This is a genomic window from Pseudomonas sp. TMB3-21, from assembly GCF_054898145.1.
The window spans coordinates 3317501-3375171 of record NZ_CM142718.1 but is presented as its reverse complement, the minus strand read 5'-3'; the positions used below and the strand labels follow the sequence as shown (position 1 = coordinate 3375171).

At 60.5% G+C, this 57671-nt stretch carries 27 protein-coding genes and 2 rRNA genes (2 of these 29 running past the window's edge); 13 read left to right on the top strand and 16 right to left on the bottom strand.

Annotated features, from left to right (window positions below):
- The 5 genes from ACYZTS_RS15475 to ACYZTS_RS15455 all read right to left on the bottom strand — a co-directional run.
- Positions 1–705 carry the 5' portion of a transporter substrate-binding domain-containing protein gene (locus ACYZTS_RS15475; protein WP_461996454.1) on the bottom strand. Its footprint begins 2514 nt before the window's first position, so 705 of the gene's 3219 nt are visible here — the first part of the coding sequence; it begins with the start codon at positions 703–705; its stop codon lies off the left edge, out of view.
- A gap of 3 nt (positions 706–708) precedes the next feature.
- On the bottom strand, positions 709–1332 hold the full coding sequence (locus ACYZTS_RS15470; protein ID WP_461990247.1) for a response regulator: 624 nt from the start codon (positions 1330–1332) through the stop codon (positions 709–711).
- A gap of 69 nt (positions 1333–1401) precedes the next feature.
- Positions 1402–1815, bottom strand: a complete 414-nt coding sequence (locus ACYZTS_RS15465) for a response regulator (protein ID WP_461990245.1) — start codon at positions 1813–1815, stop codon at positions 1402–1404.
- 180 nt (positions 1816–1995) lie between these two features.
- Entirely contained in the window at positions 1996–3333 is a 1338-nt protein-coding gene (locus tag ACYZTS_RS15460) for a lysine N(6)-hydroxylase/L-ornithine N(5)-oxygenase family protein (RefSeq protein ID WP_461990243.1), read from the bottom strand.
- A 147-nt stretch (positions 3334–3480) separates the two neighbouring features.
- Positions 3481–3963 carry a sigma-70 family RNA polymerase sigma factor gene (locus tag ACYZTS_RS15455; RefSeq protein WP_461990241.1) on the bottom strand — a complete coding sequence of 161 codons (483 nt, stop codon included), beginning with the start codon at positions 3961–3963 and terminating at the stop codon, positions 3481–3483.
- Between the two features lie 346 nt (positions 3964–4309).
- On the opposite strand from ACYZTS_RS15455, the gene ACYZTS_RS15450 reads away from it, so the two are divergent.
- From ACYZTS_RS15450 to ACYZTS_RS15440, 3 genes are read left to right on the top strand one after another with little or no spacing between them, the layout of a single operon-like run.
- Positions 4310–5482: an efflux RND transporter periplasmic adaptor subunit gene (locus tag ACYZTS_RS15450; RefSeq protein WP_028623725.1), complete on the top strand. Its 1173-nt coding sequence runs from the start codon at positions 4310–4312 to the stop codon at positions 5480–5482.
- A complete protein-coding gene (locus tag ACYZTS_RS15445; protein WP_461990239.1) occupies positions 5483–7456 on the top strand; it encodes a MacB family efflux pump subunit in 1974 nt (657 codons plus the stop codon).
- 7 nt (positions 7457–7463) lie between these two features.
- Positions 7464–8858, top strand: coding sequence for an efflux transporter outer membrane subunit (locus ACYZTS_RS15440; protein WP_461990237.1), 1395 nt, complete (start codon positions 7464–7466; stop codon positions 8856–8858).
- A gap of 126 nt (positions 8859–8984) precedes the next feature.
- On the opposite strand, the gene pvdP is transcribed toward ACYZTS_RS15440, so the two are convergent.
- Positions 8985–10613: a pyoverdine maturation tyrosinase PvdP gene (gene pvdP / locus ACYZTS_RS15435; RefSeq protein ID WP_461990235.1), complete on the bottom strand. Its 1629-nt coding sequence runs from the start codon at positions 10611–10613 to the stop codon at positions 8985–8987.
- 251 nt (positions 10614–10864) lie between these two features.
- Between pvdP and pvdM the strand changes: the two genes are divergently transcribed.
- From pvdM to ACYZTS_RS15410, 5 genes are all read left to right on the top strand, one after another.
- Positions 10865–12214, top strand: a complete 1350-nt coding sequence (pvdM, locus tag ACYZTS_RS15430) for a pyoverdine-tailoring dipeptidase-like protein PvdM (protein ID WP_461990233.1) — start codon at positions 10865–10867, stop codon at positions 12212–12214.
- 26 nt (positions 12215–12240) lie between these two features.
- The gene (gene pvdN / locus ACYZTS_RS15425; RefSeq protein ID WP_461990232.1) at positions 12241–13521 is read left to right on the top strand and encodes a pyoverdine-tailoring periplasmic protein PvdN; all 1281 of its coding nucleotides are present in this window, start codon (positions 12241–12243) and stop codon (positions 13519–13521) included.
- 323 nt (positions 13522–13844) lie between these two features.
- Positions 13845–14723, top strand: coding sequence for a dihydropyoverdine dehydrogenase (pvdO, locus tag ACYZTS_RS15420; protein ID WP_461990230.1), 879 nt, complete (start codon positions 13845–13847; stop codon positions 14721–14723).
- A gap of 239 nt (positions 14724–14962) precedes the next feature.
- Positions 14963–16612: a cyclic peptide export ABC transporter gene (locus tag ACYZTS_RS15415; protein ID WP_461990228.1), complete on the top strand. Its 1650-nt coding sequence runs from the start codon at positions 14963–14965 to the stop codon at positions 16610–16612.
- Between the two features lie 294 nt (positions 16613–16906).
- Positions 16907–19384, top strand: coding sequence for a TonB-dependent siderophore receptor (locus ACYZTS_RS15410; RefSeq protein WP_461990227.1), 2478 nt, complete (start codon positions 16907–16909; stop codon positions 19382–19384).
- Positions 19385–19630: 246 nt separating this feature from the next.
- On the opposite strand, the gene ACYZTS_RS15405 is transcribed toward ACYZTS_RS15410, so the two are convergent.
- The 5 genes from ACYZTS_RS15405 to ACYZTS_RS15385 form a co-directional block, all read right to left on the bottom strand.
- Positions 19631–20587, bottom strand: a complete 957-nt coding sequence (locus ACYZTS_RS15405; protein WP_028622617.1) for an alpha/beta hydrolase — start codon at positions 20585–20587, stop codon at positions 19631–19633.
- 267 nt (positions 20588–20854) lie between these two features.
- Positions 20855–32617, bottom strand: a complete 11763-nt coding sequence (locus ACYZTS_RS15400; RefSeq protein ID WP_461990225.1) for a non-ribosomal peptide synthase/polyketide synthase — start codon at positions 32615–32617, stop codon at positions 20855–20857.
- Positions 32617–43593, bottom strand: coding sequence for an amino acid adenylation domain-containing protein (locus ACYZTS_RS15395; RefSeq protein WP_461990223.1), 10977 nt, complete (start codon positions 43591–43593; stop codon positions 32617–32619). The genes ACYZTS_RS15400 and ACYZTS_RS15395 overlap by 1 nt, the downstream gene beginning before the upstream one ends.
- A 248-nt stretch (positions 43594–43841) precedes the next feature.
- Entirely contained in the window at positions 43842–44576 is a 735-nt protein-coding gene (locus ACYZTS_RS15390; protein ID WP_461990222.1) for a thioesterase II family protein, read from the bottom strand.
- 180 nt (positions 44577–44756) lie between these two features.
- Positions 44757–45929, bottom strand: coding sequence for an MFS transporter (locus ACYZTS_RS15385; RefSeq protein WP_028622621.1), 1173 nt, complete (start codon positions 45927–45929; stop codon positions 44757–44759).
- Positions 45930–46095: 166 nt separating this feature from the next.
- Here ACYZTS_RS15385 and ACYZTS_RS15380 point away from each other — a divergent pair, with 166 nt between their 5' ends.
- The 3 genes from ACYZTS_RS15380 to ACYZTS_RS15370 are packed head-to-tail and all read left to right on the top strand — an operon-like array spanning position 46096 to position 49634.
- Positions 46096–46884, top strand: coding sequence for a glucose 1-dehydrogenase (locus tag ACYZTS_RS15380; protein WP_461990221.1), 789 nt, complete (start codon positions 46096–46098; stop codon positions 46882–46884).
- Complete coding sequence (locus tag ACYZTS_RS15375; protein ID WP_461990219.1) at positions 46877–48703, top strand: glycoside hydrolase family 15 protein; 1827 nt, start codon at positions 46877–46879, stop codon at positions 48701–48703. The genes ACYZTS_RS15380 and ACYZTS_RS15375 overlap by 8 nt, the downstream gene beginning before the upstream one ends.
- 28 nt (positions 48704–48731) lie before the next feature.
- Positions 48732–49634, top strand: a complete 903-nt coding sequence (locus tag ACYZTS_RS15370; RefSeq protein ID WP_461990217.1) for an alpha/beta fold hydrolase — start codon at positions 48732–48734, stop codon at positions 49632–49634.
- Here ACYZTS_RS15370 and ACYZTS_RS15365 read toward each other — a convergent pair.
- Positions 49603–50586 carry a GlxA family transcriptional regulator gene (locus ACYZTS_RS15365; RefSeq protein WP_461990216.1) on the bottom strand — a complete coding sequence of 328 codons (984 nt, stop codon included), beginning with the start codon at positions 50584–50586 and terminating at the stop codon, positions 49603–49605. The two genes, ACYZTS_RS15370 and ACYZTS_RS15365, sit on opposite strands and share 32 nt — an antisense overlap.
- Positions 50587–50676: 90 nt before the next feature.
- Between ACYZTS_RS15365 and inhA the strand changes: the two genes are divergently transcribed.
- On the top strand, positions 50677–51369 hold the full coding sequence (inhA, locus tag ACYZTS_RS15360; RefSeq protein WP_461990214.1) for an isonitrile hydratase: 693 nt from the start codon (positions 50677–50679) through the stop codon (positions 51367–51369).
- Positions 51370–51591: 222 nt separating this feature from the next.
- Here inhA and ACYZTS_RS15355 read toward each other — a convergent pair whose 3' ends face one another.
- Complete coding sequence (locus ACYZTS_RS15355) at positions 51592–52071, bottom strand: SRPBCC family protein (protein WP_461990212.1); 480 nt, start codon at positions 52069–52071, stop codon at positions 51592–51594.
- Between the two features lie 203 nt (positions 52072–52274).
- Here ACYZTS_RS15355 and ACYZTS_RS15350 point away from each other — a divergent pair, with 203 nt between their 5' ends.
- Positions 52275–52676 (top strand): lysozyme inhibitor LprI family protein, encoded by a 402-nt coding sequence (locus tag ACYZTS_RS15350; protein WP_461990211.1) that lies wholly within the window; start codon positions 52275–52277, stop codon positions 52674–52676.
- A gap of 95 nt (positions 52677–52771) precedes the next feature.
- Here ACYZTS_RS15350 and mrdA read toward each other — a convergent pair whose 3' ends face one another.
- The 3 genes from mrdA to ACYZTS_RS15335 form a co-directional block, all read right to left on the bottom strand.
- Positions 52772–54664, bottom strand: coding sequence for a penicillin-binding protein 2 (gene mrdA / locus ACYZTS_RS15345; protein WP_461990209.1), 1893 nt, complete (start codon positions 54662–54664; stop codon positions 52772–52774).
- A 237-nt stretch (positions 54665–54901) separates the two neighbouring features.
- Positions 54902–55017 (bottom strand): 5S ribosomal RNA (rrf, locus tag ACYZTS_RS15340).
- 156 nt (positions 55018–55173) lie between these two features.
- Positions 55174–57671: ribosomal RNA gene (locus ACYZTS_RS15335) — 23S ribosomal RNA — on the bottom strand (it continues 394 nt past the right edge of the window).

Below are 57671 nucleotides of genomic sequence, written 5' to 3'. Positions count from 1 at the left end.
TTCAATGTGTGAAAAATCGGCTAGTTGTACGTTATTCAGGTAGTTCTTGCTGATCAGATAATGGGTGCTGATTGCATCGCCCAGATACACTTCTGTTTGAGCGAAAGCCACCGCCCCCACCGCTTCCAGCGTCGAGGGAAAGAGCTTGACGATCGCCTCGGGATAAAAAGCCTGAACCTGCTTTGCCGGCAAGTAGTGATACAGCATGGCCAACCGTTGCTCCGCGAGGTCAGGTTGCAGGGCCTGCGGCATATCGGTCCGCGTCACCAGCACGGGTTGATCTTCGGCGTAGACCGTGGACATGCACAACTGAGGGTCCTCGACCTCGTACCGATTGGCCGTACCGAGCAGGTCCGCGGTGCCCAGCTTGATCGCTCGCACCGCGTCATCACGGCTGGCATAGCGATGAACGATGACCTCGACCTGCAATATCTGCCTGAGCAAATCGGCATAATCCGCCGTCAGGCCTTCATAGTCTGTGCCCGTTGTGGTGATATCGAAAGGTGGGTAGTCCGGCGCCGAGATTGCCAGCACCAATCGGCCCTTTTCCCGCAGCCAGCGAGTGTCCGCTTCCGTAAACCTGACGTCATGCCCGTCGACGTTGGAACGACCCAGCAGCGTCAGGGTGCGTATTTCGGCGCAGACGCTCGGTGCCCACAGCAGGGCGGGGAGCACAAGTGCCAAAAGATACTTAACTGAAGTCATCATTCAGATTACGTGATTGCGCTTGGCGAAATCCCTCAGGTGTACGGCGGTTTTCACGCACAGTTTTTCGGTCAAGCGGACTTTGTAGGTGCTGATAGTCTTGTGGCTGAGGCTCAGGCGTTTGCCGATGTCCTTATTGCTCATGCCTTGTGAGAGGTATTGAAAAATCGTCAGCTCACGGTCCGAGAGCCTTTCGATCAGTTGTGCTTCGGTTCTCTGCAGCGTGTTCAGCGCTACCGAACTCGAGGGCAACTTGACGAAGTAGGTGTAACCGGCCATGACCGCCCCCACTGCCTTTTGCAAATGATCTAAATTATTGGTTTTGGATACGTACGCTTCCGCCCCGGCGCGCATGCAGCGGTCCTGGTAATACAGTGGTTCCTGGGCGGTGAATACCAGCACTCTGCACTTCACCCCCCCCGCTTTTATCCGGGCCAGCACGTCCAGGCCATCAAGACCGGGCATGACCAGATCGAGCACCACCAGATCAGGCATGTGTTCGCGAATTTTCGGCAGCACTTCGCTACCGGTACTCGCTTCGTGGATGTGAAGAAAACCTGCCTTTTTCAGCAGCATAGCGACGGCGGCACGCACCACTGGATGATCGTCTGCGACCAGCGCTTTCATGAAAACTCCTGTCAGGCCAAGCAGAACGCAGCGCTGTGCGGTGACTCTTGCATGGAAATCTAAAAGCGACTACCTGACAGAAATGACAGTGCCGATAAACGGTAGGGATGGATCGAGCGCGGACATGAGTGTTTCGATGGTGCGCAGATCCGGTAACGCCAAGCGGGTTGTCTCGACTTTGTGCTGCGCGCCTGCAGGGATCGACGACAAATGCTCGCGCTCGCCGTCATAGATAAAGGCATGACGAACCTGAGCGTTATGCAGGAAAAAACCGGGCAGGTCCATGGACGCGGGGGTCATGGAGCCATTGACCAGCACCAGGTCAAAAGGCTCGCTGGCGTACCCCACCAGGGTGAGAAGTTCGTCGAGCCCGCGCACTGGAGCAATGCGGTAGTAACCCAACTGATTGAACAATCGCTCGATGCGCATTCGATGAAAGTGCTGCTCATCGGCGATCAGGATACGGAACGTTTTAGTCTGCAAGCGGCCCCCGGAAGTCATCGGATCGTGAGGGCGCCAAGGCTACGGAAGTGTTTGCGGGCTTTATGTAGGACTATTCCTAAATTTCACGACACTTGTTCTACTACAGCTCGTAGGAAGGCATTAAGAGAATTTGCTGGCAGATGATCGTTCCCACGCGCGTGGGAACGATGCTTTACGGACTTAGCTGGCCGCTGCGAGCAACACGTCCGTTACCGAGCGACTGTGCGGGCGGGACTTGCCATGCTCATACAGCGAGCCGGCAATTTCATCAGCGCGAATCGGCAGGATCGACAGCAAGGTGTCGCTCAAACCGTGGCTCGCCTGACAGAAACCCTGCATGTAAATGCCTGCCCTGCAGCGCTCGTCAGTGATCAGTTTGTAATGGCGGTCGACGTCGAAGGCGCCCAGATATTCTTCCAGCGGCGCCAATAGCTGACGGTGCATTTGCCGTTCGTAACCGGTGGCCAGGACGACAGCGTCGTAATGGCGAACCGTCACCTCAGCGGTGGCGTTGTTGCGCACCGCCAGTTCGATGCCGCGCGCGGTGGCCGTGGCTTTTTCGATGGTGGTCAGGGTGCGGAAGGCATGACGAGCAATGCCCGAAACTTTCTGCCGATAGAAGATCCCGTAGATGCGTTCGATCAGGTCAATGTCCACCACTGAATAGTTGGTGTTGTGGTACTCGTTGACCAGTCGCTCGCGCTCGCTGCTGTGCTGCTGGAACACCAGATCGGTGAATTCCGGCGAGAACACTTCGTTAACGAACGGGCTGTCATCCGCAGGCTTCAGTGCCGAACCGCGCAGGATCATGTCGACCTGCACCGACGGGAAGCTGTCATTCAAATCAATGAAAGCTTCCGCAGCGCTCTGCCCGCCGCCGATGATCGCAACGCTCATCGGCTGATTGTTGACGCAGGGCTGTTTGGCCATTTGCGCCAGGTACTGCGAATGGTGGAACACCCGACCGTCATCTTTCAGCGCCTTGAACGCTTCGGGAATGCGTGGCGTGCCACCGGCGCTGACCACCACTGAACGGGTGGTGCGCACATGTTGCTGGCCTTGTGTATCACGGGAAATCACGCGCAACGCTTCGACCTGCTGGTTGTGCAGCACTGGCTCGATAGTCAGCACTTCTTCGCCATAGCGACTCTGCCCGGCAAATTGCCCGGCGACCCAGCGCAGGTAGTCGTTGTACTCCATGCGACACGGATAGAAGGTGCCCAGGTTGATGAAGTCGACCAGACGACCGTGATGCTTGAGGTAGTTGACGAACGAGTAAGGGCTGGTCGGATTGCGCAGGGTCACCAGGTCTTTGAGAAAGGAAATCTGCAATTCGCTCTGAGTGACCAGCGTGTTGCCATGCCAGCGATAGTCCGCCTGCTTGTCGAGAAACAGCACATCCAGTTCGCCCTGACTCGGCCCGCGTTCTTGCAGAGCGATGGCCAGCGCCAGGTTAGAAGGGCCGAAACCGACGCCGATCAGGTCGTGAACGATGGGCGATGCAATTGCCTGTGTCATTTCCAGTGTCCTCTGGATGAACCCCTCAACAGTGGGGCGTATGCCTAAGTGACCTGAGCAGCGCTGCGCCGCCTTGCAGGTCGTCTGTTGAATAGGAACGAGGACAATGAAATAAAATTTAACACTACTTTCCGGAAGCAGACCTGATCAATGCGCGTCCCACTGCCGCATGCGCACACGACAATGTTTCATGGCATTAACGATGTGCTTTTCCACCAGCGTGCGGGAAATGCCGAGATGTTCGGCAATTTCCAAATGCGACAGGCCATCGATCTTGCGCAGCAAAAAACTTTCCCGGCACAGACGAGGCAGTTCGCTCAGGGCACGCTGAAGCATCTCAAGGCGCTGGCCGTGATCAAGACTGTGATGCGGCGAGGGGGTGAAATAGCGCTCTTCGCTGTCGAGCACTTCCAGCGATTCAACTTGCCGCAAGGCATTGCGCCGATGGTCGTCGATCACCAGATTGAGCGCGGTGCGATAAAGGAAAGCCCGCGGCTGCTCGATCGGCGTTTCACTGGAGCGCTCCAGAATTCGCAGATAAGCGTCATGCACCACATCTTCAGCGACCTGCCGGTTGCCTAGCTTGGCGTTGAGGAAACACACCAGCTCGCGGTAGTAGTTTTCCAACATGACTGCGGGGTCCTTTGGGCCGGATCTGCACCCTGGAATGAATGGCGGCACGATGATGGCAGCACAAGCACGTAATTTATAGTAATTCTCATATAGATTTAAAGCACCGCGTGTTCCGCGCTGTAAATACAGCGCGGGTGCAGGCTTCGATCTGTTGAACTCCAGGGTGACACTGACCGAAACGGAGGTTTGCAGGCGTTCGGCATTGACTACGGTGTTTCACCATGTGTCGAAGGTTAAATTCCCCGGTGCTTTCCTCGTTTAAAGGACAGCTTCCCGTCCCTGCCTTCGCGGCAGCATTCAGCACATTGAACGACGGGCCGATTTTAATTGGCCGGAAACCTGCATGAAACGTCCCCGACAGACCCGACGCGCCCTGCTTGCAGCACTTTGTCTGATCCCCGTCATCGCCATTGCAGCCTGGCAAGTCATCCCGCCCGGCCGAGACAAATTCGCCACGGTTGCCGTCAGCCGCGGCGACATCGAAAGCAGCGTCACGGCCCTCGGTACCCTGCAACCTCGACGCTACGTGGACGTAGGCGCACAGGCATCCGGGCAGATTCAGAAGATCCATGTGGAAGTGGGCGACGTCATCACGGAAGGCCAATTGCTGGTAGAGATCGATCCGTCCACGCAACAGGCCAAACTCGACGCCGGACGGTTCTCGATCGAGAACCTCAAAGCGCAACTCGAGGAACAACGGGCACAACACGAACTGGCGCGGCAGAAGTTCCAGCGTCAGCAGCACCTCAAGGCTGGCGGTGCGACGCGCGAAGAGGACGTGCAAACCGCCCAGGCGGAGCTGCGCGCCACCCAGGCACGTATCGACATGTTCCAGGCGCAGATCCGCCAGGCGCAAGCCAGCCTGCGCAGTGATCAGGCCGAACTCGGCTATACGCGCATTTATGCACCGATGTCCGGCACCGTGGTTGCACTTGATGCGCGAGAAGGCCAGACCTTGAACGCGCAACAGCAAACACCGCTGATTCTGCGCATTGCCAAATTGTCGCCGATGACCGTCTGGGCCGAGGTCTCGGAAGCCGATATTGGTCACGTCAAGCCGGGCATGACGGCGTGGTTCACCACGCTCAGCGGCGGCAAACGGCGCTGGAGCAGCAGCGTGCGGCAGATTCTGCCCGTGCCGCCGGAACCGTTGGACCAGACCAGCCAGGGCGGCGGAAGCCCGGCGAGCTCAAGCAAAAGCGGAAGTGCGCGTGTGGTTCTGTATACCGTGTTGCTCGATGTCGACAACGCCGACAACGCTTTGATGGCGGAAATGACCACTCAGGTGTTCTTCGTTTCCAACCAGGCGAAAGACGTACTCACCGCCCCCGTCGCCGCTCTTCAAAACGGTGCGCAACCACATATCCAGACCGCCCGGGTCATCGCCGAAAACGGCCGCGTCGAGCAACGCGATGTGCGCACCGGCATCAGCGATCGACTGCGGGTGCAGATCCTCGACGGCTTGCAGGAAGGCGATCACCTGTTGATCGGTCCGGCCGACGGGAGTGGTGGCTGAATGCAGACGCCTCTGATCGACCTGCAGGACATTCGCAAATCCTACGGCGGCGGCGACGTCCCGCACGTTCACGTATTACGCGGCATCGACCTGGCGATTCATGCCGGTGAGTTCGTCGCGATTGTCGGCGCCTCCGGTTCCGGCAAGTCGACGCTGATCAACATCCTCGGCTGCCTCGATCGCCCGACCTCGGGTGAATACCGTTTTGCCGGGGAAAACGTTGCCGCACTCGACAGCGATGAACTGGCATGGCTGCGCCGCGAAGCCTTTGGTTTTGTGTTCCAGGGCTACCACCTGATCCCGTCCGGCTCGGCCCAGGAAAATGTCGAGATGCCGGCGATCTACGCGGGTCTGCCCGCCGCCGAGCGCCACGCCCGCGCCGCCGCCCTGCTCGACCGCCTCGGCCTGGGCTCGCGCACCGGCAACCGTCCGCATCAACTCTCTGGCGGGCAACAGCAACGCGTCTCCATCGCCCGCGCCTTGATGAACGGCGGGCACATCATCCTTGCCGACGAACCCACTGGCGCCCTCGACAGCCACAGCGGCGCCGAGGTCATGACACTGCTGGACGAGCTGGCGAGCCAGGGCCACGTGGTGATCCTCATCACCCACGACCGTGAAGTGGCGGCGCGGGCCAAACGCATCATCGAAATCCGTGACGGGCTGATCATCAGCGACAGCGCGCACCACAATCCGGACGTACAAACCAGTGCCAACCCCGGCGCGCTGCAAGCGGTCGACCTGCGCAAGCGCCTGACCGAAGGCGCCGAAGCCACGGGCGCGTGGAAAGGCGAATTGGTGGACGCCGTGCACGCCGCCTGGCGGGTGATGTGGATCAACAGGTTTCGCACGGCGCTGACGTTGCTCGGCATCATCATCGGCGTCGCGTCGGTGGTGGTGATGCTGGCCGTGGGTGAAGGCAGCAAGCGTCAGGTCATGGCGCAAATGGGCGCCTTCGGTTCCAACATCATTTACCTCAGCGGCTCGGCCCCGAACCCGCGAACGCCACTGGGAATCATCACCCTCGATGACGTCGCGGCGGTGGGCAGCCTGCCGCAGGTGACGCGCATCATGCCGGTCAACGGCCAGGAAGCCGGGGTGCGTTTCGGCAATCTCGACCATCTCAGCTACGTTGGCGGTAATGACACAAACTTCCCGGCGATCTTCAATTGGCCGGTGGTCGAAGGCAGTTATTTCACCCAGGACGATGAACGCAACGCCGCCGCTGTTGCGGTAATCGGTCACAAAGTGCGGACCAAACTGCTCAAGGACGTGGCCAACCCGATCGGCCAGTACATCCTGATCGAAAACGTGCCGTTCCAGGTGGTCGGAGTGCTGGCGGAAAAAGGCGCCAGCTCCGGCGACAGTGACAGCGATGACCGCATCGCCATTCCGTATTCCGCCGCCAGCGTTCGCTTGTTCGGCACCCACGACCCGGAATACGTGGCCATCGCGGCCGCTGATGCACGCAAGGTCAAAGAGACGGAAGCCGCCATCGAGCAGCTGATGCTGCGGCTGCACAACGGCAAGAAGGATTTCGAACTGACCAACAACGCTGCGATGATCCAGGCCGAAGCGCGCACGCAAAATACGCTGTCGCTGATGCTCGGTTCGATCGCCGCGATCTCGCTGTTGGTAGGCGGCATCGGCGTGATGAACATCATGCTCATGACCGTGCGCGAACGCACTCGCGAGATCGGTATCCGCATGGCCACCGGCGCCCGTCAGCGTGACATCCTGCGCCAGTTCCTCACCGAGGCGCTGATGCTATCCGTGGTCGGCGGGCTCGCCGGCATTGCCTTGGCACTGATCGTCGGCGGCGTGCTGATTCTGAGTGAAGTGGCGGTCGCGTTTTCTTTGATAGCGGTAGTCGGGGCGTTCGGCTGTGCCTTGATCACCGGTGTTGTCTTCGGCTTCATGCCGGCTCGCAAAGCTGCCCGGCTCGACCCGGTCACGGCCCTTACCAGTGAATGATCGATTGATGAAACCGCGCCTGAGTCTGTTGAGTCTTTGCCTGCTGGTCGGCGGGTGCAGCACGCCCGCCCAGCGCCCGGACAGCGGCATCGTCCCGCCCGCCGCCTGGCAGTCGCCGCGTACGCAGAGCGCCACTCGCAGTAACCTGCAGTGGTGGCGGCAATTCGGCAGCAGCGAACTTGAAAGCCTTATCGAGCAAGCGCAGGTTGGCAGTCATGACCTCGCCGCTGCAGTGGCGCGGGTGCGTCAAGGGCGGGCCGACACCGTAATCGCCGGCGGCTCGCGGTTGCCCGAAGTCAATGCCGCCCTCAATGCCAACCGGCAAAAACTGCTGCGTGGCAACGGTTACAGCCAGCTCGATGCCGACAGTGACAACAAGGCCGTTGATTACTTCAACGCCAGCCTCAGCGCCAGTTACGAGATTGACTTTTGGGGCGGTCAACGGGCGTCCCGTGACAGTGCGCGATTCGCTTTGCAGGCCAGCGAATTCGATCAGGCGACAGTGGAATTGACGCTGCTCAGCGGAGTAGCTGATACCTATGCGCAGACGTTGTCGCTGCGTGAACAAAGTCGCATCGCCGAGCTAAACCTGGCTAATGCACAGAACGTATTGAAACTGGTGCAGACGCGCTTTGACTCAGGCTCTGCAACGGCGCTGGAGTTGGCGCAGCAAAAGAGCCTGGTGGCGGCGCAACAACGGCAATTGCCGACGGTGCAGCAGCAGGCGCAGGACGCCTTGATCAGTCTGGCTGCCCTCCTCGGCCGGCCAGTTCAGCAACTGGCGGTGGGTCAAGAGCGTTTTGATCAACTGTCATGGCCGACCATCGCAACTGGCGTGCCCAGCGAACTGCTCACTCGGCGTCCGGACATCGCCCGGGCGGAGGCGCAACTGTCCGCCGCACAAGCCGACGTTGCCGTCGCCCGTGCTGCGATGCTGCCGAAGGTGACCTTGAGCGCAGAACTCGGCTCGGGGGCAGATCGGGCGGCGGACATTTTGCGCAGCCCTTTCTATAACCTCACTGCCGGTTTGCTTGCGCCGATTTTCAACAATGGTCGCTTGAGCGCCGAGCGCGATAAGGCTAAGGCCCGCCAGGAAGAACTGCTGGAGACGTATCGCGGGGCGATTATCAACGGCTTTGCCGACGTGGAAAAAGCCCTCAACAGCATCCGCGGGCTGGATGCACAGCGCCAATGGCAAAGCGAAGAGCTCTCCCAGGCGCAAACCGCATTCACACTTGCGCAAAGCCGTTACCAGGCGGGTGCCGAAGATTTGCTGACCGTACTGGAAACCCAGCGCACGCTGTATGCCGCGCAGGATTTGAATGTGCGGCTGCGGTTGTCCAGGCTGCAGGCGAGCATTGCGCTGTACAAGGCGTTGGGCGGCGGGTGGCAGGTGTTGTGATTATCAGCGCCTGCTAATTCGCTATCGCGAGCAGGCTCGCTCCTACAGTTGACCGCGTTTATCCAGACAACCCGGTCGACTGTGGGAGCGGGTTGCTCGCGAAGAACGCTAACTCGGTTGACCGGTTTAACTGGTAATCGGCTTGCTCTTCAAATGACGCGCATACCAAGGTCGTTGCGGCACTTTCCTGAACAAATCGGCCAGTTTCTTCTCGTCTTCACCAAAGATAATCCGCAACGCCAGTTTCATGGTTTCCGGGTCCATCTCAACCGACTTGCCGGCCTGCAGCCCCGGCGTGGTGCTGCAACCGTGCGTGGCTGGCCCCAGCCAAGGGTCTGCGATCTCGACCCAGCGTCCCGGCGCAAACCAGGCCACGCCATTGACTTCGAGCCGACTGACCTCGCCCGGATGAAAACGCTCATGGGCGCGGAACCAGTCCTCGAGACGGTCGTCGATCCAGCCGTGAAAATGCCAGAACACCGGGTTTACATGGGATGAAAACGGGTCGCCAAGGAAGTCGTTTTCCGCCGCGAACCAGCGCGCGGAAAAGTCTGCGGTGTCGCGGGCAAACGGCACTGGCTGGCCGTTGGACGGGTCCCGTGGCACCGACGCCCAGCGCATGTGCAGCCAGTCATGCAACCCCAGCTCGACCTCCGAACCGAACTGCCCCAAGGTCAGCTTTGCCAGGTAACGCGGGTCACGGTAGCGCGATTCCCACACCTGAAAATTGCTGTGGTAAGTCTCGGCAGTCTTGATGTCGCTAACCCATTGCGAGTACTCGGCATCGTCGTCGGCCAGCCAGGTCGGAGGCAGCGCGGTGCCGTCGTGGTTATCGCAGTAGTTGGCGAAACCGATGCGATCCCGGGCCAGTTCCGGCTGTGGTAACGGAAAGTGCTGCCATGACGGTAAATCCTGCATCGAACGCGCCGTGCCCAGCATGTGCCGGTGCATGAAGAAAAAGTCTACGCCCGAGCCATTGCGATCCTTGCGCGCCCCCCTGGCATCACGTTCCTTGTCTCTTGGGCCTGGCTGCCAGCCAATGCCTCGCAAGGCGTTGCGCTTGTCTTCGGAGAGGCTGTGCCATTTGTCGCGCGAGGCATGCCAGAGCTGGTGAAACAGCCGATGTTCGGCGGACACCAGCCAGGCCAGCAGCGGCGCGTTGAGACCGGTCCGCTCGCGAGCTTCGGGAAAAACCCGTTTGACCGCAATGAAGCGGTTGTCCTGCGCAGTCATTATCAGTGGGCGATCGAGGTTCAACACCCGACCACTGAGCGTGCCGCTACCGGCATTGCCGAACCCGGCCCAGACTTCGTCCAGGGTCATGCTGAATTCGTAATCCGGTGAGCCATTTGCGGTACTGGCATTGACCAGCCGCCAGCTCAATTCAGACGGATCAGCTTGCGCCAGATCGCCCAGCACCCGATAGCGTGGCTCTTCATCCGAACGCAAGCGCTGAGCGGTGTCGAGAAACCCGACCAGGCCGCGGCCTTTATGGCCGACATCGAGAAACACTTCCAGCCCGTCCCGAGGCAGGCCTTCGATACCGGCGTCACGCCCTTCGAAACGAATCTGCCAGACACCGCGTAATGCGTTCGCCAACTGCTGGCCGGCGATACCCGCCACATCGAATGAAGCTTCGCCGGGGGTGATCGCCGGATCCGGATTCGTCCATTCGCGATGCCCATAAAATGCAGCAGGCACGGCGGCGCCGGTCAGCGCCAGGCCTGCCATGAACCATCGTCGAGAAATCCTCATCGCCCTACCTGTGTCAGCCATGGAGCAGGCTGTATCCAAGCTAGAACGTTTGTTGCCTGTGAAAATTTAAAAGCATCGCGAGCAGGCTCGCTCCCACAAGGATTGGGTGAACACCGAAGATCCCCTGTGGGAGCGAGCCTGCTCGCGATGGCGTCATCAGCCCACTAAATTTCCAAACGGGCCAATCGTTCCTCCCAGATAGCAAAGGCCCCTGCGCCCGCAGCGGGGCGGCGAACCTGACTGAGATGGCAATGACAAAACCTCGTTCGAAAAAGGCTTTCTACATTGCCCTGCCCTTGGCGCTGGCCATCGTTGGCGGGGCAGGCTTTGCGGCCTGGGATAATTGGTTCAACGCTAACCCCGGCTACCCGGTTGCAGTGATGAAACAGGCGGATGAGCTGCAAGAGCGCATGCTCTCTTTCGACAGCCACATCACCGTGCCGATGGATTTTGGCACGGCCGGCAATGAAGCCGACAAGGACGGCAGCGGGCAATTCGACCTGGTCAAGACCGGGCGCGGTCGGCTGTCCGGCGCGGCCCTGACGATCTTTGGCTGGCCGGAAATCTGGAACGGCGCCAACGCCCCGCACCGCCCCACTGCCGGTTTCGTCGAAGAAGCCCGTTTCGAGCAGGAAACCCGCTACAAAATCATCAGCACCATGGTTCGTGACTTCCCCAATCAGGTCGCCATCGCCTACACCCCGGACGATTTCCGCCGCCTGCACGGCGAAGGCAAATTCGCGATTTTCATCAGCATGCTCAATGCCTATCCGCTGGGCGACGATATCAATGCTCTGGACAAATGGGCCGCTCGCGGCATGCGCATGTTCGGCTTCAGTTACGTGGGCAACAATGCCTGGGCGGATTCTTCACGACCGCTGCCGTTCTTCAATGATTCGCGCGACGCCCTGGGTGGGCTGTCGGAGATTGGCAAACAAGCGGTGCGACGTTTGAACGATCTGGGCGTGATCATCGATGTGTCGCAGATGTCGACCAAGGCGCTGGAACAAGTTGCCCGGCTGAGCCGCACGCCGATGGTCGCCTCGCATTCAGCACCGCGTGCGCTGGTGGACATTCCGCGCAACCTCAGTGATCAGGAAATGCGACTGATCAAAAACAGCGGCGGCGTGGTGCAGATTGTCGGTTTCCCGACGTACATCAAGCCGCTGAGCCAAACCACGCGAGACAAACTCAACGCCCTGCGCGCGCGCTTCGACCTGCAACCGCTGCAGGGTCTGGAGATGGCGTTGATGCCGGGTGATCCGATCATCACCGTCTGGTCTGAACAGCGCTTCGGCGAATACGCCAGCCAGCTTTACGCGATTGTCGACGAAGAGCCGAAAGCCACGCTCAAGGACTACGGTGACGCGATCGACTACGCGGTGAAGAAAATCGGTATCGACCACGTCGGCATCAGCTCCGACTTCAATGACGGCGGCGGTCTGAATGGCTGGAAGGATGTCAGCGAAGCACGCAACGTGACCGCCGAGCTGATCAGCCGTGGCTACAGCGAGGCCGATATCGCCAAGCTCTGGGGCGGTAACTTCCTGCGGGTCTGGGACCAGGTGCAGGCGTCGTCCAGACCGCTGGCGAAAAACTGATTGCTGTTTGCACAGCGAACCGACTTATGACCAATCGTCGATCTTTCCTCAAGCAGGCCGGTATTCTAGCGGCTGGCCTACCCCTGAGTTCTGCCGTGAACTTGCCGGCGCAGGCTGCCAATTCACAGCCGCTGCCCCAAGACAAATGGGCGCAATTGCGCCTGTTGTTCGACCAGGACCCGGACTACCTGCACTTTGCCAACTTTCTGCTCACGTCCCACCCCCGGCCGGTGCGTGAGGCCATTGAACGCCACCGCGCCAACCTCGATCGCAACCCGGGCCTGGCGATGGACTGGGACCTGGGCGAAAGCGAAAAACGCGAGCAAGCGGTTCGCGTCTGGGCCGGTCGTTACCTCAAGGCCAGGCCCGAGCAAATTGCCCTGACCGGCAGCACCACCGAAGGCCTGTCGCTGATCTACGGTGGTATTCATGTGCGCCCGGACCAGGAAATCCTCACCAGCGAGCACGAACACTACGCAACCAACTACGCCTTGGGCTATCGCCAGCAAAAGGACGGGGTCAAGGTGCGCAAGCTCAAGCTGTTCGAGAACAGCCACAACGTGTCGGCCGATGAGGTGGTGGGTTCGATTGCCCAAGGTATCCGCGCCGAAACCCGTGTACTGGGCATGACTTGGGTGCAGTCCGGCAGCGGCGTGAAACTGCCGATCGGAGAGATCGGCAAGCTGGTTGAGGAGCACAATCGCCATCGCGAGGAAAAGGACCGCATCCTCTATGTGGTCGATGGCGTGCACGGTTTCGGTGTCGAAGACCTCGACTTCCCCGACATGCATTGCGATTTCTTCATCGCAGGCACTCACAAATGGATGTTCGGCCCGCGTGGCACCGGCATCATCTGCGCCCGCTCCGCCGAGCTCAAGGACGTTACGCCGACGATTCCGACCTTCTCCGAAGCGACCACGTTCTCGACCATCATGACCCCTGGCGGTTATCACAGTTTCGAGCACCGCTGGGCCTTGGACGAAGCGTTCAAGCTGCACCTGGAACTGGGCAAGGCCGAGGTGCAGGCGCGCATCCACGCACTCAATACCTATGCGAAAAACCGCCTGCTGGAAGACCCTCGGGTCGAACTGGTCACGCCAAAGAGCCCGGACCTGTCCGCCGGTTTCACTTTCTTCCGGATCAAAGACCACGAGTGCGAAAAAATCGTCGCTCAGTTGATGCAAAACCGCGTGGTCTGCGACTCGGTGGACCGTGACGTCGGCCCGGTGATCCGCATAGCGCCCGGGTTGCTCAACACAGAAAACACAATCGACCGGTTCATTGCCGTGCTGAGCCAGATCGCCTGACCCTGCGGCACGGAAGTTTTTGTAGTTTGAGAGCTTCTGCAGCAAAGGAGCTTTTGTGGCTTGAGGGCTTCTGTGGCAAAGGGGCTTTTGTGGCTTGAGGACTTCTCTGGCAAAGGGGCTTTTGTGGCTTGAGGACTTCTCTGGCAAAGGGGCTTTTGTGGCGAGGGGTTTACCCCCGTTCGGCTGCGAAGCAGTCGCAAGACCTGCTGGCACAATGTATCTGGAGAAATGCTGGGGCGGCTGCGCCACCCAAAGGGGGTGAACCCCCTCACCACAGAAGCCCATCACCGAGTGACCCGTTTTCTATTAAATCGAGACGACAGATGAACCGAGATTTTTTAAGCATACCCCTCAAGGCTCTGGCCCTCCCAACGCTCCTCGCCAGTCTGCTGTCGGCCACCGCCCACGCCGCTGCCGCCCCGCAACCCGGAAAGGTATTCAAGGACTGCAAAGACTGCCCGGAAATGGTCGTGCTGCCGGCCGGAACCTTCATCATGGGTACGCCGGACGCAGAAGTCGGTCGTGAACCGGACGAAAGCCCGATGCACAAGGTGACCTTTGCCAAACCGTTCGCCATGAGCCGATTCCAGGTCACCGCCGGCGAATGGGACAGCTACGTGCGCGAGAGCGGCGTGACCATCGCCAACGGCGATACGCGGCCGGGTCGAGAATGCGTCGCGAGCAAACCGCGTTACCCGCAAGGTCCGCGGCAACCGGCGGTGTGCATGAACTTTGATGACGTGAAAGACTACGTCACCTGGCTCTCGAAAAAGACCGGGCAGAATTACCACATGGTTAGCGAGGCCCAGCGCGAATACGCCGCGCGAGGCGGCACTGCAGGACCTTTCCCGTTCCCGTTCGATGAGGGCAAGGAATACAGCATCAGTCAGCATGCCAATACCTACGGTCCAGGGGACGGTTATAGCTACAGCTCGCCGGCCGGCAGCTATCCACCCAACGCATTTGGCCTGTACGACATGCACGGCAATGTCTATGAATGGGTCGAAGACTGCGAGCACCCCAACTACATTGGCGCTCCAACCGACGGCAGCGCGTGGGTCGAGCCCGACTGCGAAGCCGTGCGCATACGCGGCAACGACTGGGGCGAAGCGCCAGTGTTCTCTCGCTCCGGCAACCGCAACAGCCAGTATCCGCAGGAGCGTGGCGACTGGATCGGGTTCCGCATCGTGCGTGAGCTGTAAACCACACCTCTTAACCTGTGGGAGCGAGCCTGCTCGCGATGGCGGACTCACAGTCGACATTTGTATCGATTGGAAGTCAGTCATCGCGAGCAGGCTCGCTCCAACAGGGAAATGGTTCGTGTCAGTGATCCCAGCAATTGCCCCGCCGCCTCTCACCGCCAATCGGCCACCTTGTAAATTAACCCCTCGACCAGACGTTCTACTGGGTATCTGCCTTTATACCCAAGGAACTGTCTTCCATGACCCAGCCTCCCCGTGGCGCCATCGGCGAGTTATTCGCCCTGTTGAAACCGTTCCGGCTCATCGTCGCCGCGTCCATTTTTCTGGGCATGGTCGGCGGCTTGAGCGTCACGGTGCTGCTGGCGACCATCAACAATGCCCTGCATTCGGACACCGGCCTGACCCAAGGCGTGGTCACCTTGTTCGCCGGCCTGTGCCTGCTGGCGCTCTTGAGCTCGATCTGTTCGGACATCGGCACCAATTACGTCGGCCAGCACATCATCGCCAAATTGCGCAAACAGCTCGGTGAAAAGGTTCTGTCGGCACCGATCGAACAAATCGAACGCTATCGCAGCCATCGCTTGATTCCTGTACTGACCCACGACGTCGACACCATCAGCGACTTCGCCTTCGCCTTCGCCCCACTGGCGATTTCCCTCACCGTGACGCTGGGCTGCATGGGCTACCTGGCGATCCTGTCATGGCAAATGTTCCTGATCATGGTCGCCGCAATCCTGATCGGCAGTGCAATCCAGGCTTACGCCCAGAGCAAAGGTGTGCAGGGTTTCATGGCCGCCCGTGACGCTGAAGACGAGCTGCAAAAGCATTACAACGCAATTGCCGATGGCGCCAAGGAATTGCGCATCCACCGTCCGCGCCGCCAGCGCATGTTTGTTTCGGGTATCCAGGCCACAGCCGAATTCATCTGCAAGACCCAGGTCCGCTCGGTCAATACCTTCGTCATCGCCAAAACCTTCGGCTCGATGCTGTTTTTCGTGGTCATCGGCCTGGTGCTGGCGCTGCAATCCTTTTGGCCAAGTGCCGACAAAACCGTCATGAGTGGCTTCGTGCTGGTGCTGCTGTACATGAAAGGCCCGCTGGAGCATTTGATCAGCACATTGCCGATTGTCAGCCGTGCGCAGATTGCCTTTCGCCGGATTGCCGAGTTGTCCGAACAGTTTTCCACCCCCGAACCGCACTTGTTGCTCAGCGATAAGGGCAACGTAAAGCAAGCCGTGCATGAGCTGAAACTGGTCGATGTGCGTTTCACCTTCCCGGCTGCCGAAGGCGCCGCGCCATTCCAGCTCGGGCCGGTCAACCTGACGATCAAGCAGGGCGATATCACCTTCATTGTCGGCGAAAACGGTTGCGGCAAGACCACGCTGATCAAGCTGCTGCTGGGCCTGTACACGCCGCAACGAGGCGAGATCCGCGTCAACGGCGAGGTGATCGATGCGCAAAACCGTGATGACTATCGCCAGTTGTTCACCACGATTTTCGCTGACTATTATCTGTTCGACGACGTGGTTCAGGGCGATCAGCACATCCCCGAAGATGCCAACCAATACCTGCGACGCCTGGAGATCGCGCACAAGGTCAGCGTCAAGGACGGCAACTTCACCACTACCGATCTCTCCACCGGCCAGCGTAAACGCCTGGCGTTGGTCAATGCCTGGCTCGAAGAGCGTCCGGTGCTGGTGTTCGACGAATGGGCGGCCGACCAGGACCCGACCTTCCGCAGGATTTTCTATACAGAGTTGCTGCCCGACCTCAAGCGCCTGGGCAAAACCATCATCGTGATCTCCCACGATGACCGTTACTTCGACGTCGCAGACCAGTTGGTGCGGATGGAAAGCGGACGGGTCGTCACTGAGCTGGCACCGGCCTGATTGCTGCACCTGAGAGATAATCTGTGGCGAGGGGGCTTGCCCCCGCTTGGCTGCGCAGCAGTCGTAAAACCTGTTGCCCGGTATGACTGACTGGCGCAGAGGGCCGCTCCGCCGCCCAACGGGGGCAAGCCCCCTCGCCACAGGTCACCTTGGCCACAGACGTCACCCTCATCGCACAACCGCGTCATTTTTCTTCCGAAAATTTATTTGCCGGGTTTTTTTCCGGTTTTTGGTTCGTGCCGCGTCTAATAATCATTCTTATTAACAAAAACTTTTCAGGAGCTCAGGTAAGTAATGCGACCTCTACCACGCCGCACACCTCTCGCGATGGCCGTAAAGCGCCCGACTTTGCATCGCACCCTGTTCACCAGCGCATTGCTGACCGCCACCTTGCTGGGGAGCTCGATGGCCAATGCTGCACCTGTAAAAGTAAATATTGCCGTGCAGCCGCTTTCCAACGCGCTGACCGAGCTGGGCATGCAGACCAACCTGCAGATTCTCTACAGCCCTGACCAGGTTGCCGGCGTCAGGTCACGGGCCGTGTCCGGTTCACTGGAGCCTTCCGAGGCGCTGAATGCTTTGCTTAAAGGCACCGGCATCTCGTTCCAGATCAATGGCAACAGCGTCACCCTGGTAACCGGTGAAGGGGCGAGTCTGCAACTGGGCGCTACCACCATTTCCGGACAGGCCTTGGGCCTGAACACCGAAGACACCGGCTCTTACACCACCGGCGCCACTACCACCGCGACCAAGCTGCCGCTGACCCTGCGCGAAACGCCGCAATCGGTGACCGTAGTGACGCGCCAGCAAATGGACGATCGTGGCGTCACCAGCGTTGCCGATGCGTTGCGCAACACGCCTGGCGTCTCGATGCAGAAATACGACAGCGACCGTACCGAATTTTCCGCCCGTGGCTTTGCCATCACCAACTTCCAGTACGATGGCGTCAACATTCCCTACGATGGCGTTTACGGCGAGAACCCGAACAACAGTGACGACGCGGCAAGCCTGGACCACATCGAAGTCATCAAGGGCGCTACCGGCCTGATGACCGGTAACGGCGACCCGTCCGCCACCGTCAATCTGATCCGCAAAAAACCGACCAAGGACTTCAAGGCTTCGGTCAGCGCCACCGCCGGTTCCTGGGACAATTACCGCACCGAAGGCGACATCTCCGGTTCGCTGACCGATTCGGGCAACGTGCGCGGTCGATTCGTGGGTGCCTACCAGGACAAAGGTTCATACATCGACCATTACACCCAGAAAAAAGACATCTTCTACGGCATCCTGGAAGCTGACCTGACCGACGATACCTTGTTGACCTTTGGCGTCGACAAGTCCAGTGCAACGCCCCGCGGCAGTACCTGGACCGGTAACGCACCGTACTTCACCGACGGCAGCCGTACCGACTTCTCTCGCAGTTTCAACCCGGGCGCCGATTGGAGCCGCCGTGATTTCGACAGCGTCACTTACTTCTCGTCGCTGGAACAGGCACTGGCCAATGGCTGGAAGTTCAAGGCCAGCTTCGACCAGAAAACCACTGATCACGACACCCAACTGGCCTCGGCCAGCGGTGGCTCCGCTGACCCCGACACGGGCGAAGGCAACTTCCTTTACTGGGGACGCTGGGAAGGCCACCGCGTACAGAACTCTGCAGACGTAAACCTCTCCGGGCCGTTTTCCCTCGGTGGTCGCGAGCATGAATTGGTGGCTGGCTTCATGGCTGCCCACTCACGTCAGACCGGTGCGACCTACGACACCAGCGCATTCGAACTGGTGCCAGGCAGCATCTTTGACTGGAACGGGCACCTGCCAAAACAGCAATTCCCGAAAAACGGCAAGTACGAACGCACGCAAAGCCAGAACGGTCTCTACCTGGCCACACGCCTGCGTCCGACCGACGACCTGTCGTTCATCCTCGGCAGCCGGCTGAGCACCTTCAAGTACAACGAAGACTACACCTACTATCCAGGCGCCACCCAGACCGACACCCACGCCAGTTACAAGGAACATGGCGTCGTCACACCGTACGCCGGTGTGGTCTACGACCTGAACGACGTGTACTCGGCGTATGCCAGCTACACCAAGATCTACCAGCCGCAAATCTACAAGGACGTGACCGGTTCGACCCTCAAGCCTGTTGAAGGCGACAGCTACGAAACCGGCATCAAGGCGGCTTATTTCGAAGGCAAGCTGAACGCCAGCTTCGCCTTGTTCCAGATCGAGCAGGACAACGTTGCGCAATACGTCACCACCGACGTCGGCACCGGACAGGATGTCTATAAAGCCATCTCCGGCGCCACGACCAAGGGGGTGGAGATGGAACTGGCAGGCGAACTGGCGGATGGCTGGAACGTGACTGCCGGCTACACCTACGCGCGTACCCGTGACGAAGACGAACAACGTATCTTCGGTTTCCCGCTCGCCTCAAGCAAACCGGAACACGTGGTCCGTACCTTCACTACCTATCGTCTACCCGGCGCACTGGACCAGGTCACCATCGGTGGCGGCGTCAGCTGGCAAAGCGCGTTTTACGGCCAAAGTTATAGCCCGAACCTGGGTAACGGTGAAGGTGGCAACACTCTGCTCAAACAAGGTGGCTACACCCTCGTGGACCTGATGACCCGTTATCAATACGACGAACACTTGAGCTTCACCGCCAATGCCTACAACGTCTTCGACAAGAAATACATGTCGGGCCTGGGCAACTTCGGCACCACGTTCTACGGCGAGCCGCGCAACCTGCAGATCACCGCGAAGTATGATTTCTGAGTTGTGAGCTGAAATGAAAAATGCCCGTGTCGTGAGATGCGGGCATTTTTTCAGGCTTGGGATTTGTTGTAAATGTGAGTCCGCCTTCGCGGGCAAGCCTCGCTCCTACAGCGATTTTGTGAGCACTGAAGATCCAATGTGGGAGCGAGCCTGCTCGCGATGGCGCCAGTGCAGCCAATCCAAAAACATCTGCCCGGGCACAAAAACCGCCCCCCTGATCCAGGCATGGCAGTTTTTCAATTCAACTCAAACCCGCGAACGCACCCACCCCGCCACTTCCGAGTGAGTCCCTTCAACTTCCCCTAACAACCCTGCCATGCGCATGAAGTCATGGGTCATCCCCGCCTGCTCCAGCAGCGTCACCTCGTTCCCCGCCGCGCGCAGCAGATCGGCATACGCCTTACCTTCGTCACGCAACGGATCGTGCCCGGCCAGGTACACCAGTGCCGGCGCCATGCCTGAAAGATCAGCCGCCAGCAACGGCGAGCAGCGCCAATCCGCAAGGTCCTCTGCGGTGCGTGCGTAATGCGCGTAAAACCAGTCCAGCGTTGCCGTTTCCAGCAAATAGCCTTCGGCAAAATCTCGATGGGATGCGCGCTTTGTGGTCGCATCCGTCACCGGGTACAGCAGCACCTGCGCTTTGGGTTTCAACGCCAGTTCCGCAGGCTCACGCACGGCCATGATCGACAGTACCGTGGCCAGTGTCGCACCCACACTGTCACCGACCAATGCCACCCGGTCTGCATCCAGCCCCCACGCCGCGCCTTCGCGCACCAGCCAATTGCCGGCATCGCAGGCGTCCAGCACCGGCGTCGGGAAACGCCACTCCGGCGCCAGTCGATAATCCACGGTCAGTAACGCAAACCCGCCCTGCAAGGCGAGCCGCCGGCACAGCGCATCATGGGAATCGAGGCTGCCAACCACATAGCCACCGCCATGGAAATACAACACAACCGGCTGCAAGCCGTCGATCGCTTGCCCATCGCGATACAGCCGCGCCGGCAGACTGTGGCCGTCCCGTGCGGTCAAGGTGAAACGCTCGCAAACCAGGTTATCCAGCGGCACGTCCAGAAACCCGGAAGATGCTTCAAAATCGATCCGCGCCTGTTGCGGCGACTGTTCATGCATCGCACGACTTTTACCGGTCATCCGGCCGAACTCGGCGAGTTCTAGAAATGCTTCAAGTTCTGGCAATACGGCCATGGACAAATCCTTCCCAAAAACAGGTGCGTAAATACAAATTTTGAAGCGAAAAACCTATGGCCAAGGCATTGACCTGTGGCCAAGGCATCATTGACCTGTGGCGAGGGGATTTATCCCCGTTGGGGCGCGGAGCGGCCCTGAAAATGGGACTGCTGCGCAGTCCAACGGGGGTAAACCCCCTCGCCACAGAATCCCCTGGCCACAGAATCCCCCCACCACACATCCCCCCTACCACAGGTTATTCGTCTCGCCTTCCATGTCGCGTTTTCAAGCCATAGCCAAGCGTTGTTCCAGCAAGCCTTCCAGCTCATCGAGCAACTCATCACCGCGCAGCAGCTCGTAATGCCCGCCTGCCAACAGACGATCAACACCCTGACGGCCGACCTGAGCCTCGAACACCCGGCGTTCGTCTTCGCGCCCGACCATCCACCAGCGATGGGCCGAGACGTGGATGGCCGGCAGTTGACGATGCGCCAGCGCCAGTTGCTTGAGGCGTGAGCCGGTGGCAAAGATCTGCGTAAGCTCCCCCGCGCCCAATGCGGCCTGCTCATTGGAGCAGTGCAATGCAGCTTCGATGACGGCGGTGGAGCCCGCGCCTTCACTCAGGCCAACGGTTTTCAGCGCGATCAAGGCGTGAGCCTCGTCAGCCGGCAAACCGAGCACAAATGTCAGAAAATCGCTCAAGTCTTCGCGCCAGTCCCCCGCTTCTGCGGTGCCGGCCACGTAGCTGTCAACCAACCCGGCAAACGCCACGGTTTCACCCTGGTTTTCTAGCTCGTGAGCGACCAGTTGGGTCAACGCACCGCCCAACGACCAGCCCAGCAAGTAATACGGCCCCGTGGCTTGCTGAGCACGAATCCGTTGCGTATAGGCCTGGGCCATTGCCAGCAGCGACTCGTCCTGCCAGTGCGGGTCGAGCAGCATGCGGCATTGCAGGCCGTAAACCGTACGCCGACCTTCGAGTCGCCGCGCCAGCGGCTCGTAGTCGAACACCGTGCCGAACCCGGCGTGCAGGCAAAACAGCGCCGGTACATCCGCGAGCCGTGCATTCAGCGCCAGCAGCGGCTCCGGTGCAGACGTGGATTCGATGGCCTGATAGCCACTGAGCTCGGCAATGGATGGCTTCTGCATCAGATCGCGCAGCTTCAATTCAAAGCCCAGGCGGGGCTGGCTGCGCACACGCGAGATGACCTTCAGCACTTGCAACGAATCGCCCCCCAGTTCGAAGAAGTTGTCGTCGATGCCGACTTGCGGCACGCCGAGCACTTCTTGCCAGATTGCGGTCAGCGCCGTCTCCAGGCCGTTGCGCGGCGCACGATAGCCGCCGAGCGCCCATTCAGGCGTCGGCAGTGCGCGATGATCGAGCTTGCCGTTGGCCGATAGCGGGAATCGCTCCAACACCAGTATCCGCGCCGGCACCATGTAATCCGGCAGTTGCGCTTGCAGTTCAGACTTCAAACGCCGATCCAGCCCGACCGCACCGGCCGCCACCACATACCCCACTAATTGCTTGCCGGTCGGCGTGTCGTGCACCACCACGGCGGCGTCCTGCACGCCAGCGTACTCACGCAGACGCGCTTCGATTTCGCCCGGTTCAATGCGGAAACCGCGGATCTTCACTTGCTGGTCGAGTCGCCCCAGGTAGTCGATCAACCCGCACCCTCGCTGGCGCACAAGGTCGCCGGTACGGTACATGCGGCCGCCGGCCTCGAACGGATCGGGGATGAATCGCTCGGCGCTCATGCCGGGGCGCTGGTGATACCCACGCGCCAGGCATTCGCCGCCCAGATACAACTCGCCACTGACGCCGACCGGCAGCGGATTGAGATCGGTATCCAGCACATACAAACCACGGCCCGCCACACCGCGCCCGATCGGCGCATAAGCCGCGTCGCAGGTTTCGCTGGCTTCGGCACGCCACAGCAGCGGCGTGACCACGGTTTCGGTCGGGCCATAACCGTTGACCAGACGCTGCGGACGCAGGGCACGCTTGACCCGCTCGAAGCTGGCCTCCGGCACCGCATCGCCGCCAAAGCAATACACCTCGACCGCCGGCGGGTTGCCCAGACGTTCGGCCACTTCGGCCATTTGTTGCAGGTACGCCGGTGGGAAGCAAGCCACGCTGACACCGTGATGCCGCATGACTTCGAGAGTTTGCTCAGGGCCCCACAGACTGTCATCGCGAATCACCAGGCTGCCACCGGCCAACATCACACTCAACCAGCGCTCCTGCGCCCCGTCGAAGGCGAACGACATGAAGTGCAACTCACGGCTGCGCGGCGCCAGTTCGTAGAGTTCGATGATGCTGCGGCAATGCCGGGCAATCGGTCCTCGCGCCACGGCCACGCCTTTGGGCTGGCCCGTGGAACCGGAAGTGTAGATAAGGTACGCCAAGTGCCCCGGCAACGGATGGCAAACCGGGGATGCAACGTTGTCGGCGACGCTCAACTGATCCAGCAGCAGGCGCGGCGGGCTGTCGGCCAGGGTCAGTCGATCACCCAGGTCGCTGTCGCACAGCAGCAGGCTGGCGGCCGAATCGCTCAACATGTAGGTCAGTCGCTCGGCCGGGTACGCCAGGTCCAAAGGCAGGTAAGCCGCCCCTGCCTTGAGCACCGCGAGAAACGCGACGATGGTGCGTTCGGAACGCGGCAACCCCACCGCAACCAGGCTTTCCGGGCCGATACCGCGATCAATCAATTGCTGCGCCAGCCCATTGGCCTGCACCTCAAGCTCGGCATAACTGACGTGCCGATCTTCACAGATCAAGGCGATATTCTGCGGCTGCGCTTTGACGTGTTGATTGAACGCGTGCAGCAAATCAGCGTTGTCGTCGGACGCCTGCGGCAGGCTGAAACGTGCCTGCGGCAAACCAATATTGCCGAGCAGGCAAGAAGCATCCTCCGGCAGCGCACGCAACAACCCTTCCAGCTGCGCACGAATACGCTCGACCTCCGCGTCACTAAAGCGCTCACGCAGGAACAGGTATTCGACTTCCAGGCCGTCTTCGTTGGCGCTGACCATCAAGTCCATCGGGAAATTGGTGACACCGCCACTGCCCACTTCGGCAAAGCGCAGTTCCCCTTCCTCGCCGCCTTTCAAGGCTCGGTCCACCGGATGGTTTTCGAACACGATGATGCTGTCGAACAAGCCCTGGCCACCCTGCCCGGCCCAGCGCTGAATGTCCGATAGCGGCGTGTGCTCGAAGTCGCGGACCATCAGGTTGTAATCCTGCAACTGGCGCAACCATTCGCCCAGGGGTTGGTGCGGATCGAGTGTCTGAATGACCGGCAAGGTGTTGATGAACAGGCCGAGCATGTCCTGAGCACCCGCCAAACCGGTCGGACGCCCCGCCACCGTGGCACCGAACGCGACGCTGCGCTGGCCGCTGTGACGCTGCAGCAATAGCAGCCACGCGCCTTGCACCAGCGTGTTGAGTGTCACGCGCTGACGCTTGGCGAAGGTGTGCAGTTTGCGCGTTGCTTCGGCGTCGAGGTTGCTGTACATCACGCCATGACCGGAGCCGGTCGCACCGCCCGCCTTGGCCAGGATGGTCGGTGCTTCGAGCAACGCCAGACGCTCACGCCAGAAACCTTCGGCCTGTGCACTGTCCTGGCGTTGCAGCCAGGCAATGTAGTCGGCGTAACGCCCGGTCAGGGGCGGCAGGCTGTTGTTGTGATACAGGCGCAGCATGTCGCCCAGCAAACGCGAGGCGCTCCAGCCGTCGAGCAACAGGTGATGGTAAATCCAGATCATCTGGTAACGATCATCGCCCAGACGCACCAGGATAAAACGCATCAACGGCGGGCAGCTCAGGTCGAAGCCTTTGGCCTGTTCTGCCGCCGCCAACTCGCCCAGCGCCTGTTCGGCGTCGCAGCGTTCACGCCAGTCGAGTTCTTCGATCGGCAGATCAACGTCGGCGAACACCGCTTGCAGCGGATCGGCGAGGCCATCGCGCCAGCGAAACGCGGCGCGCAGCACTTCGTGACGCGCAACCAACGACTGCCAGGCGGCGCGAAAACGAGGTACCTGCAAACCGTCCACCGCTACGCTCAACTGGTTGACGTAGGGATTCAGCTCCGGCGAATCGAGACAGTGAAACAACATGCCTTGCTGCATCGGCGACAGCGGATACAAATCCTGCAGGCCTTCACGGGCGGCGCTATCGATGTGCGGCACCAGCGAAAAAGCGCCGACTTTCGGCGCTTCGGTCAGCGCTACGTCACGGCTGGTGGCCACGCAGGCCAACGCCCGAATGGTTTGCTGCTCGAACAGTTGCTTCGGACTGAACACCAGACCGCGCTGTCCGGCACGGCTCACCGCCTGCAGCGAGATGATCGAATCGCCGCCCAGCTCGAAAAAGTTTTCGGTGACGCCCAGCGAATCCAGGCCCAGCAATTCCTGCCAGATCTCCACCAGCAACGCTTCGGCGGGCGACGCGGCGGCCACATGATCGTGGTTCTGCCGAGTAGCCTCCGGCGCTGGCAGGCCTTGGCGATCGAGCTTGCCGTTCGGCGTCAGTGGCAGTGCGGCCAGGCACATCAAATGCGCCGGCAACATGTGCGCCGGCAGCCGACTGCGCAAATGAGCCGTCAGCGCCTCACGCAAATCCTGCTCATCGGCGAGCGGATCGCGCGGCACCAGGTAACCGACCAACTGCCGGCTGACCGGTCCTTCGCGATCAATCACCAAGGCTTCACGCACGCCTTGGTGTTCGAGCAGACAGGCCTCGATCTCGCCGAGTTCGATACGGAACCCGCGAATTTTCACTTGCTGGTCGATACGACCGAGGTACTCGACGACGCCGTCGGCACGCAGCCGTGCAAGGTCGCCACTGCGATACAAGCGGCCACCTGGCACAAACGGGTCCGGGACAAAACGCTCAGCGGTCAGGTCCGGGCGTTGATGGTAACCACGGGCAACGCCCTCGCCGCCCAGGTACAACTCACCCGCGACGCCGACCGGCAACGGCTGCAGACCGCCGTCCAGAATGTAGGCGCTGCGGTTACCGACCGGCCGCCCGATCGGCATGAACGCCGAGTCGAATTCGGTATCCGGGTATGCCAGCCAGATCAGCGGCGTGATCACCGTTTCGGTGGGGCCGTAACCGTTGATCAGGCGTTTGGGTTGCAGCACTTGCTGGACTTCATCGAACGCGTGCTTGGCCATGCCTTCGCCGCACGGGGTGTACGACCGAATCGGCAAGTCACGCCCCGCCTCGCCCATGAAATCGGCAATCTGCGACAGATAGCTCGGGGTGAAGCAGGCGATGGTGATGCCGTGTTTTTCAATCTCGGCACAGGTGCGCTCCACGCTCCACAACTCGTCATCGCGCGGCATCACCGCCGAACCGAACACCAGTGGCGTCAGCCAGCGTTCGTGAGCGCCGTCGAAACTGATCGAGGCGAATTGCAACTCGCGATCATCCCGGGTCATGCCGTACAACTCGCCAATCGCCAGGCAATGCATGGCCAACGGACCGTGGGCCACGCTTACCCCTTTAGGGCGCCCGGTGGAGCCAGAGGTGTAAATCAGGTACGCGAGATTTTCCCCGCAGGTCCGGTTGACCGGGTTGGTGTCGGCCAGCAATTGCAGCGGCTCGCGGTCGATTTCCAGTACCGGCAAGCCATCGGGCAACGGCAGTTTTTCCCGCAGCCACGACTGGCAAATCATCAGCGAAATGCCGCTGTCTTCCATCAGGTAACGCAGGCGCTCCATCGGGTAGGCCGGGTCCAGCGGCACGTAGGCACCGCCAGCCTTGAGGATCGCCAGCAGGCCGATGATCATGTCCGGCGAGCGCTGCATGGCCAGGCCAACCCGCTCTTCCGGACCGATACCCAGTGCACGAAGTCGGTGGGCCAATTGGTTGGCGCGACGGTTGAGTTGGTCGAAGCTCAATTCCACATCGTTGAAGATCAGGGCGGTGGCGTCCGGACGGATGACCGCCTGGGTTTCTATCAATTGATGCACGCAGAGCGGGTTCTGCGCCGCAGTAAACGCCGGGTTCCACTCGACCAACTGCTGTGTGCGTTCCGCCGTAGTCAGCAAGTTCAGCTCACTCAACGCAGCTTCTGGCGCGGCGACCATCGCCGCCAGCAGCGCCGCCAAATGCTCGCTCATGCGGGCAATCGCCGCGGCGCTGAAGTGGCTGCACTGGTAGCTCCAGTTCAGGCTGAGCTGGCCTTCGGCAGTGGCGGCCAGGGTCAGCGGAAAGTTGGTACGCTCGTGGTTCTGTGGAACAGAGAAGCTCAAACCGGCTGGCGCGCCCTGTTGCAGCGCTTCGGCCACCGGGAAGTTTTCGAACACCAGCAGGCTGTCGAACAGTGGCTCGCCGGCACGTCCGGCCCAGCGCTGAATGTCGCTCAGTGCGGTAAATTCATGCTCACGCAATTCAAGGTTTTGTGCCTGCAAACGAGTCAGCCACTGACCGACGTTTTCCACCGCGTCCGGGCTGCTGATCACCGGCAAGGTGTTGATGAACAGGCCGAGCTGACTTTCAGTCCCCGGCACATCCACCGGCCGCCCCGCCACGGTCGCGCCGAAAGCGACGCAGCGTTGACCGCTGTAGCGTTGCAACAGCAGTGCCCAGGCCCCTTGCACCAATGTATTGAGCGTGACTTTTTGCTGACGGGCAAACTCTCGGAAGCGCTGGCTGGTGACGACATCGAAGGTCTGGAGATGGTCGGCGAATTCCTGTGCCGACAGGTTTTTACAGTCGCCATGGGCCAGGCTTTGCGCCAGCAGGGTCGGATTGCCGAGCGCCGCCAGTTGGTCGCGCCAGAACATCTCGTCGGCATGAGCATCCTGACGTTGCAACCAGCCGATGTAATCGGCAAAACGCCCGGCCGGTGTCTGCACAGCCTGCCCGGCATATCGCTGCAAGACTTCGCTCAACAGCAGCGAGTTGCTCCAGCCATCGAGTAACAGGTGATGGTGGGTGTAGATCAGTTGTTGACGCTCATCGTCGAGGCGTACCAGGGTCAAGCGCATCAGCGGGGCGCGGGTCGAATCGAGTTGCAGGCGCTCGCTGTCGATCAACTGCGCCAGCGCTTCGGATTGATCGCTGCGGCCACGCCAGTCGAGGCGTGTCAGCGGCAACTGCAAGTGACGATGGACCAGCTGCACCGGCACCTCGAAGCCGTCCGGGAAGTGGAAGCTGCTGCGCAGGATCGGATGGGCGTCGAGCACCGTTTGCCACGCGCGGCCCAGCCGATCGGCATCAAGCCCACCGGCTTCGACGCTGAGCTGATTGACGTACGTGCCGGACGCCGGCTCGTACAAGCTGTGAAACAGCAAACCGGCCTGCATCGGCGACAGCGGATACAGGTCTTCGATCTGTGCCGGGGGCACCGGCAGACCATCGAGTTGCGCCTGGGTCAGGCGCGCCAGTGGGAAATCCGCCGGGGTCACGCCGCCTGCGCCGTCGCTCAGGCAATGGGCAATCAGCGCCAGCAACTCGCGTTGATAATCCGCAGCCAGCGCTTCGATTTCACGCGGGTCAAAACATTCGTGGCTGAAGGTCCAGTCGAGTTTCAGTTCACCGCCATACACCTGACCGTCCACCGACAGCCAGTTCGGCAACGGTGCCTGCGCCGATTGCGCAGCGCCGCTGGACTCCGTGGCCGGTTTGAACAGTGCGTCTTCGGCGAAGCTCTGATCGAACTGGCCGAGGTAGTTGAACGTCACCCGCGCTTGCGGCAACGCCGCCAACGCCGCTTGGGTCGACGCATCGCCCATGTAGCGCAACAGGCCGTAGCCCATGCCTTTGCCGGGGATTTCGCGCAGTTGCTGCTTGATGGCCTTGATCGAACCGGCAAGGTCGGCAGTCGGCGTCAGGCGCACCGGGAACAGGCTGGAGAACCAACCGACGGTGCGGGTCAGGTCGATGTCGTCGAACAGCTCTTCGCGGCCGTGACCTTCGAGCTGAACCAGCGCCGAGGTGTGGCCGGTCCAGCGGCTGAGGGTGCGAGCCAGCGCGGTCAGCAGCAGGTCGTTGACCTGTGTGCGGTAGATCGCCGGCGCCTGTTGCAGCAACTGGCGAGTCTGTTCGCGGTCGAGACCGATGCTGACGCCCTGGCGCAAATGCCCGGCCTGACTGGCCTGAGCGTTGGCGGCGGGCAGCGAATCATTCGCCACACTCAAATGCGCCTGCCACCAGTCCAGTTCGCCGGCAGCGGCTTCGGATCGTGCGTACGCGTCAAGTTTGTCGGCCCAGGTCTGAAAGGCGCTGGTCTTCGGTGGCAGTTCTTGCGCTTGGTAAGCCGCCTGCAAATCTTCCAGCAACACCCGCCACGACACACCGTCCACAGCCAGGTGATGAATCACCAAAAGCAAACGCTGGGAACCATCGGCCAGAGCAATCAGCGCCACGCGCAGCAACGGCCCGTCTTGCAGACTGAGGCTGCGCTGCGCTTCGTCGCACACCGCTTCCAGCGATTCATTGCTGGCGACGCGAGCGGTCCAGAGCATGTCGATGACATCGCAGCTGTCGGCTCCGACATAGCGTGCCGACCATTGGCCGTCGACCTGGCTGAAGCGCAAACGCAACGCATCGTGCTGCTTGAGCAAACGTTGCAGCGCGGCTTGCAGGCGCGGCAATTCGAGGGTTTCACGCGGCGTCAGCAGCACCGCCTGGTTCCAGTGCGCGCGTTGCGGGATCGATTCCTGGAAGAACCAGCGCTGGATCGGTGTGAGCTTTTGCAGGCCGTCCACTGGCCCTTGTTGCGCCAGCGGTGCGGCTTGTTCCTTGACCACGGCGGCCAGGGCTTGCAAGGTTTGCTGCTGGAACAGGTCACGGGGTTGCAGGCTCAGACCGGCACGGCGCGCACGGCTGACCACCTGGATCGAAATGATCGAGTCGCCGCCCAGCTCAAAGAAATTGTCCTGACGCCCCACCTGCTCCACGCCCAGCACGTCCTGCCAGATCTGCGCCAACACCTGTTCGTGTTCGTTGCGCGGTGGTTCGAAGGCGCGTTGGCTGACCTGCGAGGTCGGTGCCGGCAGGCGTTTGCGGTCGAGTTTGCCATTGGGGCTCAGGGGCATTTGCTCGATCAGTACGGTGTGCGCAGGCACCATGTAATCCGGCAGGCTCGCCAGCAGATGAGTTTTGAGGGTTTCGCGCCAGACGCCTTGGTCCTCGGCATCGGCGCTGACCAAAGCTTTATCTTGCGGCACGATGTACGCAACCAATTGCTTGCCGCTCGGGCCATCGAGCGCGAGCACCACGGCTTCCTGCACATCGATATATTCGTACAGGCGCGCTTCGATCTCGCCGAGCTCGATGCGCAAACCGCGAATTTTTACTTGATGGTCGATACGGCCGCAGTAGTCGATGGCGCCGTCAGCGCGATAACGCGCCAGGTCACCAGTGCGATACAGGCGCTCGCCACTGCCGAACGGATCGACCACGAAACGCTCGGCGGTCAGCGCACTACGACGGTGATAACCGCGCGCCAGACCGACGCCGCCCAGGTACAACTCGCCCACCGCACCCAGGGGCAACGGTTGCAGTTCGCTGTCGAGGATGCACGTGCGTAGATTGGCGATCGGACGACCGATCGGTACGCTGTCGCGCCCCTCTTCCACACAGGTCCAGTGGGTCACGTCGATGGCCGCTTCGGTCGGGCCATACAGGTTGTAGAGATTGGCTTGCGGCAGGCAGCGCAAGGTCTGGCGTTGCAGTTCCATCGGCAACGCTTCACCGCTGCAAATGATGCGCTGCAACGAGGTACAGGCCAGCGCCTCGTCGGCACCGATAAACGCTGAGAGCATCGACGGCACAAAGTGCAGCGTGGTGATCGCCTGCTCGACGATCAACGCGGCGAGACGTTGCGGATCGCGATGCTCGTCCGGCGCGGCGATGACCAGGGTGGCGCCCTTCATCAATGGCCAGAAAAACTCCCACACCGACACGTCGAAACTGAATGGCGTCTTTTGCAGCACGCGGTCGCTCGGCAGCAGTTTGTAGGCTTGCTGCATCCACTCCAGGCGGTTGTGCAGCGCCACATGGCGGTTGCCCGCGCCCTTGGGTTTGCCGGTGGAGCCGGAGGTGTAAACCACATAGGCAAGGTTTTCTGCGAGGGCCAGGTTGGACAGATCATCGCCGGGCATGTCGTCAAGCCAATCGGCCTCGGCGTGCAGGCACACAGTGCGCACGTGGTCCGGTGTCGGCAGTTGCGCCAGCACCTGTTCCTGGGTCAGCAACAGCGCAATGCCGCTGTCTTCGATCATGTAGCTCAAGCGATCGACCGGGTATTGCGGGTCCAGCGGCACATACGCGCCACCGGCCTTGAGAATCGCCAGCAGGCCGACGACCATTTCAAACGAACGATCGCAAGCAATCCCCACCAGCACTTCCGGGCCGACACCCTGAGCGCGCAAGTGGTGGGCCAGACGATTGGCGCGCAGGTTCAGCTCGGCATACGTCATGGACTGGCCCTGGAACACCAGCGCCGTCGCCGCTGGGTTGTCAGCCACACGCGCCTCGAAATGGCGCTGCACGCAGACTTCGCCCGGGTAGAGTTGAGCGGTATCGTTGAGGTCATCGAGAATGCGCAGACGCTCGTCGGCATCCAGCAACGGCAACTCGGCAATAGGACACTGTGGGATCGCCAACACACCGGCCAACAAGTTGCGCCAATGACGCGCAAGGCGCTCAATGCGTTCAGCGTCGAACAAATCGATGGCATAGGTCAGGCTGGCGAACAGCTTGTCGCCCTCTTCCTGCGTGTCCAGTTGCAGGTCGAACTGCGTGGTGTGCGCCGTGGCCTTCAGCGCCTCGACGCGCAGGCCGGCGAGCAAGCCGCTGACCGCTGCCGGTTTGGCTTGCTGGTGGTTGAACATCACCTGGAACAGCGGGCTGTGGCTCAGGCTGCGTCCACTTTGCAGCGCCTGCACCAGCCGCTCGAAAGGCAAGTCCTGATAATCCTGGGCATCCAGGGATGCGGCGCGAGTCTGGTCGAGCAACCGGCTGAACGGCAATCGCCCATCGAGCTCGGCACGCATCACCTGGGTGTTGACGAAAAAGCCGATCAAGCCACGGGTTTCCGTGCGATTACGGTTGGCAATCGGCACGCCAACGCGCACGTCAGGCTGGCCACTGTAGCGAAAGAGCAGCACCTGAAAACTCGCCAGCAACAACATGAATGGCGTGACGCCGCGCTGTTTGGCCAGGCTCATCAGGCCGCTTGCCAAGGTCGCGTCGAGGGCAAAATCCAGACGCGCACCGCGCTGGCTCGGTTGCGCCGGGCGCGGACGGTCGGTGGGCAATTCGAGCAACGGTTGCTCGCGGCCCAGACGGTCGCGCCACCAGTTGAGTTGGCGTTCCAGCTCGCCGGCTTCCATCCAGCGGCGTTGCCACAGAGCGTAGTCCGAATATTGAATCGGCAATGCTTCAAGCGCAGCGTTCCGGCCTTGGCAATGCGCGGCGTAAAGTCGGGAAAACTCCTCAACCAACACGCCCATCGACCAGCCATCGGTGACGATGTGGTGCAGAGTCAGTAACAGCACGTGGTCTTCGGCGTCGAGCTGCAACAGAGTGACCCGCAACAATGGCCCGTGCTGAAGATCAAACGGTCGGGCGATCTCCTGCTCAACGCTGTTCATCGCCTGATCGAAGCGCTGCGTCTGAGGTTCGCCGCGCAGATCGATCCGTTCGATGGGCAGCGAGGTGACATCGGCCAGTGTCTGCAACACGTTCCCGTCGTCCTCGACAAAACGGCTGCGCAGGCTCTGATGCCGCTCCAGCAGCACGTCGAAGCTCTGTTGCAATGCCGCGACATTCAGCGGCCCGTGCAAACGCAACGCCGCCGGAATGTTGTACGCCGAACTGTGCGGATCAAGCTGCCAGAGGAACCATTGACGCTGCTGCGCGTACGACAGCTCGAACGTCGTTTGCAGCTCGGCAGCGGGCGGAATCGGCAGCTGGCCGAAGCTCACGCCCTGCTCTTGCATGCGTTGCACAAACTCGCGGCGCTTGCCGGCAGGCAGGCCGGCGAAGCGGGTGGCGATGCGTTGGGCGGTGGTGTGTTCCATCAGTTGATCTCCATCTCGTCGAGCAGCGACTCAAGCGCATCAAGACGTGCATCGTGGTCAGCCGGGGCATGTTGCCCGGCCATGGCGGCATAAGCCTGAAGGTCGGCGGATTCGAACAGCGTGCGCAGCGGCAACTCGATGCTGAGTTCCAGTTCCACACGGGCACTGGCCTGGGCGGCGAGCAGCGAATGCCCGCCCAACTCAAAAAAGTTGTCGCGCCGACCGATCTGCGCCACGCCCAGCACGTCGGCCCAGATGGCCGCCAGTCGCTGCTCAAGGTCGCCTTCGGGCGCTTCGAACGGACGCTGCCATTCCTGCGCATCGGGCATCGGCAAGGCCTTGCGGTCGAGCTTGCCGTTAGCGGTCAGTGGCAAGGCATCCAGCAGCAACCAGTGGCTCGGCACCATGTAATCCGGCAGATCCACCTTGAGCGCAGCGCGCAGGTTGTCGCGCCAGGCGATCGGGTCTGTCGGTGTCTGTTCGGCCACGACATAGGCGCAAAGCTGCTGCCCGGCGTCGCCCGAATGCACGCTCAACACCGCTTGGCGCACGCCCGGTTGGGCCAGCAACGCGGCTTCGATTTCACCCAGTTCGATGCGCAAACCGCGGATCTTCACTTGCTGGTCGATCCGCCCGAGGTAATCGATGCTGCCGTCGGCACGCTGACGCGCCAGGTCGCCGCTGCGATAGAGCCGCTGCGAGGCCTCGAACGGGCTCGGCACAAAGCGCTCGGCGGTCATTCCGAAGCGTCCGTGATAACCCCGCGCCAGCCCGGCACCGGCGATGTACAACTCGCCGGCCACACCCTCAGGAACTGGCTGCAACTGGCTGTCGAGCAAGTACCAGCGCAGGTCGCGAATCGGCAGGCCTATCGGGCTTTGGGCCTTGCCGTCGAGGTCGGCCAGGCCTATCGCACGGTAAGTCACGTGCACCGTGGTTTCAGTGATGCCGTACATGTTGACCAGGGTTGGCTGCCGGTCGCCGAAGCGTTCGAACCAGGGACGCAGGCTCGCGATTTCGAGCGCCTCACCGCCAAAAATCACCAGGCGCAGCGTCATGTTTTTTGGGCTGGCACAGGCAATCGGCAGCAACTGGCGGAACGCGGTCGGGGTCTGGTTCAACACCGTCACGCCTTCGTCGCACAGCAAACGATGGAACTCCTGCGGGTCGCGGCTGATGTAATACGGCACGATCACCAGCCGTCCCCCGGTGCACAGCGAACCAAACAGTTCCCATACCGAGAAGTCGAACGCGTAGGAATGGAACAGCGTCCAGACATCGTCCGGGCCGAAGTTGAACTCGCCAGCGGTGGCCGTGAGCAGTCGCCCAACGTTGCCATGGCTGAGCAATGCGCCTTTTGGCCGACCGGTGGAACCGGAGGTATAAATCACGTAGGCGAGGTTGTCCGGGGTCGCCAGCGCCGACAGGTTGTCAGCGCTGAAGGCTTCCAGTTGCAGCAATTCCAGGCTCAGCACCGGCACAGCGTCACAGGCCGGCAGACCGTCGATCAAGTGGTGCTGGGTAAGCAACAGCGTGATGCCGCTGTCTTCGATCATGTAGCCCAGGCGTTCGGCCGGGTAGTGCGGATCGAGCGGCACATAGGCACCACCGGCCTTGAGAATGGCCAACAACCCGATCACCAACGGCATCGCCCGCTCGGTCGCGATGCCGACCCGCACTTCGGGGCCGACGCCCTGCTCGCGGAGTTTGCGCGCCAGTTGGTTGGCCTGGGCGTTGAGCGCGGCATAGGTCAGTCGCTCGCCCTCGTGAACCAGGGCGATGGCGTTCGGTCGTTGCGCGGCTTGCGCCTCGAACAACTGGTGCAGGGTCGGCGACCCCGGTTGTGCCAGGAACGCAGGATTCCAGTGCTGCACCAAGGCCTCTTGCTGTGACCGGTCGATGAGGGCCAGCTCGGCGACCCGTTGCTGTGGATCGCGAACCACCGCGTGGAGCAGATTCAGCCACTGCTCGGCGAGTCGGTTCATCGATTCCTCGTCGTACAGGTCTGTGGCGTAAGTCAGGCTGGCGTCGAGTGCTTCGCCCTGCTCCTGAGTGTCGAGCACCAGGTCGAATTGTGTGGTGTGTTGCTGCCAGTGCAGACGCTCGACGTCCAAGCCTGCCACCGTGCGCACGACGCTCGCGCCCAACTGCTGCTGGTGGTTGTAAAGCACCTGGAACAACGGGCTGTGATTGAGGCTGCGGTCGGGCTGCAAGGCGTCGACCAACTGCTCGAACGGCAAGTCCTGATTTGCTTGTGCCCCCAAGGCAACCTGCTTGACCTGCTGCAGCAAGGAACTGAACGGCTGCTGCCCATCAATCTCGACGCACAGCACCTGAGTGTTGATGAAGAAGCCGATCAAGCCTTCGGTTTCCAGGCGCGAACGACCGGCGCTGGGTACGCCGACGCTGATGTTCGACTGGCCGCTCTGGCGATGCAACAAGGTCTGAAAACTCGCCAACAACAGCATAAACAGGGTCACCTGTTGCTCTTGGGCGCATTGACGCAAACCGGCGAGCAAGTCGCTATCCACGTTGAGCATCAGGCTGGCTCCGCGTTCGGTGCGACGAGCCGGACGAGTCAGTTCGCTTGGCAATTCAAGCGGCGCCTGGCGGCCGGCCAGTTGCTCGCGCCACCAGGTCAGTTGGCGGGCACCCTCGCCTGCGTCCAGCCAGTCGCGTTGCCAACGGGCGTAGTCGCTGTAGTTCACCGGCAGGCTCGTCAAATCGGCAGAACGATCTTCAACGCCTGCGTGATACAGCTCGCTGAACTCATCGATCATGACTTGCATCGACCAGCCATCGGCGGCGATGTGGTGCACCGTCAACACCAGCACGTGTTCGTCGGTGTCCACCTGCAGCAGCAAGACGCGCCACAGCGGACCGTTGCGCAGGTCGAATGGACGCGCAATTTCGTCTGCCACGGCCGCGGCGACCGACACCTGATCGAGCGAGCGGTGCTCCACATGCAGCGCCAGATTGTGGTGCAGCAGTGGACGCGCCTGCTGGCCATCCTGTTCGAACGTCGTGCGCAGGGTCTGGTGGCGGGCTTGCAACTGGGCGAAGGCCTCGCGCAGGGCTTGGCGGTTCAGCGAACCCTTGAGGCGCAACGCGGCGGGAATGTTGTAGGCCGGACTTTGCGGGTCCAGCTGCCAGAGAATCCATTGGCGCTGTTGAGCGTACGACAGAACTGGCGGCTGAGCGGTCGGCGCCCGTTGCAGCACCGGTTGTCCGCTGACGCCCGCCAGGATTGCTCGCTCGGCAAATTCCGCCAGGTTCGCGGCACGGAACAGGCTGCTCACCGACAGTTCGAGCTGCAACTGCTGACGCACCCGCGAAATCACTTGCAACACCAGCAACGAGTGGCCGCCCAGCTCGAAGAAGTTATCGTTGCGGCCGACTCGCTCGACCTGTAACACCTCCTGCCAGATCAGCGCCAATTGCGTTTCCAGCCCTTCGGCCGGGGCCACGAAGTCACGCTGGGCACCGCTGGCTTCGGCGCGCGGCAAGGCCCGGCGATCCAGTTTGCCGTTGTTGTTGAGCGGCAGGTTCGGCAACAGGATCAGGTGGTTGGGCACCATGTATTCCGGCAGCGACTGACGCAAGCCGGCTTTGAGGCCTTGCAGATAGTCTGTCTCGCAATCCACCACGCCGCTGGCCACGATGTATGCCACCAGTTGCGTACCGTCCTGCGCGATGACCGCCGCCTCGCGCACACTTGCATGGGCCTGCAGGCAGGCTTCGATCTCGCCCGTTTCGATGCGCAAACCGCGAATTTTCACCTGATGGTCGATACGGCCGACGTATTCCAGATGCCCTTCGGCGTTGTAACGCGCCAAATCACCGCTGCGGTACAAACGTGCACCTGGCTCCTGGGCAAACGGGTCCGGCAGGAAACGTTCGGCGGTCAGCGCGGGGCGATCGCAGTAGCTCTGAGCGAGGCCGGCCGGCGCGCCAATACACAGTTCGCCGACGCCGCCGGAAGGCAACAATTGACCCGCCGGGTCCAGCACGTACAGCGCGCGGCCAGCGATGGCGCGACCGATCGGAATACCGTGCGCATCGCTGGCGTCGTCGAGGCGGCACTCATGCACGCTGGACACCACAGTCGCCTCGGTAGGACCGTAGGTGTTGAGCAGTCGCACCTGGCTCAATCCGGCCTGATGCCACATGCGCAACCCTTCAACCGACATCGCCTCGCCGCCGACGTGAACCTGGCGCAGAGCACCGAGACCGCTAACCCCACCGATTGCGCATTCCCGGGCCAGCAAATACCAGTAAGCCGCCGGCAAGTCCGCGACGGTTACGCCGTGCTGGAAGATTTCGGCGGCGAGACGACCGGTGTCCCACATGTCATCGCCGCGCATGATCAACGCCGCGCCGACGCACAGCGCCGGGAAGCACTGTTCGACGAAACCGTCGAAGCTGAAAGTCGCGAACTGCAGTACGCGGTCCGCCGCTGACAGCAGCGAATAGTCGGCGGCGCTCCGGCAGAACTCGCGCAACGCGGCGTGGGCGATGGCCACGCCTTTGGGTTGGCCGGTGGAGCCGGAGGTGTAGATGATGTAGGCCAGATCGTCGGCGACCGCGTGGTTTGGCGGATTGGTCTCGCAGTAGCCGGCGCTGTCGTCGAAGCTCAGCCGTAGCACGCCTCGTACCTCTTCCAGCAGGCCGGATTCGCAGAGCAGCACGTCGAGACGGCTGTCATCGGTCATGTAGGTCAGGCGTTCGATCGGGTAGGTCGGATCAAGAGGAACATACGCCGCGCCACTTTTTAGGACCGCCAGCAGGCTGATTATCAGCTGGGGGCCACGCTGCAGCGCCAGACCGACACGCTTGCCCGGCCCGGCGCCGCGGGCAATCAGACGATGGGCCAGGCGGTTGGCCTGGCTGTTCAACTGGGCGTAGCTCAGGGACTGACCATCAACCCGCAACGCCAGCGCGTGCGGGGTCGCGGCTGCCTGGGCGGCAATTTGTTCGTGCACCAGAAGTGCTGTGGATAACTCGATCGTCGGCGGTTGGCAGATCGCAAGCAGCGCGAATTTACTGTCGGCATTGAGCAGTTCCAGCGTGCCCAGGGCGGCGTCCGGCTGCGCCACCAGCTGCATCAGCAGGTGCTGCAAATTCATCGACAACTCAGCGACCTGAGCCGCACTGAATCGCGCCGCGTCGTAGCTGAAGTCCAGGCTCAGGCCTTCGCCCAGTTCGATGCCCAACGTCAACGGATAGTGGGTGCGTTCGTGGTTGTGAAGGTTGGAGAACGATAACCCGGCCGGGGCGCCCTGTTTCAACGCTTCGGCCACCGGGAAATTTTCGAACACCAGCAGGCTGTCAAACAGCGTCGAACCCTGCTGCCCTGCCCAGCCCTGAATGTCGTAAAGCGGTACGTGCTCGAACTCGCGCATGGCGAGGTTCAACCCTTGCAACTTGGCCAGCCATTGGCTGACCGTGCAGTCGGGCTGCATCGTGCAAATCAGCGGCAGCGTGTTGATGAACAGCCCGAGTTGCTCTTCGATCCCCGGCAACGGTGCAGAACGACCCGCCACAGTAGCTCCGAACACCACGCAATCCTGGCCAGTGTAGCGGTGCAGCAACAGGCTCCAGGCGGCTTGCATCAAGGTGTTGAGGGTCACTTTCTGTTGACGGGCAAATTCGCAAAGACGCTGGGTTACGCGGCTGGTCAGGGCGACACGGCGTTGCTCGCTACCCTCGGCCCCCACAGGTGGTCGCAAGGCTTCGGCTAACAGCGTTGGCGCTTGCAGCGGTGCCAATGCGGTTCTCCAGAATTGCTCGCCGGCGACGACGGACTGCTGCTGCAACCAGCCCAGATAATCACGGTATTGCCCGGCCGGCGCCCGTAGCGGCTCGCCAGCGCAGTAGTGCCGGATGACTTCGGCGAGCAACTGCGCGTTGCTCCAGCCGTCCATCAAAATGTGGTGGCTGGTGTAGATCAGGTGCCAGTCATCGGTGCCGGTGCGCACCAGCTTCAGGCGAAACAGCGGCGCGCAGCCCAGTTCAAAACCCTGGGCACGTTCGGTGTCGGCCAGCGTGTCTGTGTCAGATGCCTCAAGTACTTCAAGCGGCAACGCGACTTGCCGGACGATCGCCTGATGCGCGGTGTCGAGGCCTTGCCAGTGGAAACTGCTGCGCAGGATGTCGTGGCGCTCCAGCGCAGCCTGCCAAGCCTGTGCAAAACGCTGCGGGTCAAGGCCTTGAATGTCCAGGCGCAACTGGCTGATGTAGGCGCCGGTTTCGGGTTCGTACAGGGTGTGGAATAGCATGCCCTGCTGCATCGGCGACAGTGGGTAAAGGTTTTCGAGTGTGGCGACTGCCACCGGCAATCCGTCGAGCTCCGTCTGGCTGATGCGCGCCAGCGGGAAGTCGGAGGGCGTGGCCTGGGCGAACTCGAGGGCGCAACAATGATCGATCAGCGCGCTCAGTTCTTGTGCGTAATCGTCAGCCAGACGCTGGATGGTCGTGATGTCGAACATCTCGCGACTGAAACCCCAGCTCAGCGCCAACTCACCGCCGTAGACCTGACCTTCGACGGTCAGCCAGTTGCTCAGCGGCGCCTCGGCGTCCTGGGCCTGGCCGCTGCCTTCGCTGGACGGCACGAACATCGCGGCGTCATCGAACTGGCGGTCGAACTGGCCAAGATAGTTGAAGGTGATGCGCGGTTGCGGCAATGCAGCCAGTTCGGCGCGCATTGCAGGCGTGCCGAGGTAACGTAACGCCCCAAAGCCGAGCCCCTTATCGGGCACCGCTCGCAACTGTTCCTTGATGGTCTTGATCGACGCGCCGAGGTCACTCGCCGGCATCAGGTTGATCGGGAAAAGGCTGGTGAACCACCCGACGGTGCGGGTCAAATCGATGTCGTCGAACAGGTCTTCGCGACCATGCCCTTCGAGCTGAATCAGTGCGCTGCCCTGCCCGCTCCAGCGGCAAATCGCGCGTGCCAGCGCGGTCAGCAGCAGATCATTGACTTGGGTGCGATAGGCCACCGGGGCTTGTTGCAGCAGTTTGTGGGTTTGCGCGGCGTCGAGCCTGATCTCGAGCTTGTGCTCGAAGCGGTTTTGCAGCGCACCGTTCGGACGGTCGCAGGGCAAATCATTCGGAGCGTCGCGCAGTTGGGTTTGCCAGTGGCCCAGGCTTTTTTCAAAGGCTGGAAGATGATCTTGCAGACGAGTGACCCAGTGTTGATAAGTGCTGGTTTTTGCCATCTCCATGGTGCCGTTGTAGAACTGTTGCAGATCTTCCAGCAGTACACGCCAGGAAACGCCGTCCACCACCAGGTGATGGATGACCAACAGCAAACGCTGGGTGCCATCGGCCATTGCCACCAGCAGTGCCCGGACCAACGATCCACTTTGCAAATCGAGGCTGCGTTGGGCTTCGTCGCACAAAGCATTGAGCGCCTTGACCGACTGGGCCTGACGCTGCCACAACACCGATTGCGTGATGGGCGCCGCGTAGGTTTGCTGCCAGCCTTCGGCAGTCTCTTCGTAGCGCAGGCGCAAGCTGTCATGAAGGGTCAGCAATTGCTCGAACGCGCGGTCCAGCGCCTCGACGTTCAATGCCTCACGCGGCACCAGCAGCAGCGACTGGTTCCAGTGCTGACGTCCGGGGATCGCCTGTTGAAAAAACCACTGTTGCACTGGCGCCAATGCCACCGCGCCGCTCGCCGGACCTTGATCGAACAACGGCTGATCATCACTCCGGGCAGCCTGGGCCAGACTGCGGATGACCTGGTGCTGGAACAGATCCTTGGGGCTCAGGACGATCCCGGCCTGACGCGCTCGGCTGACCACTTGCATTGCGACGATAGAATCACCGCCCAGTTCGAAGTAGTTGTCATCCAGACCGACGTTGTCGAGGGCCAGCACGTCTTGCCAGATGGCAGCGAGGGCTTTTTCCATGGCCGTGCGCGGTGCAACGTGTTCACGCTGTTGCTGCGAACCGTCAATCGGCGGCAAAGCCCTGCGATCCAGTTTGCCGTTGGGTGTCAACGGCAAGTGTGCAAGGAATAACAGGAACGCCGGGACCATGTAGTCCGGCAGATGCTGGTGCAGCGCCGCTTTCAGGGACTCACGCAGGGTGGCTTGCGCCCCGCTGTCATCGACTAACGCTGGGTCGGTCGGCACGATGTACGCGACCAGCTGCTGCCCGTTGGCGCCGTCCTGCGCCAACACCGCCAGCTCGCGCACGGCCTCTTGCTGCAAAAGGCGCGCTTCGATTTCACCCAGCTCGATCCGAAAGCCGCGGACCTTGACCTGATGGTCGATGCGCCCGACGTATTGCAGTGAGCCGTCGGCTTGATAGCGGGTCAGGTCACCGGTGCGGTACAGGCGTTCGCCGTTGCCGGCAAACGGGTTCGGGAGGAATTTTTCAGCGGTCATGCCCGGGCGTGCGAGGTACCCGCGGGTGATGCCCGCGCCCGCCAGGTACAGCTCCGCGGCCACGCCTTGGGGCACCGGTTGCAGGTCGGCATCCAGCAAATAACTGGCGGTGTGCTTGAGCGGGCGGCCGATGTTAGCGCGGCCATTGACCTCGCGGCGGGTCCAGGTTGAATAGGTGGTGTCTTCGGATGGACCGTACAAATCGTAGACGTGCTCGACGGATGAATGCTGATACAACGCCTCCACCAGGCTCTGCTTCAGCGGCTCGCCAGCGAGGTTGATGATGCGCACGCCCGACGGGATCTGCCCGTCACGCAGCAATGCGTTGATGGCCGACGGCACGGTGTTGATCAGGCGCACCTGATCCCGGGCCGGCAACTGCGGCAATTCCAGGGCATTGCGGGCGATGATCACCGAGCCGCCGTTGGCCAGCGTCACAAACAGCTCCCATACGGACAAATCGAAGCAGACCGAAGTTGAGGCCAGTACCCCTTGAATGTCCTCGCCACGGTAGACCGATTTCGACCAGTCGATCAGCGCCAGCACGTTGCGATGGGCGATGGCCACACCTTTGGGTTTGCCGGTGGAGCCAGAGGTGTAAATCACATAGGCGAGGTTGTCCGGCGTGACGCGGGTGACCGGTGCGCTGGTTGGGTAAGGCGCCAGCACCGATTCGATATCGTCCATCAGCAAGACTTGCGTGCCGACTCCAACAGTCAATGTCGCGGCGACAGCCTGCTGCGTCAGCAATACCAGGGCGCAGCTGTCTTCCAGCATGTACGCAATGCGTTCAGCCGGGTAATCCGGGTCCAGCGGCACGTAGGCGCCACCGGCCTTGAGCACGGCCAGCAACGCCACCAGCATCGCATCGGAACGCTCCATCGCCACACCGATCCGCACCTCCGGGCCCACGCCCAGTTCGACCAGCTTGTGGGCGAGGCGATTGGCCTGCATATCCAGCCCGGTGTACGTCAGTTGTTTAGTGGCGAAGGTCACCGCCAACGCGTTCGGGCGGGTGGCGACTTGCTGGCTGATCAATTCATGAATGCACAGGTCGTACGCGAAACCATCGTCGGCACGATTCCAGTCACGCACGATGCGCTGATACTCGGCCGCTTCGAGCAGCGGCAGCTCACTGATGCGTTGCTGCGAATCGCTTACCATCCCATGCAACAGGCGCGTCCAGTGCTGCGACATGCGCGCGATGGTCGACGCATCGAACAGGTCATTGGCGTACGTCAGCGCGGCGTGCAACGTGCCAGCCTTTTCGTAGGTGTCCAGCGTCAGATCAAACTGCGTGGTGCGCCCTTCCCACTCGATCGCGCCCAGCTGCAGCCCGGATGCGGTGGTAACCGTGGAAATGTCGGCCACCTGCGGCTGGTGGTTGTACATCACCTGGAACAGCGGCGTGTGGCTGAGGCTGCGTTCGAGTTTCAGCGCTTCGACCAGACGCTCGAACGGCAAGTCCTGGTGCGACTGGGCACCGAGCGCCGTTTCCTTGATGGCGCCGAGCAGATCAGCCACGCGGGTCTGACCGTCGAGTTGCGTGCGCAGTACTTGAGTGTTGACGAAGAAGCCGATCAGGCCTTCGGTTTCGCCGCGATTGCGATTGGCAATCGGCACGCCGACGCGGATGTCGGTCTGCCCGGTGTAGCGGTGCAACAGCACATTGAAGGCGCCGAGCAACACCATGAACAAGGTAACGTTGTGCTGCTGGGCGGTGCTGCGCAATTGCCCGGCGAGCGCGGCGTCGATGCCGAATTCATAGCGCGTGCCGCGATAGCTCGGCATCGCCGGACGCGAGTGATCGGCGGGCAGTTCCAGCACCGGATGCTCCTGGCCCAGCGTTGCTTGCCAGTACTCGAGTTGCCGCGCTTGCTCACCAGCTTCCAGCCAGCGCCGCTGCCACAGGGCGTAGTCGCTGTATTGAATCGGCAACGGGGCCAGCTGCGGTTCCTGCCCGGCATCGTGAGCGTCATAGCAGCGGATGAATTCGTCGATCAGCACGTTCATCGACCAGCCATCGGAGACGATGTGATGCAGGGTCAGCAGCAGCACATGTTCCTGCTCGGCAAGCTTGAGCAACTGCACCCGCAACAGCGGCCCGACCGCCAGATCGAACGGCAGCAGTGATTGCTGCTGCGCCGAGTCGGCCACCGCGTGTTCACGCTCGGCGAGCGGTAGCGCACTGAAGTCGATCTGCCCGATCTGCAGCGGCGCGCTGGCCGCAACCTGAAGCAGACTCTCGTCAGGCTGGTGCTGGAAAACCGTGCGCAAGGTTTCGTGACGCGCCACCAGGCTGGCGAACGCCCGCTCCAGCGCCGAGTGGTTCAAACGACCAGTAAGGCGCACTGCACCGGGCAAGTTGTAGGCGCCACTGTGCGGGTCCAGCTGCCACAGAAACCACATGCGTTGCTGCGCGTAGGACAGCGCCTGACGATCCTCGGCTTCGACGCCTTGAGGTATCGGAAAACGGGCGAAATCCACGCCCTCCTTGTGCAAGGCCGCAAGGAACATCTGGCGCTTTTCCAGGGGCAACCCGATAAACCGGCGAGCAAGTTTCAAGGAGTCTTCAGCATTCATTTCTTAGCATCCGGTTTCAGTAGGCAGGAAGCACAAAGGCACGTCGTCCCTATAAAACGAATGCAGGCCGGAAAAATTAGCGAATGAGAATATGTATCAGAGAAGTGGTAATGCGCGGCTTTTCAGGTGTCGTGAAACCTGTGGGAGCGAGCCTGCTCGCGATAGCAGTATGTCAGTCAACATCCTTGCTGAATGGCACACCGCTATCGCGAGCAGGCTCGCTCCCACAGGTTTAAGCACGTGTCGTGTCAGGCAGAGGCGGACACGGCATGCCGGCGATGATGCACTTCAAGCTGATCCTTGATGACCCGCAGCACTTTGGCTTCGTGCTCATGAATGAAGAAGTGCCCTCCGGCCAGCATGTCCAGGGAAAAACTGCCGTGGGTTTCCCTGCTCCAGCCGATCAACTGCTCGGTGGTGGCCTTGTCGGCCTTGCCGCCGAGCACGTGCACCGGGCAGTTGAGCAGCGGTCGCTGCGCGGGTTGAAACCGCCCGCACAAAAGGAAATCAGCGCGCAGGATCGGCAGGGTCAGGCTCATCAATTCTTCGTTGGCCAGCACCTCTTCACGGGTGCCGTTGAGCGTGCGCAGCTGCTCGATCAGTTGTGCATCGGTTTTCGGTTCGGCAAAACCGCGGTCATAGTCGGCACGCATGGTCGGCGCCGCAGTGCCCGACGCGAACAACGCGGCCGGTTCCGGACAGCCGAGCGCACGAAAGGCATGGGCCAACTCGCACGCGAGCAAGGCACCGAGGCTGTGCCCGAACAGCGCATAGGGCGCTTCTATCTGCGGCTTCAGCTCTTGCGCCAGCTGCATCGCCAGCGCACGCATGTCCGTGTGCAACGGCTGATCGAAGCGAGCCCCGCGCCCCGGCAGTTCGACAGGCTGTACGTCAAGCCACTGAGGCACTTTGCGCCGCCAACGGCTGTAAACCATTGCGCTGGCGCCGGAATAGGGCAGGCACAGCAATGTCAGCTGGGTCACCGGGCTCACCTCGAAAAGTTGTCTGCTAAGAGAACGGATGAGCGAGCCGTGGAATTAGTCTACGCAGGACCTTGTGGGAGGTTCTAGGTTGCAAGGGAAGCTTGCAATGGCCGAGTGTCAGCTTGCATCAAAGCTGCACGACACGCCGCGATCGCGAGCGAGCTTCCCACAGGCAGATCATCATTTGAAATGGCGATAGCTCTGAATCGCCGAGACCAGTATCACCAGCCCCGCCGCAATCGCCACCCAGAAACCGCTGGGCGCACCGAAGGCATCCACCAGCCAGCCGGAGCTGGCCGCGCCGACCGCCACGCCGATACTCAACCCGGTCACCAGCCAGGTCAGGCCTTCCGTGAGTTTCGCAGGCGGCACGATCTGCTCGACCAGCGCCATCGCCACAATCAGCGTTGGCGCAAAGAACAGACCGGCGACAAACACGGCCATCGATAGTCCGAAAATATTGCTCGCCAGCAGTAACGGCAATGTCGTGATCGCCGTGGCAACGCCGCCGTAAAGGAACAATCGCGGCAGCGGCACTTTCGAGCGCAGCGCGCCGAACGCGAGCCCCGCCAGGCATGAACCGACCGCGTACACCGACAGCACAATGCTCGCCGCCGCCGGCTGGCCCTGATGCTGGGCGAAGGCCACGCTGACCACGTCGATCACGCCAACGATGGTGCCCAGGGCAACCATCGCCGCCATCAGCAACTGAATCTCGCTGGAGCGGATGATCGAGCCCTGATGGTGTTCTTCGTGGGGATGAATCGCTGGTTCGGTATTACGCTGCAGGACGAACGCGGTAACCCCGATCGCCAGCATCAACAAGGCAGCCAACGGCCCGGCCTCGGGAAAAACCACCACGCACAAGCCCACCGAAAGCGGCGGCCCGACGATAAAGCACACTTCGTCGAGCACCGATTCCAGCGCATAGGCCGTCTGCAATTGTGGCTGGCCGCGATAGATCTCGGTCCAGCGTGCCCGCACCATCGCCGACATGCTGGGCATGCAACCGGCCAGCGCAGCGAACACGAACAAGGTCCAGTGCGGCGCTTGCAGGCGCGTGCAAACCAGCACCATCAACAACGCCCCGCCACCGATCAGCGCTGCCACCGGCAGGATCCGCCGCTGGCCGAAGCGGTCGACCAGACGGGAAACCTGTGGCGCGCAGAAGGCAGTCGCCAAAGCAAAGGTCGCTGCCACCGCTCCCGCCAGGCCATAACCACCCTGCAACTGCGCAAGCATGGTGATCAGGCCGATGCCGGTCATCGAAATCGGCATGCGCGCGATCATGCCGGCCAGCACGAACGAGCCACTGCCGGGCGCTTTGAATAATTCGCGGTAAGGGTTGGCCATGATATGCAGGTCTTGTCAGGGGTCTGCACGTTGCCATAAGGCAGAGGGTCGGGGAAGGGTCGAAATGTTGGTTGAATGTGAAAAGGCCGGCGTCGATGCCAAGTGAACTCTGCACAGCATCAACCGGTCAGCTGATAAGGCCCCAACTTGAAGGCGCAGATCGCCCATGCAGATTTCCCTCGAGCAACAAGTTGCGCTGATCACCGGCGCCAGTTCCGGCATCGGCGCCGGTGTCGCCAAAGCGCTTGCCGCCGCCGGCGCCGCCGTGGTGATCAATTACCATTCCCAGGCCGCGCCCGCCGAAGAATTGGCCCGGCAGATTAACGCCAACGGCGGTCGCGCCATCGCCATCGGTGCCGACGTCTCCAAAGAAGAAGACGTCGACAGACTGTTCGCGCAGACCCTTGAGGCGTTCGGTTCGCTGGACATTCTGGTGGCCAATTCCGGCCTGCAGAAAGACGCCCCGGCCCTCGACATGACGCTTGCCGACTGGAATGCGGTGATCAACGTCAACCTCACCGGCCAGTTCCTCTGCGCCCGCGCAGCCCTGCGCATTTTCAATCAGCAAGGCGTTCGCGAAGGGGTGTCCCGCGCCGCCGGAAAAATCATCCACATGAGCTCGGTGCACCAGCGCATTCCCTGGGCCGGGCACGTCAACTACGCGGCCTCCAAGGGTGGCGTGGACTTACTGATGCAGACCCTTGCTCAGGAAGTCAGCCACCAGCGCATCCGCATTAATGGCATTGCACCGGGGGCGATTCGCACGGCGATCAATCGCGATGTCGACGAGCAAGACTTGCTCAAACTCATTCCTTACGGCCGGGTCGGCGACGTCGAGGATGTCGCTAACGCGGCGGTTTTTCTCGCCTCGGATGCTTCCGATTACATCGTCGGCACTACCCTGTTCATCGACGGCGGCATGAGCCTCTATCCGGAGTTTCGCGGCAATGGCTGATCATCTTACGGAACGACAAAGCGCCATCGCCGCCCACGGCATCATCGGCGACATGCGCAGCGCCGCACTGGTCAACGATAAAGGCAGTGTGGATTTTTTCTGCTGGCCGGAATTCGATAGCCCGTCGATCTTCTGCTCGCTACTGGACACGCCGGAAGCGGGGATTTTCCAGTTGGCTCCCGACCTGCCCGACGCCCGTCGCGAGCAGATTTACCTACCCGACACCAATGTCCTGCAAACCCGTTGGTTGAGTGCGCACGCGGTGGTCGAGGTCACCGACCTCCTGCCGATTGGCGACAGTGAAGATGACCTGCCGGTGCTGATGCGCAAGGTTCGCGTGGTCAGTGGTCGAGCGACGTTTAATATGCGCTGCGCCGTGCGCCTTGACTATGCGCGCGCCGACACCCGCACACGGGCGGATGCCGAAGACGTCGTGTTCGAGGCTGCCGGCCAACCCTCTTTGCGCTTGAAGTCCGATCAGAAGCTGTCCGTCGACGCCAATTCCGCCGTCGCGCAATTCAGCCTGAGCCAGGACCAGATCGCGCAATTCCTGCTCGGCGGTATCGATGACCCACGCTTCCAGGAGGGCGCCGCTGCGCTGTGCATGGAGCGCACGTTGAAGTTCTGGCGTGACTGGTCCGGGCAGTCCAACTATCGCGGGCGTTGGCGGGAAATGGTCAACCGCTCGGCGCTCGCCCTGAAGCTGCTGACCTCGCGAAAACACGGGGCAATCCTCGCGGCGGCAACGTTCGGTTTGCCGGAAACACCGGGCGGTGAACGCAATTGGGATTACCGCTACACCTGGATCCGCGATGCGTCGTTCACGGTTTACGCATTCATGCGTCTGGGCTTCGTTCAGGAAGCCAACGATTACATGCGCTGGTTGCGCGGTCGGGTCAGCGACTGCCAGGGAAAACCGGTAAAACTGAACATTCTGTACGCCGTCGACGGGCGCCAGAAGCTTCCGGAAACCGAGCTTTCGCACTTCGCTGGCCATGGCGGAGCGACGCCGGTGCGCATCGGCAATGGCGCCTATGATCAGGTCCAGCTGGATATCTTCGGCGAACTGATGGACGCGGTGTATCTGGTCAATAAATACGGCGACGCCATCTCCCACGAAGGCTGGAAGCATGCCGTGGAAGTGGTCGACGAAGTCTGCCGCACCTGGGAGCAAAAGGACGTCGGCATCTGGGAAATGCGCGGCGAGCAGCATCACTTTCTGCACTCGCGACTAATGTGCTGGGTGGCACTGGATCGCGCGATTCGCTTGGCCTCCAAACGCTCCCTGCCCGCCCCTTTCGCGCGTTGGGATGAAACCCGTCAGGCCATCTACGCCGACATCTGGGAAAACTTCTGGGACGAGGAGCGCGGGCATTTTGTGCAGCACATCGGCGGTACCGCGCTGGACGGTTCGATGTTGCTGATGCCGCTGGTGCGCTTCGTCAGTGCCAAGGATCCACGCTGGCTCTCGACGCTGGCGGCGATCGAAAAAACCCTGGTGCGTGATGGCATGGTCTATCGCTACCGCAACGAAGATGCCGGTATCGACGGGCTCGCCGGCACCGAAGGCGCTTTTGCGGCCTGCTCGTTCTGGTACGTGGAATGTCTGGCCCGCGCTGGGCAGGTGGAAAAAGCGCATCTCGAATTTGAACAACTGCTGCGCTATGCAAACCCGCTGGGTTTGTATGCCGAGGAACTCGACAGCCACGCTCGGCACCTGGGCAATACGCCGCAGGCACTCACTCACCTGGCGCTGATCAGCGCCGCGAGTTTCCTCGACAGGAAATTGAGTGGCGAGAAGAATTACTGGCAGCCTTGAGACCGGTTTGCAGCCACGGGAGTGATCCATGAACGACGACTTGCTGGTCCACTATGCCCTGACTCCGACGCTGCAAATCGCTTACGAGGAGCACGGCCCGAGGTCCGGCGATCCGGTGATTTTGCTTCACGGTTTTCCGTATTCCCCTCGCGGCTTTGATGAAGTCGCCCCGCCGCTCGCCGCCCAGGGTTACCGTGTCATCGTGCCGTACCTGCGCGGCTATGGGCCGACTCGTTTCAACCATTGCGAGACAATGCGCTCCGGTCAGCAAGCGGCACTGGCTCAGGATCTGCTGGATCTGATGGACGCTCTCGGCATTCAGAAAGCCGCTTTATGCGGCTACGATTGGGGCGGTCGGGCAGCATGCATTGTGGCTGCGCTGTGGCCGGAGCGGGTCAGGTGCCTGGTCACCGGGGATGGTTACAACCTGCAGGACATTCCTGAATCGAGCCAGCCGCTCGATCCGAAAACCGAACATCGCTTGTGGTACCAATATTATTTCCATACGCCGCGCGGCGTCCAAGGCCTGACCGAGAATCGCCGGAGTCTGTGTGAGCTGCTGTGGAAACTGTGGTCGCCGACCTGGGCCGATGGTCCGGAGCTCTATTCGCTCAGCGCTCCCGCTTTCGAAAACGCAGACTTCGTCGAGGTGGTGATTCATTCCTATCGTCACCGCTTCATGTACGCGCCCGGCGATCCCGCACTGGATTGGCTCGAGGAAGCGCTGACGAACCAACCGATGATCAGCGTACCAACTATCTCGCTGTGTGGCGCGGATGATGGTGTGGGCCCGGCAGAGGAAATCGATGAGGACATCGAGCATTTCAGCGGCCCCTACGAGCGCCGCGTGCTACCGGGCGTAGGCCATAACATCCCTGAAGAAGCGCCCGAAGCGACCGTCAAAGCGCTGCTGGATCTGCTGCAGCAGTGATAGAAAATCGCTCGCGGTAGGCTTGCGGCGTCACGCCCATGGAGCGCACAAAACTGCGCCGCAAGGTTTCTTCGCTGCCGAACCCGCACTGCATCGCTACGCGTTTGATTGCAGCAGAGGTGTCGCTGAGCAAACGCCGCGCGGTCTCGACCCGGATAAGTTCGATCGCTCGCGCCGGGGTTTGGCCGGTGTCTGCGCGGTAGTGACGGACGAAGCTGCGCTCGCTCATGCCCACCTGCTCGGCCAGGGTCGAGATGCCCAGGTCCATGGTGAGGTTTTCGCTGATCCAGGCGTGCAGGTCATCGAAGCGGTTGCCCTGCTTTTGCAAAGACAGGGTCACACTGAATTGCGCCTGGCCGCCGGGACGTTTGAGGAAAACCACCAACTGCTGCGCGACTTCCAGGGCCATCGCGCGGCCTAAGTCTTCTTCGACCATGGCCAGCGCCAGGTCGATGCCCGCAGTGACCCCGGCGGAAGTCCACACCGGCCCGTCGTTAATGAAGATAGGATCGGGCTCTACCCGCAACTGCGGGTGCTGCCGCGCCAGCTGTTCGCAGCGCGTCCAGTGCGTTACCACACGTCGCCCGTCAAGCCAGCCACTGGCCGCCAGCAGAAACGCGCCGGTGCAGACCGAGGCAACCCGCCGACAACCCTTCGCATGCTCGCGCAGCCACTTTACCAGCGCCTCATCTTCCGCTGCCGAGTAAACGCCCCAGCCTCCCGCCACGATCACTGTGTCGCTGCCCTGCGCTGGCAGTGGCTCAGCCAATACCGCCAGACCTGCCGAAGACAGCACCGCCCCGCCACCCGCAGCGATCACCGTGGGCGCGTACGGCGGAGGCAAGCCCTTGTGGCCGGCAATGTCGTTGGCAGAGGCGAATACCTGCAAGGGCCCGGTGACATCGAGCAACTGCACATTCGCAAAGGTGAGCACGTGAATAATCCTGGGCATGATTGGCGTGATTCGTGGGGTAATTGGCGTATGCGCCAGATCCTACGACGCTAAGGTGAGGTCGTCCACCCGCCTCCTGAGAAATACACCATGACCTTGCAGATCGGTTTTCTACTATTCCCCCAGGTGCAGCAACTGGATCTGACAGGGCCCTTCGATGTGCTGGCTTCATTACCGGATGTGAAGGTGCATCTGATCTGGAAAGACCTGATGCCGGTCACGGCCAGCACTGGCCTCATGCTTAAACCAACCACTACCTTCTCCGAGTGCCCTCCGCTGGACGTGATCTGCGTGCCGGGCGGCAGCGGCGTCGGTGCGTTGATGGAGGATAACGAGACGCTCGATTTCATCAAGATGCAGGCGGTTGGCGCGCGCTACGTCACATCCGTCTGCACCGGTGCGCTGGTGCTCGGCGCAGCAGGGCTGCTCAAGGGCAAACGGGCCACCACCCACTGGGCCTACCATCAGTTGCTCGCGCCGCTGGGAGCAATTCCAGTGATGGAGCGAGTGGTGCGTGACGGTAATTTACTGACAGGAGGCGGGATCACCGCCGGGATCGATTTCGCTCTGACGCTGGCCGCTGAACTGTTCGATAAGGACACCGCACAACTGGTGCAACTACAGCTCGAGTACGCACCGGCGCCACCTTTTGACTCAGGCACGCCCAGGACGGCTCCCGCCCATGTATTGCAGGAGGCCAATCGGCGCTCGGCACAGTCGTTGATGCAGCGAACGCAGATTACCGAGCGGGTGGCAGCGGCACTGAAATCGTGGCGCCCGTAGATCAAACACCCGAATGTCGAGTTTTCGACAGGCGAAAAAAAACCCGCCAGAGGCGGGTTTTTCCAAGACCATTGTCGACTCCCTGTCGATAGCGAATCCTTGCTGATGGTCGATCATCCATGATCCTGAAGCGCTTCCTGTGCTTCAGTTGATGTGGTCAGAATACGCATCGGATCCAATCTGGCATAGACGACATCGCTACCATCGCGTGTAAGACATTCGCTATACCTTCTCTGCATTAGTGGTTTCGTTAACGAATTTTTCGATGTTGCCCATTTGTTCATCCCAACCGCGGCTGTCCATGCGGAAAGCCTTGAGGCGACGCGATTGGGGTATGTGATCGAAACCGGATTCGGTGAGTTTCAACAAGGTGCCTTCATCGTGGTCTTCGAGCTCGAATTTGACCAGCGTAGTCGGCTCCTGGGTGTAATCGATCTCCGGCGCGACCGCATATGGGTGCCAGCGAAACGAAAACACCCGCTCCGGCTCGACTCGCTCCACCAGCACATTCCACAGCAGATGCTCGTATCCAGGGTAAGTAATCTGGCCTTGGGTCCATGCACCGGCGACAAAACGCTTGCCCTCCAGCGCCACGCCAAACCATTGCCCGAATGCTTCGGCATTGGCCAGCACACGCCAGACGTGCGAGCGCTGCGCTTTGAGCAGGATCTTTCTTTCGATTCGATCTGATGCGGGATTCATAGCTCACCTCCTGTAATGAACAGTAGGCCTGTAAGACCACAAGACCAACCTTAAAGTTGTACAACTGGCCTTACATTCAACCGTCCTGCAATATTCGGCTGCATTTACATCTATAAGTTCTGGCCCTGCGCCAGGCAGCAATGCAACAAGTGGATAGCGGTTCGCTACACTGCATCTCAATTTCATGTCACAGCGAGAATCCCATGCAAGCACGCTTCCTTTGGGCTTTGACGCCCTTGCTGTTCACAACCCTGGCCTCGGCTGCAGAGTGCGACAACGCGACCGATCAATCGTCTATGAATCAATGCGCGGTCCAGCAGAACAAGGCAGCAGACAAGGAACTGAATGCGCTTTATCAGCAAATCACGGCGCGTTTGAAGGGCAGTCCGGATAGCAAGAAGCTGTTAGTTGGCGCACAGCGCTCGTGGATTGCGTTTCGCGATGCCGAGTGCAGATTCTCAGCCTCAGGCGTGGCGGGCGGCAGTGTGTATTCGCTGATCTACAGTAATTGCCTTACTGACCTGACGAAAGCGCGGGTGGAAACATTCAAGGGTTACCTGAAATGCCCGGAGGGTGATATGAGCTGCCCGGTACCGGGGATTTGAGGTTTCCCTTTATTGAAGCCGGCACGAGTGCTCTCACGGTAGTCTCCAGTGAGAGCGGTCTTGGGCCAGTGCTTACGTAAACCTGCTACACATAGTCATACGTGAGGATCGCCTGGTTTCTTGCCGGGCGTGGCGTATCGCGCTTTCAGATGGCCGTCCTGATCCAGCAACCAGGCATCCATAATCTGCCGGACCACCGGCCCCGCCACCCGACCACCCGCTTCACCGTTTTCAATCATTACCGAAATGACAATTTTAGGATGCTCGGCTGGAGCAAAGCCGACGAATAACGCATTGTCGCGGTTACGCTCCAGGGTTTTCGCGCGGTTATAACGCTCACCCTGCTTGATCGCCACTACTTGCGCGGTGCCACTTTTACCCGCAATGCGGTACTGAGCACCTGCGGCAGCCGCACGGGCAATCCCGCGAGCATCATGCATGACCATCTGCATACCGTGGTTGACCTGCTCCCAGTCGCGGGGGTCTTTCAACAGAATATCTGGCACCGGGTGCTCGTCCACGGGCGCCACACCATTCACTGTTCTGGCCAAATGCGGCCGGTTCCAGACGCCCTTGTTTGCGATGAGCGCAGTGGCCTGGGCCAATTGCAGTGGTGTGACCTGCATGTAGCCCTGACCGATGCCGAGGATCACCGTTTCTCCTGGAAACCAGGGCTGGCGGCGAGTAGCACGCTTCCAGGCCTGGGACGGCATCAGGCCGGCCGATTCTTCGAACATGTCGAGCGAGACTTTCTCACCGAGGCCGAACATCGCCATGTAATCGTGCAGGCGGTCAATGCCGAGCTTGTGAGCCAAGTCATAAAAATAGGTATCGTTGGAGCGCATGATTGCTGCATCCATATCTACCCAGCCGTCTCCGCTGTGGTTCCAGTTACGGTATTTGTGGTCGAAGTCTGGAAGCTGATAGTAGCCGGGGTCGAAGACTCTGGTCTGCGGAGTGACTACACCTGCGTCAAGGCCGGCGATCGCAACTTCTGGCTTGATGGTCGAACCGGGTGCGTATAAGCCTCGGAGAACACGATTGAAAAGTGGGCGGTCTATTGAATCCCGTAACGCCGCGTATTCTTTGAAGCTGATACCGGTGACAAACAGGTTTGGGTCAAAGCTGGGCTTGCTGACCATGGCCAACACTTCACCGGTCGACGGGTCGAGCGCTACAACGGAACCCCGACGGTCACCCAACGCCTCCTCGGCGGCCTCTTGCAGCTTGACGTCGAGACTAAGGACGATGTCTTCGCCTGGCACTGGATCCGTGTGTTTGAGGACTCTGAGCACACGACCCTGAGCGTTTGTTTCAACTTCTTCGTATCCGACATGGCCGTGCAGCGCTGATTCGTAAAATTTTTCGATACCGGTTTTGCCAATCGACTGAGTCCCGCGGTACTCGACTGTATCGAGTTCCTTGGTTTCTTTTTCGTTGATACGTCCGACGTAACCAATCGAATGCGCGAAGTGGGCACCCATTGGATAGTTGCGGACAAATTGTGGCTCGACATCGATACCAGGCAGGCGAAACTGGTTCACCGCGAGTACCGCAATTTGCTGTTCACTGAGTTCATAAAACAAAGTCACCGGCACAAACGGGTGGCGGGTCTGCTTCATCGCTTTATCAAACAGCTCTCGATTTTCGTTCGGCAGATGCAGAAGATTGATGACCTCGTCGAGCTCGGCGTTGACATCGGATGCGCGCTCGCGAGTGATGGTCAGGTTGTAGCTGGGCCGATTATCCGCCAGTACTACCCCGTTGCGATCGTATATCAGACCTCTAGTCGGCGGGATTGGCAGGACATGAACACGGTTGTTTTCGGAAATGGTCGAGTGGTAGTCGTACTCAATCACTTCCAGGAAGTACATGCGCACTATCAGAACGCAAGTGATGGCGACGACAAACAGAGCGCATGCCATCAGCCTTTTGTTAACTAGGCGCGACTCTGTTTCATGATCTTTGATGGGAATGGCTTCAGGCATTTCTGTTGCAGCTCTTTGAATATAGATGTCGGCAGTCCTTAGCCTTGAATCAGTCCGCTTGAAAACGAGCTGCACCATACCAAAAACCAGCGCCTACTTGAGTCCGTATCAATCAATAAGGTCGTCGGCTGAGACTATCCTGCTATGTAACGCGCTAGCCAATGCATGGACCACAACTTTCCTGCGGCCAAAACAAAACCCCTACCTGCATACGCAGATAGGGGTTTCGGAATTTAATCTTGACGATGACCTACTCTCACATGGGGAAACCCCACACTACCATCGGCGATGCATCGTTTCACTGCTGAGTTCGGGATGGGATCAGGTGGTTCCAATGCTCTATGGTCGTCAAGAAATTCGGGTACTGAGTCGTGGCCAGCTGGCCGCGCTTCAGCAAATTGGGTATGTGACAGCTTTCGGTGTTTGTGAGCATCGAACTTTCGGTTCATCTCGTCTTCACACACCGCAATCTGGTGCTCATTAGAGCAAGCAAATTGCTTGGGTGTTATATGGTCAAGCCTCACGGGCAATTAGTATTGGTTAGCTCAACGCCTCACAGCGCTTACACACCCAACCTATCAACGTCGTAGTCTTCGACGGCCCTTCAGGGGACTCAAGGTCCCAGTGAGATCTCATCTTGAGGCTAGTTTCCCGCTTAGATGCTTTCAGCGGTTATCTATTCCGAACATAGCTACCCGGCAATGCCACTGGCGTGACAACCGGAACACCAGAGGTTCGTCCACTCCGGTCCTCTCGTACTAGGAGCAGCCCCTCTCAAATCTCAAACGTCCACGGCAGATAGGGACCGAACTGTCTCACGACGTTCTAAACCCAGCTCGCGTACCACTTTAAATGGCGAACAGCCATACCCTTGGGACCGGCTTCAGCCCCAGGATGTGATGAGCCGACATCGAGGTGCCAAACACCGCCGTCGATATGAACTCTTGGGCGGTATCAGCCTGTTATCCCCGGAGTACCTTTTATCCGTTGAGCGATGGCCCTTCCATACAGAACCACCGGATCACTAAGACCTACTTTCGTACCTGCTCGACGTGTCTGTCTCGCAGTCAAGCGCGCTTTTGCCTTTATACTCTACGACCGATTTCCGACCGGTCTGAGCGCACCTTCGTACTCCTCCGTTACTCTTTAGGAGGAGACCGCCCCAGTCAAACTACCCACCATACACTGTCCTCGATCCGGATAACGGACCTGAGTTAGAACCTCAAAGTTGCCAGGGTGGTATTTCAAGGTTGGCTCCACGCGAACTGGCGTCCACGCTTCAAAGCCTCCCACCTATCCTACACAAGCAAATTCAAAGTCCAGTGCAAAGCTATAGTAAAGGTTCACGGGGTCTTTCCGTCTAGCCGCGGATACACTGCATCTTCACAGCGATTTCAATTTCACTGAGTCTCGGGTGGAGACAGCGCCGCCATCGTTACGCCATTCGTGCAGGTCGGAACTTACCCGACAAGGAATTTCGCTACCTTAGGACCGTTATAGTTACGGCCGCCGTTTACCGGGGCTTCGATCAAGAGCTTCGCGTTAGCTAACCCCATCAATTAACCTTCCGGCACCGGGCAGGCGTCACACCCTATACGTCCACTTTCGTGTTTGCAGAGTGCTGTGTTTTTAATAAACAGTCGCAGCGGCCTGGTATCTTCGACCGGCATGAGCTTACGGAGCAAGTCCTTCACCCTCACCGGCGCACCTTCTCCCGAAGTTACGGTGCCATTTTGCCTAGTTCCTTCACCCGAGTTCTCTCAAGCGCCTTGGTATTCTCTACCCAACCACCTGTGTCGGTTTGGGGTACGGTTCCTGGTTACCTGAAGCTTAGAAGCTTTTCTTGGAAGCATGGCATCAACCACTTCGTGTTCTAAAAGAACACTCGTCATCAGCTCTCGGCCTTAAGATCCCGGATTTACCTAAGATCTCAGCCTACCACCTTAAACTTGGACAACCAACGCCAAGCTGGCCTAGCCTTCTCCGTCCCTCCATCGCAATAACCAGAAGTACAGGAATATTAACCTGTTTTCCATCGACTACGCTTTTCAGCCTCGCCTTAGGGACCGACTAACCCTGCGTCGATTAACGTTGCGCAGGAAACCTTGGTCTTTCGGCGTGGGTGTTTTTCACACCCATTGTCGTTACTCATGTCAGCATTCGCACTTCTGATACCTCCAGCAAGCTTCTCAACTCACCTTCACAGGCTTACAGAACGCTCCTCTACCGCATCACCTAAGTGATACCCGTAGCTTCGGTGTATGGTTTGAGCCCCGTTACATCTTCCGCGCAGGCCGACTCGACTAGTGAGCTATTACGCTTTCTTTAAAGGGTGGCTGCTTCTAAGCCAACCTCCTAGCTGTCTAAGCCTTCCCACATCGTTTCCCACTTAACCATAACTTTGGGACCTTAGCTGACGGTCTGGGTTGTTTCCCTTTTCACGACGGACGTTAGCACCCGCCGTGTGTCTCCCATGCTCGGCACTTGTAGGTATTCGGAGTTTGCATCGGTTTGGTAAGTCGGGATGACCCCCTAGCCGAAACAGTGCTCTACCCCCTACAGTGATACATGAGGCGCTACCTAAATAGCTTTCGAGGAGAACCAGCTATCTCCGAGCTTGATTAGCCTTTCACTCCGATCCACAGGTCATCCGCTAACTTTTCAACGGTAGTCGGTTCGGTCCTCCAGTTAGTGTTACCCAACCTTCAACCTGCCCATGGATAGATCGCCCGGTTTCGGGTCTATTCCCAGCGACTAGACGCCCTATTAAGACTCGCTTTCGCTACGCCTCCCCTATTCGGTTAAGCTCGCCACTGAAAATAAGTCGCTGACCCATTATACAAAAGGTACGCAGTCACCCAACAAAGTGGGCTCCCACTGCTTGTACGCATACGGTTTCAGGATCTATTTCACTCCCCTCTCCGGGGTTCTTTTCGCCTTTCCCTCACGGTACTAGTTCACTATCGGTCAGTCAGTAGTATTTAGCCTTGGAGGATGGTCCCCCCAT

Coding starts and splice junctions, on each gene's coding strand:
- ACYZTS_RS15470 (WP_461990247.1), bottom strand. CDS start 1,332: ATGAAAGCGCTGGTCGCAGACGATCATCCAGTGGTGCGTGCCGCCGTC.
- ACYZTS_RS15460 (WP_461990243.1), bottom strand. CDS start 3,333: ATGACACAGGCAATTGCATCGCCCATCGTTCACGACCTGATCGGCGTC.
- ACYZTS_RS15455 (WP_461990241.1), bottom strand. CDS start 3,963: ATGTTGGAAAACTACTACCGCGAGCTGGTGTGTTTCCTCAACGCCAAG.
- ACYZTS_RS15450 (WP_028623725.1), top strand. CDS start 4,310: ATGAAACGTCCCCGACAGACCCGACGCGCCCTGCTTGCAGCACTTTGT.
- ACYZTS_RS15445 (WP_461990239.1), top strand. CDS start 5,483: ATGCAGACGCCTCTGATCGACCTGCAGGACATTCGCAAATCCTACGGC.
- ACYZTS_RS15440 (WP_461990237.1), top strand. CDS start 7,464: ATGAAACCGCGCCTGAGTCTGTTGAGTCTTTGCCTGCTGGTCGGCGGG.
- pvdP (WP_461990235.1), bottom strand. CDS start 10,613: ATGAGGATTTCTCGACGATGGTTCATGGCAGGCCTGGCGCTGACCGGC.
- pvdM (WP_461990233.1), top strand. CDS start 10,865: ATGACAAAACCTCGTTCGAAAAAGGCTTTCTACATTGCCCTGCCCTTG.
- pvdN (WP_461990232.1), top strand. CDS start 12,241: ATGACCAATCGTCGATCTTTCCTCAAGCAGGCCGGTATTCTAGCGGCT.
- pvdO (WP_461990230.1), top strand. CDS start 13,845: ATGAACCGAGATTTTTTAAGCATACCCCTCAAGGCTCTGGCCCTCCCA.
- ACYZTS_RS15415 (WP_461990228.1), top strand. CDS start 14,963: ATGACCCAGCCTCCCCGTGGCGCCATCGGCGAGTTATTCGCCCTGTTG.
- ACYZTS_RS15410 (WP_461990227.1), top strand. CDS start 16,907: ATGCGACCTCTACCACGCCGCACACCTCTCGCGATGGCCGTAAAGCGC.
- ACYZTS_RS15405 (WP_028622617.1), bottom strand. CDS start 20,587: ATGGCCGTATTGCCAGAACTTGAAGCATTTCTAGAACTCGCCGAGTTC.
- ACYZTS_RS15400 (WP_461990225.1), bottom strand. CDS start 32,617: ATGGAACACACCACCGCCCAACGCATCGCCACCCGCTTCGCCGGCCTG.
- ACYZTS_RS15395 (WP_461990223.1), bottom strand. CDS start 43,593: ATGAATGCTGAAGACTCCTTGAAACTTGCTCGCCGGTTTATCGGGTTG.
- ACYZTS_RS15385 (WP_028622621.1), bottom strand. CDS start 45,929: ATGGCCAACCCTTACCGCGAATTATTCAAAGCGCCCGGCAGTGGCTCG.
- ACYZTS_RS15380 (WP_461990221.1), top strand. CDS start 46,096: ATGCAGATTTCCCTCGAGCAACAAGTTGCGCTGATCACCGGCGCCAGT.
- ACYZTS_RS15375 (WP_461990219.1), top strand. CDS start 46,877: ATGGCTGATCATCTTACGGAACGACAAAGCGCCATCGCCGCCCACGGC.
- ACYZTS_RS15370 (WP_461990217.1), top strand. CDS start 48,732: ATGAACGACGACTTGCTGGTCCACTATGCCCTGACTCCGACGCTGCAA.
- ACYZTS_RS15365 (WP_461990216.1), bottom strand. CDS start 50,586: ATGCCCAGGATTATTCACGTGCTCACCTTTGCGAATGTGCAGTTGCTC.
- inhA (WP_461990214.1), top strand. CDS start 50,677: ATGACCTTGCAGATCGGTTTTCTACTATTCCCCCAGGTGCAGCAACTG.
- ACYZTS_RS15355 (WP_461990212.1), bottom strand. CDS start 52,071: ATGAATCCCGCATCAGATCGAATCGAAAGAAAGATCCTGCTCAAAGCG.
- ACYZTS_RS15350 (WP_461990211.1), top strand. CDS start 52,275: ATGCAAGCACGCTTCCTTTGGGCTTTGACGCCCTTGCTGTTCACAACC.
- mrdA (WP_461990209.1), bottom strand. CDS start 54,664: ATGCCTGAAGCCATTCCCATCAAAGATCATGAAACAGAGTCGCGCCTA.